The 57,671-nt window shown below is 65.5% G+C and carries 34 protein-coding genes (2 of these 34 cut by a window edge); 13 read left to right on the forward strand and 21 right to left on the reverse strand.

Going from position 1 to position 57,671, the window contains the following annotated elements; all coding sequences use genetic code 11:
* A protein-coding gene (locus ACOQFP_RS23740; protein WP_421585734.1) for a DUF6885 family protein crosses the window boundary here: on the forward strand, nt 1-313 show its end. It extends 386 nt beyond the left edge of the window; 313 of the gene's 699 nt are visible here — the last part of the coding sequence; its start codon lies beyond the left edge, outside the window; the stop codon is at nt 311-313.
* Between the two features lie 97 nt (nt 314-410).
* On the opposite strand, the gene ACOQFP_RS23745 is transcribed toward ACOQFP_RS23740, so the two are convergent.
* The 4 genes from ACOQFP_RS23745 to rplN are packed head-to-tail and all read right to left on the reverse strand — an operon-like array spanning nt 411 to nt 1,861.
* Complete coding sequence (locus ACOQFP_RS23745) at nt 411-596, reverse strand: type Z 30S ribosomal protein S14 (RefSeq protein ID WP_206491863.1); 186 nt, start codon at nt 594-596, stop codon at nt 411-413.
* 4 nt (nt 597-600) lie between these two features.
* Nucleotides 601-1,173, reverse strand: a complete 573-nt coding sequence (gene rplE, locus ACOQFP_RS23750) for a 50S ribosomal protein L5 (RefSeq protein ID WP_206491864.1) — start codon at nt 1,171-1,173, stop codon at nt 601-603.
* 1 nt (nt 1,174) lies between these two features.
* Nucleotides 1,175-1,492 carry a 50S ribosomal protein L24 gene (gene rplX, locus ACOQFP_RS23755; RefSeq protein ID WP_032397537.1) on the reverse strand — a complete coding sequence of 106 codons (318 nt, stop codon included), beginning with the start codon at nt 1,490-1,492 and terminating at the stop codon, nt 1,175-1,177.
* Nucleotides 1,493-1,861: a 50S ribosomal protein L14 gene (gene rplN, locus ACOQFP_RS23760; RefSeq protein WP_008718280.1), complete on the reverse strand. Its 369-nt coding sequence runs from the start codon at nt 1,859-1,861 to the stop codon at nt 1,493-1,495.
* A 206-nt stretch (nt 1,862-2,067) separates the two neighbouring features.
* Between rplN and ACOQFP_RS23765 the strand changes: the two genes are divergently transcribed.
* From ACOQFP_RS23765 to ACOQFP_RS23775, 3 genes are read left to right on the forward strand one after another with little or no spacing between them, the layout of a single operon-like run.
* Nucleotides 2,068-3,141, forward strand: coding sequence for an endonuclease domain-containing protein (locus ACOQFP_RS23765; protein WP_421585735.1), 1,074 nt, complete (start codon nt 2,068-2,070; stop codon nt 3,139-3,141).
* The gene (locus ACOQFP_RS23770) at nt 3,138-3,782 is read left to right on the forward strand and encodes a hypothetical protein (RefSeq protein WP_421585736.1); all 645 of its coding nucleotides are present in this window, start codon (nt 3,138-3,140) and stop codon (nt 3,780-3,782) included. Before ACOQFP_RS23765 ends, ACOQFP_RS23770 begins: the two co-directional genes overlap by 4 nt.
* Before the next feature lie 17 nt (nt 3,783-3,799).
* Nucleotides 3,800-6,922, forward strand: a complete 3,123-nt coding sequence (locus ACOQFP_RS23775) for an ATP-binding protein (RefSeq protein ID WP_421585737.1) — start codon at nt 3,800-3,802, stop codon at nt 6,920-6,922.
* A 60-nt stretch (nt 6,923-6,982) separates the two neighbouring features.
* On the opposite strand, the gene ACOQFP_RS23780 is transcribed toward ACOQFP_RS23775, so the two are convergent.
* Both ACOQFP_RS23780 and ACOQFP_RS23785 read right to left on the reverse strand, forming a co-directional pair.
* Nucleotides 6,983-7,426: a PRC-barrel domain-containing protein gene (locus ACOQFP_RS23780; RefSeq protein WP_421585738.1), complete on the reverse strand. Its 444-nt coding sequence runs from the start codon at nt 7,424-7,426 to the stop codon at nt 6,983-6,985.
* On the reverse strand, nt 7,426-8,040 hold the full coding sequence (locus ACOQFP_RS23785) for a PRC-barrel domain-containing protein (RefSeq protein ID WP_206491869.1): 615 nt from the start codon (nt 8,038-8,040) through the stop codon (nt 7,426-7,428). The genes ACOQFP_RS23780 and ACOQFP_RS23785 overlap by 1 nt, the downstream gene beginning before the upstream one ends.
* A 292-nt stretch (nt 8,041-8,332) precedes the next feature.
* On the opposite strand from ACOQFP_RS23785, the gene ACOQFP_RS23790 reads away from it, so the two are divergent.
* Nucleotides 8,333-9,646 carry an AIM24 family protein gene (locus ACOQFP_RS23790; protein WP_421585739.1) on the forward strand — a complete coding sequence of 438 codons (1,314 nt, stop codon included), beginning with the start codon at nt 8,333-8,335 and terminating at the stop codon, nt 9,644-9,646.
* A gap of 9 nt (nt 9,647-9,655) precedes the next feature.
* Here the strand turns inward: ACOQFP_RS23790 and ACOQFP_RS23795 are convergent, their stop codons facing one another.
* The 12 genes from ACOQFP_RS23795 to rpsJ all read right to left on the reverse strand — a co-directional run bounded on the left by ACOQFP_RS23795 (nt 9,656) and on the right by rpsJ (nt 15,943).
* Nucleotides 9,656-10,543, reverse strand: a complete 888-nt coding sequence (locus ACOQFP_RS23795; RefSeq protein ID WP_421585740.1) for a glycosyltransferase — start codon at nt 10,541-10,543, stop codon at nt 9,656-9,658.
* A 99-nt stretch (nt 10,544-10,642) separates the two neighbouring features.
* Nucleotides 10,643-10,921, reverse strand: coding sequence for a 30S ribosomal protein S17 (gene rpsQ / locus ACOQFP_RS23800; protein WP_068380845.1), 279 nt, complete (start codon nt 10,919-10,921; stop codon nt 10,643-10,645).
* Nucleotides 10,918-11,163, reverse strand: a complete 246-nt coding sequence (gene rpmC, locus ACOQFP_RS23805) for a 50S ribosomal protein L29 (protein WP_008718301.1) — start codon at nt 11,161-11,163, stop codon at nt 10,918-10,920. Before rpmC ends, rpsQ begins: the two co-directional genes overlap by 4 nt.
* Nucleotides 11,163-11,579 (reverse strand): 50S ribosomal protein L16, encoded by a 417-nt coding sequence (rplP, locus tag ACOQFP_RS23810; protein ID WP_206491872.1) that lies wholly within the window; start codon nt 11,577-11,579, stop codon nt 11,163-11,165. Before rplP ends, rpmC begins: the two co-directional genes overlap by 1 nt.
* A 3-nt stretch (nt 11,580-11,582) precedes the next feature.
* Nucleotides 11,583-12,392, reverse strand: a complete 810-nt coding sequence (gene rpsC, locus ACOQFP_RS23815; protein WP_206491873.1) for a 30S ribosomal protein S3 — start codon at nt 12,390-12,392, stop codon at nt 11,583-11,585.
* The gene (gene rplV / locus ACOQFP_RS23820; RefSeq protein WP_037188319.1) at nt 12,392-12,814 is read right to left on the reverse strand and encodes a 50S ribosomal protein L22; all 423 of its coding nucleotides are present in this window, start codon (nt 12,812-12,814) and stop codon (nt 12,392-12,394) included. Before rplV ends, rpsC begins: the two co-directional genes overlap by 1 nt.
* Nucleotides 12,811-13,092: a 30S ribosomal protein S19 gene (rpsS, locus tag ACOQFP_RS23825; protein ID WP_008718309.1), complete on the reverse strand. Its 282-nt coding sequence runs from the start codon at nt 13,090-13,092 to the stop codon at nt 12,811-12,813. Before rpsS ends, rplV begins: the two co-directional genes overlap by 4 nt.
* A gap of 13 nt (nt 13,093-13,105) precedes the next feature.
* Nucleotides 13,106-13,942: a 50S ribosomal protein L2 gene (rplB, locus tag ACOQFP_RS23830; protein WP_206491874.1), complete on the reverse strand. Its 837-nt coding sequence runs from the start codon at nt 13,940-13,942 to the stop codon at nt 13,106-13,108.
* A 39-nt stretch (nt 13,943-13,981) separates the two neighbouring features.
* On the reverse strand, nt 13,982-14,287 hold the full coding sequence (gene rplW / locus ACOQFP_RS23835) for a 50S ribosomal protein L23 (protein WP_421585741.1): 306 nt from the start codon (nt 14,285-14,287) through the stop codon (nt 13,982-13,984).
* A complete protein-coding gene (gene rplD, locus ACOQFP_RS23840; RefSeq protein WP_206491876.1) occupies nt 14,284-14,961 on the reverse strand; it encodes a 50S ribosomal protein L4 in 678 nt (225 codons plus the stop codon). Before rplD ends, rplW begins: the two co-directional genes overlap by 4 nt.
* Nucleotides 14,958-15,623, reverse strand: coding sequence for a 50S ribosomal protein L3 (gene rplC / locus ACOQFP_RS23845; protein ID WP_206491877.1), 666 nt, complete (start codon nt 15,621-15,623; stop codon nt 14,958-14,960). Before rplC ends, rplD begins: the two co-directional genes overlap by 4 nt.
* 14 nt (nt 15,624-15,637) lie before the next feature.
* The gene (rpsJ, locus tag ACOQFP_RS23850) at nt 15,638-15,943 is read right to left on the reverse strand and encodes a 30S ribosomal protein S10 (RefSeq protein WP_003938093.1); all 306 of its coding nucleotides are present in this window, start codon (nt 15,941-15,943) and stop codon (nt 15,638-15,640) included.
* 493 nt (nt 15,944-16,436) lie between these two features.
* Between rpsJ and ACOQFP_RS23855 the strand changes: the two genes are divergently transcribed.
* The 8 genes from ACOQFP_RS23855 to ACOQFP_RS23890 all read left to right on the forward strand — a co-directional run bounded on the left by ACOQFP_RS23855 (nt 16,437) and on the right by ACOQFP_RS23890 (nt 23,783).
* The gene (locus tag ACOQFP_RS23855; RefSeq protein WP_206491878.1) at nt 16,437-16,931 is read left to right on the forward strand and encodes a hotdog fold domain-containing protein; all 495 of its coding nucleotides are present in this window, start codon (nt 16,437-16,439) and stop codon (nt 16,929-16,931) included.
* A 12-nt stretch (nt 16,932-16,943) separates the two neighbouring features.
* The gene (locus tag ACOQFP_RS23860; protein WP_421585742.1) at nt 16,944-17,852 is read left to right on the forward strand and encodes a prephenate dehydrogenase dimerization domain-containing protein; all 909 of its coding nucleotides are present in this window, start codon (nt 16,944-16,946) and stop codon (nt 17,850-17,852) included.
* 128 nt (nt 17,853-17,980) lie between these two features.
* On the forward strand, nt 17,981-18,934 hold the full coding sequence (locus ACOQFP_RS23865) for an AurF N-oxygenase family protein (RefSeq protein ID WP_206491879.1): 954 nt from the start codon (nt 17,981-17,983) through the stop codon (nt 18,932-18,934).
* Between the two features lie 120 nt (nt 18,935-19,054).
* On the forward strand, nt 19,055-20,026 hold the full coding sequence (locus ACOQFP_RS23870; RefSeq protein ID WP_206491880.1) for an ATP-binding cassette domain-containing protein: 972 nt from the start codon (nt 19,055-19,057) through the stop codon (nt 20,024-20,026).
* Nucleotides 20,023-20,883, forward strand: coding sequence for an ABC transporter permease (locus tag ACOQFP_RS23875; RefSeq protein ID WP_206491881.1), 861 nt, complete (start codon nt 20,023-20,025; stop codon nt 20,881-20,883). The genes ACOQFP_RS23870 and ACOQFP_RS23875 overlap by 4 nt, the downstream gene beginning before the upstream one ends.
* 10 nt (nt 20,884-20,893) lie before the next feature.
* Nucleotides 20,894-21,748, forward strand: a complete 855-nt coding sequence (locus ACOQFP_RS23880; RefSeq protein ID WP_206491882.1) for an ABC transporter permease — start codon at nt 20,894-20,896, stop codon at nt 21,746-21,748.
* Nucleotides 21,749-21,790: 42 nt separating this feature from the next.
* On the forward strand, nt 21,791-22,699 hold the full coding sequence (locus tag ACOQFP_RS23885; protein WP_421585743.1) for a glycosyltransferase: 909 nt from the start codon (nt 21,791-21,793) through the stop codon (nt 22,697-22,699).
* 178 nt (nt 22,700-22,877) lie between these two features.
* Nucleotides 22,878-23,783: an esterase/lipase family protein gene (locus tag ACOQFP_RS23890; protein ID WP_241257313.1), complete on the forward strand. Its 906-nt coding sequence runs from the start codon at nt 22,878-22,880 to the stop codon at nt 23,781-23,783.
* A 70-nt stretch (nt 23,784-23,853) separates the two neighbouring features.
* Here the strand turns inward: ACOQFP_RS23890 and ACOQFP_RS23895 are convergent, their stop codons facing one another.
* From ACOQFP_RS23895 to ACOQFP_RS23905, 3 genes are all read right to left on the reverse strand, one after another.
* Entirely contained in the window at nt 23,854-29,712 is a 5,859-nt protein-coding gene (locus ACOQFP_RS23895; RefSeq protein WP_421585744.1) for an amino acid adenylation domain-containing protein, read from the reverse strand.
* Nucleotides 29,713-29,823: 111 nt separating this feature from the next.
* Nucleotides 29,824-51,597 carry a non-ribosomal peptide synthase/polyketide synthase gene (locus tag ACOQFP_RS23900; protein ID WP_421585745.1) on the reverse strand — a complete coding sequence of 7,258 codons (21,774 nt, stop codon included), beginning with the start codon at nt 51,595-51,597 and terminating at the stop codon, nt 29,824-29,826.
* A gap of 53 nt (nt 51,598-51,650) precedes the next feature.
* A protein-coding gene (locus ACOQFP_RS23905; protein ID WP_421585746.1) for a non-ribosomal peptide synthase/polyketide synthase crosses the window boundary here: on the reverse strand, nt 51,651-57,671 show its final stretch. 14,883 nt of this gene lie beyond the right edge of the window; only the last 6,021 of its 20,904 coding nucleotides appear in the window; the start codon falls outside the window, past its right edge; the stop codon is at nt 51,651-51,653.

Here is a 57,671-nt window from a genome sequence, read left to right on the forward strand (position 1 = left end):
CGACGCGCGGTTCCGCTTCGGTTTGCTGGCCAACGTTCACACCGGCGGACTGACCGAATTCGATTGGAACGTAGGTCATTTCGTGACCATATGGGGTTTCGACGCGGCCGAGGACACGGCCGCGATCGGCGATACCTATCGGGAACTGGGCAGCCCTACCATGCCGCCGGGCTGTCGAACCGTTCCCGTTGCCGCGCTTGCGGCGGCGATGTCCGAGCGGGGTCTGCTGCTGATGGTGAACAACGGCGATCAGCATGCGGCGGAGGGTCTGGTGTGCTCGCTGAATCTACGAAGCCGGTCGTGGTCCGTGTGAGACTCGCGAGCGAGACAACGACGAAAAATGGGCGTGGGCTCCTCGAAAGGAACCCACGCCCATTGTTCATGGTGTGGTGAAGCCCGCAGGCTTCAGATCACCAGGAGCTCTTGTGAACTCCGGGAAGCTCTCCGGCGTGTGCCATCTCGCGCACGCAGATACGGCAGAGGCCGAACTTGCGGAACACGGAATGGGGACGGCCGCAGCGGTTGCAGCGAGTGTATGCGCGCACCGCGAACTTCGGCTTCTTGTTGGCCTTGTTGACCAGTGCCTTCTTCGCCATGGACTCAGTTCTCCTTGAACGGGAAGCCGAGGTGCTTGAGCAGCGCGCGGCCTTCTTCGTTGTTGGTTGCGGTGGTTACTACGGTGATGTCCATGCCGCGCGGACGGTCGATCTTGTCCACATCGATCTCGTGGAACATCGACTGCTCGTTGAGGCCGAACGTGTAGTTTCCGTTGCCGTCGAACTGCGTGCCCGAGAGGCCGCGGAAGTCCCTGATTCGGGGAAGGGCAATGGAGACCAGACGGTCGAGGAACTCCCACATGCGGTCGCCACGGAGGGTGACGCGTGCGCCGATGGGCATTCCCTCGCGCAGCTTGAACTGCGCGATGGACTTACGGGCCTTGCGGATCTCCGGCTTCTGGCCGGTGATGGCAGCGAGGTCGGCAACTGCACCGTTGATCAGCTTGGCGTCACGGGCGGCGTCGCCGACACCCATGTTGACGACGACCTTGACGACACCGGGGATCTGCATGACGTTCTCGTATGCAAATTCGGTGTTCAGGGCGTCTTTGATCTCGGCGCGGTAGCGCGCCTTGAGGCGGGGCTGTGCGCCCGCGATGTTTTCGGTGGTAGTCATCTCAGATGTCCTTCCCGTTCTTCCGGGAAACACGAACGCGCTTGCCGGTTTCCTCGTCGGTCCGGTAGCCCACGCGAGTGGGGTTTCCGTCCGAGTCGACCACTGCGACGTTCGATACGTGGATCGGGGCTTCCTGGGTGACGATGCCGCCCGAGGATGCGCCGCGCTGGTTGGCGGAGACCGCGGTGTGCTTCTTGATGCGGTTCACACCCTCGACCAGAACCTTGGAGTCAGCGGGGTAGGCCTGAATGACCTTTCCCTTGGCACCCTTGTCCTTGCCTGCGATCACGAGAACGGTGTCGCCCTTGTGCACCTTCATTTACAGCACCTCCGGGGCGAGCGAGACGATCTTCATGAACTTCTTCTCACGCAGCTCACGGCCGACCGGGCCGAAGATGCGGGTTCCACGGGGATCGTTGTCCGGCTTGATCAGCACCGCAGCGTTCTCGTCGAAGCGGATGTACGAGCCATCCGGACGACGACGCTCCTTGACGGTGCGGACGATGACGGCCTTGACGACCTCACCCTTCTTGATGTTTCCACCGGGGATGGCGTCCTTCACCGTAGCTACGATGATGTCGCCGATTCCGGCGTAGCGACGTGACGAGCCACCGAGAACGCGGATGCAAAGGATTTCCTTCGCGCCCGTGTTATCAGCGACGCGTACTCGCGACTCCTGCTGAATCACTCACTTCTCCTTGACCTGGATGTACGTACGTGCCGGATTTCCGTCCCGACACGCGCGGTCGGCTGCCGGGCACGGGCGCACGAAGACACACCGCTGCCACAGGCAACCGGTCAAGTGTAGGGGAACGGGTCCTGCGGATCCAAATCGCGATCGGCCCGAGCTGCGCTGTTGCCGTCCATCCCCGAACTCTCGGTACGGTTTCAGGGATGGATCATCCTTCGGATCAGCAAGGCGTGCCGTCGACGTCGACGACGACCGATGTCGACCGATGGTGGTCCGGGCTGCCCCTGGATCGAGTCGCCCGAATACACGGGGCGTCCGCCCGCGAGCTCGCCGATTCCGTCGATCCCCTGCCTGCCGATGCTCCGGCGATCAACTTCTACACAGTCGATCCCGCATCCGCCACCCGGACCGTAGACCTCGTCGAGGCGATAGTCGCCGAACTCGAGAGTGCGGCAGTGGCCTCGGTTCCGCTCTGGCTCACCGAGTTCGATCATCACGGCGGCGCATCGACTCTGGACAGGCGCGCTGCGCGCGCGGCCGCGGTTCGGCTCGCCGCAGACACTGCCCACTTCGGCCCGTACGTCGGTTCTCTCGCCGAGTCGTGCATTGCGCAGCGTCCAATGCGCCGGGACGCATTCACCATGGAAACCCGGGCCGCCGGATCGGCGCGCGTACTGGCCGCGGCCTCGCAACGCACCACAACCGCGCTGGTGTTGGTGTTGCCCACAGACGTCGACGTCGCGGTAGCTGGGACTGCCGCCGAGTGGCTGTGCAGCCACGGCGAGATGGCGGTGTGGCCGACGGGAGCCGGGGCGTCGGGGATGGACAGATTCCCCTCGGTACGGGTGCGCGTACCCGCCGTTCCACAAGGTGTCGATACCGTTCTGGAACGCTTCCGGCCGCTGAGCTACCCGCCGATCGCGGGGCACCCACACCCGGCCAGCGATCCGGAGAAGCGGCTGTACCGAGCACTCGACGTGCACGAGTGGGCCGCCGGGCGAGAGCACAATCGATCGATCAGACTCGGCGAGCTCGGCCGGCCGTTCACGGTGGACGTACTGTGGCGCACCGAGAGAGTGATCGTGGAGATCGACGGCAACGAGCACCGTGCCGCCGAGCGTTTCGCCGAGGACCGCGTTCGCGACAACCGACTGCAGACCGAGGGGTACATGGTGTTGCGGTTCACCAACGCTCAGGTGATCGACGACCCGCACCGCGCGGTCGCTACCATCCGCGAGGCAGTATCGAGAAGACGATCGAAGGGGGATCCTCGATGACCACCGAAGACCTGAACGGAACCGAGGCAGCGGTATTGCTGGTTCTGATGGCCGAGGCGAGTCCGGTCAAGAATTCCGCACTCAAAACCCTCGGCCCCGAGCTGCCCAAGTCTTCTCGCGACAAGTTGACCAACGCTGGTCTGATCGAGGTGAATACCTCGGTGCGTCCGATGACCCTCGAACTGACCGACAAGGGCTGGCGGGTCTGCGGCGAACTCATCGGGGGTGAACCACCAGCTCGATCGACTGGTGCCGGGAAGGCCATGTTCACCGTGTTGGCCGGTGTGCGCCGGTGGTTCGATCGCACCGACACTCGTCCGGCCGATGTGTTCTCCCCCCGAGCGAACTCGGCTGCATCCACCGACGGTATCGACGCGACCGTCGACATCGAGGCAGCAATTCGCGCTGCCTACGCGCGGCTCGCTCGCGAACCCGGTTCCACGGTTCGGCTGTCCCGGCTACGAAGTCAGTTGCCGGAGATCCCCAGGACCGAACTCGACGACGCCCTCGCGCGACTGCGGCGCTGCGAGGACGTCTCGCTGATCCCGGAAGAAAACCAGAAAACGCTGACCGAAGAGGAACGCGCTGCGGCGGTCTTCGTCGGAAATCAGCACAACCACCTTCTCTCGATCGAATCATGATGGGCGTTGAGTCGACGATGACGGACAACGAGCAGATCCATGCTCTCGAATCGGTGCGGCTGAGCTGGGCACCGACCCCCGACGACGTATGGCGTTCCCAGTCGAACGTGCACGTGCCGGGGATGCACGAGCGGGTGTTCCACGAGGTCATGAATGCCTACGACGACGCCGATGCGTCCGACGACGCCAGCCCGCTCGGTGTGGTCGTGCGCGGGCCCGCCGGCTCGGGCAAGACACACCTGCTGGGCCAGGTGCGTGAGGAAGTACAGGGCAAGGGCGGGTACTTCTTCCTGATCCGGCTCCTCGACGCGGCCGGATTCTGGCGCTCGACACTGATGGGGATGCTCGACGACTTGATGCGCCCGTCCGGTCGAGGATCCGACAGTCAGCTCGGTCTGTTGCTCCGACGCCTGTGCGAGATCGGTCACGTGTCGGAGGAGCAGCGCGCGCGGATCATGGGCGAGGAGATGATCGACGCCGAGACACTCGACGCTTTCGTCACCGCGGTGTACAAGGTCCACCCGCGACACCGCCGGACCTCACAGCACACGCTGCGCGCCTTGGTACTGTCCATCGCCCCGGATGCGGTCGTGCAGGACCTGGGCGATGCGTATCTGCAATCGATCGACGACGTCGATCCCGAGGAGTTCTCGGCCTGGGGCATCCGCCGCGCCGAGCTCGGGCATCAAGGCATCGCCGAGAACATCTCTCGCCTGCTCGCGATCACCGGCCCGACGATTCTTGCGATAGACCAGATCGACACCCTGGTCGCTCAGTCGCGCACCGGATCCGATCAGGAGTTCGCCGACGCACAAGAGGACAAGGTCGTCGAGCAGCTCGCCCACGGTTTGATGTCGCTGCGCGAGACGCTCCCCCGCACCGCATCGGTGCTGTCGGCATTGTCGAGTGCGTGGGAGCTGATCGCGGCACGCGGCGTGGCTCCCATGCGGGACCGCTTCCGAGTCACGCAGACGCTCAAACCGATTCCGTCCTCGGACATCGGCCGCCTGCTGCTCGGACGCCGCCTGGCCGCGTGCTTCCTCGAAGCCGGGTTCACTCCGCCGCACCCGACGTGGCCGGTGGCACCCGAGGCGTTCGAGCAGGCCCCGGACTTCACTCCGCGTCAGCTTCTCATCGCCGTCGACCGCCACATCCGGCATTGCCTGGACACCGGGGTCGCGTCGGAGCTGGAAAGCTTCACGGACAAGTCCGGTCCGGCGGATACTCCCGAGCTTCCCACGGCCAGAGTCAGTGAGCTCGACGCGCTCGACGAGCGCTACAAGCAGCTGCGCGACCAGGTCGATGTGTCGGTTCCGCTGCGACCGGACAGCGAGGACTCGATCTTCCCCGCATTACTGTCCGCAGGTCTGACGGCGTGGATTCACGAGCATCAATCCTCCGATGACAGCCTCGCCCAGGACCCGCCGCCGAGCGGCAAGCCTGCGCTGCACGCGCGGCTGCGTCACACTGTCGATACCGATACCGACGACGAAGAGCACTGGTGCTTTCGTGCGGTGACCTCGGGTAATGCCCGAGCGGCCCTGGCGCGGGTCGAGCGTGCAGTGACCACGGCGGGCCTGCACATCGACATGCCTCGACGACGGCTGATCCTGATCAGAAACGATCCGTGGCCCAACGGCGCGAAGACCGAGCAGACCATCGCTGCGTTGCGGCGCGCCGGTGGCGTGGTGGTTCCCTTCTCCGACGAGGACCGCAGGGCGCTTGCGGCCCTGTCGATCCTGCTGACCGAGAACTCCCCAGCGCTCACGTCCTGGCTGCTGGCGCGCAAGCCCGCGCACGAGGTGACACTGTTCGGGAAAGTGCTGCCTGCCGTGAGTGTCGTCGACGATGACACTGCCCTGATCGAGCCCGAGACCACCAGCGCGGCCGCGTCGCAGATGCAGCCGCGCAGGCCCGCCATCGTGGTGGGCTCGGAGCTCAGTACCGGCGCGGACGTCGCAGTGCCGCTCGAGGCACTGCGTAAGCACACTGCCATCTTCGCAGGCTCCGGCTCGGGCAAGACGGTACTGATCCGCAGACTGGTGGAAGAATGTGCACTGCAAGGTGTTTCGGCGATCGTCCTCGACGTGAACAACGACCTCGCCCGGCTCGGCACAGCGTGGCCCGAGGACGAGCGGACCTGGCCACCGGGCGACGAAGCCAAGGCTGCCGCATACCTGCGCGATACCGACGTCGTGGTGTGGACGCCGCGTAAATCCTCCGGTCGCCCACTCAGCTTTCAGCCGCTTCCCGATTTCGTCAGCGTGCTCGGTGACGCCGACGAGTTCGAGGCCTCGGTCGAGTCCGCGCTGGCCTCACTCGAACCCGCAGCCGGCGTTCTCGGTACGTCGCAGAAGGCCAAACACGGCCGGGCAGTGTTGAAATCGGCACTCGACCTGTTCGGTCGACGGCCTCAGGGCGGCGATTTGGCCGACTTCGTCGATCTGCTCGAGGAGTTCCCCGACGATGCCAGTGAGATGCGCGATGCCGTCCGCATCGCCGCAGGTCTCGCCGAGAACCTCAAGGCTGCTGCCGCGAACGACCCGATGTTCGCCGGTGCGGGCACTCCGGTGGACCCGGCCGTCCTGCTGACCCCCGCCGACGGTAAGAAAGCCCGCGTTTCGGTGATCAACCTGGCGGGCCTGACCACAGACGAGCAGAAACAGAGCTTCGTCAATCAACTTCAGATGGGGTTGTTCGCCTGGATCAAGAAGAACCCCGCCGGCGATCGACCACTGGGTGGGCTGTTCGTCATGGACGAGGCGCAGAACTTCGCGCCCTCGGACCGGACGACCGCAGCGACGCACAGCACGCTGGCTCTGGCGTCGCAGGCACGAAAGTACGGTTTGGGCCTGGTGTTCGCCACCCAGGCCCCCAAGGGCCTGCACAACCGAATCGCAGGAAATGCCTCGACACAGTTCTACGGACTGCTCAACAGCCCGTCCCAGGTCGAGGCCGCGCAGGAGATGGCGCGAGTCAAGGGCGGTTCGGTTCCCGACGTCGGGCGCCTACCTGCCGGTCAGTTCTATGCAGCGGTCGAAGGTGCGGAGTTCCGCCGCACCGCCACTCCGCTGTGCCTGTCCTACCACCCGAAGAGTCCACCCACCGAGGAAGAGGTCATCACGCTGGCGCGTTCGTGACCGGATGCCCGGCGAGTTCATCGCCGGGCATCAACCGACCACGGGTGATGGGTGAGTAGGTCAGCGATCCCGATGATCGAGGACGACGGCGTACGACCCGACTCCGGTGAGGGTGTGTCCGTCGATGGATACGGTATCGACGATCACCGACGTGACCGCACCTGTCTCCGGGTCGAACTCCACGTCGTCCACTGTGCCGAGATCGACTCCGGCAGTACTGAGCACGCGTTTGCCGATCACGCGGTGAGCTTTACCGTGCAGTCCGGACAGTGAGTCCTCGGTGTCGATCTCGACGATGGTGTCCACCGACTCGACCGTCACTGCGTCGGATCCGAAGGAGGAGATACCGGACCATGTCAGCGCGTCACCGGTCTTGCACTTCTTGATCTGCACACCGGCGACGGTGCGACTTCGCGGATCGACGAGGAATTCCCCCACTGCACCGACAGTATCGGCGGTGGAGGTGCTCACTACCTTGCGACCGATGGATTCGGAGAACAACATCAGCGAGTTCCCTTCAGCTGCGCCCGGAAGGCATCGACGGCCGCGCCGAACCCTGCCAGGTCGTCACGCACGAAATCGGTGGCACTGGCCGGAACCATGAGATGTTCGCCCGAGGCCGCGAGGGTGTCCGGCAACGGGATGAGCACGGTTGCCCCCTTGTTCTTCATCGACTCGGAGGACTTGATTTCGTAGCCGACCACATCGCATTGTCCGCCGTTCCGCCCGCTCACCTCGATGATCACGTCGACGACAGTGCCCAGGTCCGTTCCCGTGTCCGTCAGAACCGTCGAACCCAGGATATCTCCGCGACGCTCCGGTGCGGGCTCGGCATCCTCGCCGTCCTGCTCGGTCGAGGTGAACATCTGATCGGGTGGGGTGAGGGCGTCCTCGCTGAGGATCATCACTGCATCCGATCCGAGCGCGGCCACCGACCGCCACGGCATGACCTCTTTCTTCGGCCCCGAGAACAGGCCACGGCCGGCAAGAGTGAACCCTGCTACGGCCCCGCCGTCCGGGGCGTACACGATGTCCTTGACCTGAGCGACGTCCTCGCCCGCGAAGGTGACCACGGGCAGCTTGGCGATCTCACTCGACCGCATCAGTTGTTCGCTCATGACTTCGTGTGTGGGTCCGGGTTGCTCCGACGAGTAGCGATGATCACGCCACCTGATCGACGCCGGGATTGAACCAGCAACACTGCTGCCACGATCGCAATTATCAACACGAGGGCCACAATGACCCAACCCCACCACTGCATAGTGAGCACCCTTTCTCGAGAAGGAGTGAATGAGCCCGAGGATCACCCGCTTGGGTTCCTGTACTACCCCTTGACGCACACCTTCAAACCCCACCTCTACGGCTCGGCAGATTCTCGTCGAGCAGGCACGCCTGGCACACTGGTGCTCTGTGAAGGCCCTCGCACGCGGGGAGAACTGCCCCGCACCCACCGGACCACTGACGGTCGCACTGACCAGTTCGACGCACGTCGATGTCTCGGCGCTGTTGCTGGCCTCGAACGGCCGCGTCCGATCCGACGCGGATATGGTCTTCTGGAATCAGCCCGAGGGTGCAGGCGTCGACTACCGGCCCGCGTCGTCCGGTCATCTCGTTCGCGTGGACCCGGCGGCCATTCCACCCGATATCGACACCGTCGTCATCGCTGCCTCCCTCGACGGCACCGGACCGACGACCTTCGCAGCTGCGGGACCGGTGTCGGTCACCGTCTCCGACGCGGCATCGCCTCAGGTCTCGTACTCGGCAGACGGCCTCGGCGACGAGTCGGCGCTCGTGTGCATCGAGGTCTACCGCCGCGGTGATCGATGGAAGATCCGCGCCGTCGGGCAGGGGTACGTGGGCGGATTGGCGGGGTTGGCCACCGCATTCGGAATCAGCATCGACGCGGACGAACCCGCTGCGCCCCCTACTCCGTCCTCGCACGTCACCGACTCGACCGTGAATTCACCTGCCCACCAAGGAGCTCTGGCCATGAGAAGCGAACTGTTCGCCCCCGCCCACGCCGAGGTGCCCGGCTCGGGGATTCAGAAGCAGGGCAGCAAGATGTGCCGAATCGGATTGAGCGGCGAGATCATGGCCCGTGCGGGTTCGATGGTCGCGTACCAGGGCGACCTTCAGTTCGCGGCCCAGGGCTCCGGTGGAATCGGCCGAGCGATCAAGCAGGCACTGTCCGGAGAGGGTGTGCCGCTGATGAAGGTGTCCGGCAGGGGTGACCTCTTCCTCGCCAATGCGGCGCAGGACGTCCACCTGATAGACCTGGACGGCACCGACGGATTGACGATCAACGGTGCCAACGTCCTGGCCTTCGAGTCCTCGCTGAGCTATGACGTCAAACGAGTACAGGGGGCTGCGGCGGGCGGTAACGCGGGCTTCTTCAACTGCGTGTTCTCCGGTAGCGGGCGGATTGCCATCACCACGGACGGAATCCCTGTCGTACTCGACGTCGATCAGCCGACGTTCGCAGACCCGCAGGCTGCGGTCGCCTGGTCGTCCTCGCTGCAGACACGGGTGAAGAAGAACGATTCCTTCGGTCTCGGCACCCTCATCGGTCGCACCACCGGTGAGCGCTTCACGCTCGAGTTCATCGGCCGAGGGTTTGTCGTCGTGCAGCCTTCGGAGCAACCGCCGGGCGGACTGGTCGGCGGAAGCGGCAGCGGCGAGCAGGCCGGAGTCGGTGGCGCACTGGGGGGCCTGCTGGGCAGGTGAACTCCCCCGTCAGAGGAACAACGTACGGTGCCGGAACGACCCCTGCAGATGGCCGGCCACCACGGCAACGGCTCCATACCATCGCTCGCGCGAGGTACGTGAGAGCTTCTGCGGCACAATAGGATTGGTTACCATCAGCCTCAGCACATGCGCGAGGAACGCACGGACCGAGGTCCGCCGGAAACCATACTCGCGGTAGCCGAGGTACAGCTGAACGTCGCCGACCGCGTATCGACGAACCTGAGACCAGTACTCGCGCACCGTCGGTCTGAGCCGGTAGTCGACGACGGCCGATTCGGCGTGAGCGAATCGAAATCCCGCCAACTGGACGCGCCAGGAAAAGTCCAGGTCCTCACCTGTTGCCATCAGGGTCTCGTCGAAACCGTGCACCGCGTGAAACACCGATGCCCACACCGCGAAGTTGCAGCCGGGAGCATACGGAAGAAAGTCGCTCTCGAGACTCTTCGACGACGGCTTCATCGGCCGTCGACGGTAGGCAGCGGCCGAGTTCACCAGCGATGTGTCCAACGAGCCACTGACGAGATCGCTGGTCGGAGCTGCTGCCACCAGCGCGCTCAACCACTGGGGACGGACGATGTCGTCCGCGTCGCAGAATGCCAAGAACTCGCCGTGCGCAGCAGCTGCGCCTACATTGCGTGCGTGAGATACGCCGGCGGAGTCGGACGCATCGACATATCGCACGCGGATGCCACCGGCGGCCGTCCGCGCACGCAGGAACTCCTGCAGTCGATCGGTTGATCCGCTGTCGCTGACGATCACCTCGAAGCCGGCCCCGCGGTCTTGGCCTTCGAGCGCGTCGAGTTGGGCTCCCAAGGTACGCACTGCATTCAGGACGGGGATGACGACGCTGACGCTTGCCGGTCGTCCCACGGACATCGACTGCACTCCCCTACGTAGAACCGGACACGACGAAAAACCGGGCACGACGAAAAACCCACCCCCGTTGCCGGAGGTGGGTTTTCGAACACAGAGTGCTTACTTGGCCTTTTCGAGGACCTCGACCAGACGCCAGTGCTTCGTGGCGGACAGCGGACGGGTCTCCATGAGCTGAACGCGATCGCCTACGCCGGCGTCGCCCTTCTCGTCATGTGCCTTGACCTTGGTGGTGCGACGAATGACCTTGCTGTAGAGGGGGTGCTTGACCCTGTCCTCCAGCTCGACCACGATCGTCTTCTCCATCTTGTCGGATACGACGTAGCCGATCCGAACCTTGCGGTTGTTGCGCTCTTCTGTCACAGTTTTTTCCTCGCTCATGCTGCGTCACCTGCTGTGTCCTCGGAGGGACCAGAGGCCAAGCCGAGCTCACGTTCACGGAGCACCGTGTACACACGCGCAATTTCGTGGCGCACAACGCGCAGTCGACGGTTGTTGTCCAACTGGCCGGTAGCCATCTGGAACCGAAGGTTGAACAGCTCTTCCTTCGACTCACGCAGCTTGGTGACCAGCTCTTCACCGGTGAGCTCGCGGAGCTCTGCGGCTGGGGTTCCGGTAGCCATCAGAACTGCTCCTCCCTGGTGATGATGCGTGCCTTGATGGGCAACTTGTGGATTGCGCGAGTGAGTGCCTCACGCGCGATGGTCTCGTCGGGGTACGACAGCTCGAAGAGCACGCGGCCCGGCTTGACGTTCGCGATCCACCACTCGGGCGAACCCTTACCGGAACCCATGCGGGTCTCGGCAGGCTTCTTGGTGAGCGGGCGGTCCGGGAAGATGTTGATCCAGACCTTGCCGCCACGCTTGATGTGGCGAGTGATCGCGATACGAGCGGACTCGATCTGACGGTTGGTGATGTAGGCAGGCTCGAGAGCCTGGATGCCGTAGTCACCGAAGGTCACCTGAGTTCCGCCCTTGGCGGTACCCGAACGCTTCGGGTGGTGCTGCTTGCGGTGCTTGACCCGGCGGGGGATCAACATGCGTCAGCCCTCCTGATTCGGCTCGGTCGAGGCAGGAGCCTCGGTTGCGGATGCCGCGCGACCTGCTTCGGTGCTGGTCGCGGTGGTGCCCGAAGCACCGGAACGACGCGGGCGCGTGGGACGCTCGCGACGCGGGCGATCGGCACCGGCAGCCGGAGCTGCAGCAGCGGCGAGTTCACGCCGTCCACCGACGATGTCGCCCTTGTAGATCCATACCTTCACGCCGATGCGGCCGAAGGTGGTCTTGGCCTCGTACAGCCCGTAGTCGATGTCGGCACGGAGCGTGTGCAGGGGAACGCGTCCCTCGCGGTAGAACTCCGAGCGAGACATCTCCGCGCCACCGAGACGGCCGGAGCACTGGACACGGATGCCCTTGACGTTCGGCTGACGCATGGCCGACTGGATGGCCTTACGCATCGCGCGACGGAATGCGACGCGGTTGCTGAGCTGCTCGGCAACACCCTGGGCGACGAGCTGAGCCTCGGACTCGGCGTTCTTGACCTCGAGGATGTTGAGCTGGACCTGCTTGCCGGTCAGCTTCTCGAGAGCGCCGCGAATGCGGTCGGCCTCGGCGCCACGACGACCGATGACGATGCCGGGACGTGCCGTGTGGATGTCCACGCGAACACGGTCACGGGTGCGCTCGATCTCGACCTTCGCGATGCCCGCGCGCTCCATGCCGGTGGCGAGGAGCTTGCGGATCGCGACGTCTTCCTTGACGTACTCCGAGTACTGCTTGTCTGCGTACCAACGCGACTTCCAGTCAGTGGTGATACCCAAGCGGAAGCCGTGCGGGTTGATTTTCTGACCCACTACTGAGCCCCTTCCTTGGACGCCTGGCCCTTACGGCGGTTACGAGACGTTCCGCCGGTCTTGGGCAGGCTTTCGACGATCACCGTGATGTGGCTGGTGCGCTTGCGGATCCGGAATGCCCGGCCCTGAGCACGCGGCTGGAATCGCTTGAGGGTTGCACCCTCGTCGACGAATGCCGTCGCGACGATCAGCGTGCTGGGATCGAGATCCAGGTTGTTCTCGGCGTTGGCCGCTGCGGAGGCGATCACCTTGGCGACCGGCTCGCTTGCTGCCTGCGGCGCGAACTTGAGGATGTTGAGCGCGTCCTCGACGGAGCGCCCGCGAACCAGATCCACGACTCGACGTGCCTTCATCGGCGTGACGCGAACGTGCTTCGCTACGGCCTTGGCAGTCGGATTGGCGGTGGGGGTGAAGTTGGTCATCGCCTCTTCGCCTTCCGGTCGTCCTTGATGTGACCCTTGAACGTGCGGGTCGGTGCGAACTCTCCGAGCTTGTGGCCGACCATCGAGTCGGACACGAACACCGGCACATGCTTGCGGCCGTCGTGGACGGCGAAAGTGTGACCGATGAAGTCGGGGAGGATTGTCGATCGACGGGACCAGGTCTTGATGACCTGCTTGGTTCCCTTGTCGTTCTGGACGTCAACCTTCGCGAGGAGGTGATCGTCTACGAACGGGCCTTTCTTCAGGCTGCGTGGCATTCTGAACTCCCTCCTAGCGCTTGTTCTTGCCGGTACGACGACGACGGACGATCAGCTTGTCGCTCGCCTTGTTCTTGCGGGTACGGCCTTCCGGCTGTCCCCAGGGGCTGACCGGGTGGCGTCCACCGGAGGTCTTGCCCTCGCCGCCACCGTGCGGGTGGTCGACCGGGTTCATCACGACACCACGCACGGTCGGGCGCTTGCCCTTCCAGCGCATGCGGCCGGCCTTGCCCCAGTTGATGTTCGACTGCTCGGCGTTGCCGACCTCGCCGACGGTTGCGCGGCAGCGCACGTCGACGCGACGGATTTCACCGGACGGCATACGCAACGTGGCGTAGGGGCCTTCCTTACCGAGCAGCTGAATGCTCGCTCCAGCGGAGCGGGCCATCTTTGCGCCACCGCCCGGGCGGAGTTCGACCGCGTGGATGGTCGTACCCGTCGGGATGTTGCGCAGGGGCAGGTTGTTGCCGGGCTTGATGTCGGCATTGGCACCCTGCTCGATCGGCGAACCCTGGGAGACGCCCTTGGGTGCGACGATGTAGCGCTTCTCGCCGTCTGCGAAGTGCAGCAGAGCGATGTTCGCGGTGCGGTTGGGGTCGTACTCGATGTGAGCGACCTTGGCCGGCACGCCGTCCTTGTCGTTGCGACGGAAATCGATGAGACGGTACGCACGCTTGTGACCGCCACCCTTGTGCCGGGTGGTGATACGACCGTGTGCGTTACGTCCACCGCGGCCGTGCAGCGGGCGGATCAGCGACTTCTCTGGGGTCGAACGCGTGATCTCAGCGAAATCGGACACGCTGGAGCCACGACGGCCTGGGGTTGTCGGCTTGTATTTACGGATTGCCATGAGTCTTCTCGTCCTCTATATCCGAAGAGTCCCAGCCGCTTACGCGACCGGACCTCCGAAGATCTCGATGGGCTTGCTGTCGGCGGAGAGCGTTACGAGTGCGCGCTTGGTGTCCTTGCGCTTGCCGTAACCGAACCGGGTCCGCTTACGCTTGCCCTGACGGTTCATCGTGTTGACGCTGGCCACGGTGACGCCGAAGATTTTCTCGACGGCAATCTTGATCTGCGTCTTGTTCGAGTCCGGGTGCACCAGGAACGTGTAGGTGCCGTCTTCGATCAGTCCGTAGGACTTCTCGGAGATGACCGGTGCCAGCAAGATGTCGCGGGGATCGGCGATCGTGGTCACTTGCTTGCCTCCTCGTTCTTTGCAGGCCCAGCGATAAAGGTGTTCAGCGCTTCCACGCTGAAGACGACATCATCGGCATTGAGCACGTCGTAGGTGTTGAGCTGGTCGGGTGCGATGGGGTGCACGCCGTCCAGGTTCTGCACGCTCTTCCAGGCTGCGATGTCCTCGCGGCCGACGACGAGCAGGACCTTCTTGCGGCCCGAGAGCTCGGCGAGGAATGTCTTCGCACCCTTGGTGGACGGAACCTGTCCCGCAACCAATTCGGTGATGACGTGCAAGCGCTCGCTGCGGGTCCGGTCGGAGAGGGCTCCGCGCAGTGCGGCGGCCTTCATCTTCTTGGGGGTCCGCTGGCTGTAGTCGCGCGGCTGCGGTCCGTGAACCGTGCCACCGCCGACGAACTGAGGAGCGCGGGTCGAGCCCTGACGGGCGCGGCCGGTGCCCTTCTGCCGGTACGGCTTCTTGCCGCCGCCGCGGACCTCGCCACGAGTCTTCGTGGCGTGGGTTCCCTGACGGGCAGCTGCCAGCTGTGCGATGACGACCTGGTGCAGCAGCGCGATGTTCGCCGGTGCGTCGAAGATCTCCGCGGGGAGATCGACGGTGCCGTTGGTCTTGCCGCCGGCTTCCTTGACATCGAGCGTCAGCTTGGTCTCGGTGTTCTTCTCGAGGCTGGTCATGCCCGTGCACCACCCTTCAATGCAGACTTGACGATCACGACGTTGCCGCGACGGCCCGGGATCGCTCCCTTGATCAGCAGCAGACCGTTCTCGCTGTCCACCTTGTGGACCGAGAGGTTCTGCGTCGTGATGCGGTCGCCACCCATACGTCCGGACATGCGCATTCCCTTGAACACGCGACCGGGGGTTGCGCAGCCACCGATGGATCCGGGACGACGGTGCACGGCCTGTGCACCGTGGCTCGCACCCTGACCCTTGAAGCCGTGACGCTTCATGGTTCCGGCGAAGCCCTTGCCCTTGCTGGTGCCGGTGACGTCGACGTATGCGCCGTCCTCGAACACTGCAGCGGTCAGCTCCTGGCCGACCTCGAACTGCGAGGCGTCGGCAACACGGATCTCCACGATGTGGCGACGCGGCGTGACACCTGCCTTCTCGAACTGGCCGGTGGTGGGCTTGTTCACCTTGCGCGGGTCGATCGCACCGAATGCGACCTGGACGGCGCTGTAGCCGTCACGTTCCTGGGTGCGGATCTGGGTGACCACGTTGGGGCCGGCCTTGATCACGGTCACGGGAACGACGCGGTTGTTCTCGTCGAAGACCTGGGTCATTCCGAGCTTGGTGCCCAGAATTCCTGTCGCAGGCCGATTCTTGTTATCAGTCATCGTTGTCTCCGCGCTCACTGGATGTTGACGTCGACACTGGCCGGGAGGTCGATGCGCATCAGCGCGTCCACCGTCTTCGGTGTCGGGTCGAGGATGTCAATGAGCCGCTTGTGAGTACGCATCTCGAAATGTTCGCGCGAGTCCTTGTACTTGTGCGGCGAACGGATGACGCAGTACACGTTCTTTTCTGTCGGCAACGGCACCGGTCCGACGACACGGGCACCCGTACGGGTGACCGTTTCGACGATCTTGCGCGCTGACGCGTCGATCGCCTCATGGTCGTAGGCCTTGAGCCTGATGCGGATCTTTTGTCCCGCCACGCTTAGTGTCCTTTTCTTGCCGCTTGGTCGTAGAACGGGCCGTTCGGCCTGCTCCACCTCGTCTGCACAGTCCCCGAGCCGTGAAAGTCCACCGACTCGAACTGTCTTCGTGCACACACGACAGTGAAAAACGTTGACGACCCAGGCGTGGCCTGCATCCGTTGCCGCTCTTCATCTGTCATGGTTCTCCGGTCCACGCGGTCGGGCGTGTCGTGATTCCGCTCATTCTTCTGCGTTGAAACTTTCGCTTCAACCACTTCCGAATGGATCGAAATCCGCACCGATCGAGCTGGTGTACCGGACGCGCTCACGTGGAACGCTGGTCTCATGTTCGTGCTCAGTCGGCCTGTCGACCGACTCACCTGTTTCAGGCCGCACGCAAGTGCGCCCTGTGTCCAGGCAACCCGACCAGTATGCCGCAGTCTGCCCGACAGATCAACTCGGGGTCCGACGATGTCCCTCGCATTATCTTACCGAGCAGTAAGGTAGCGCCATGACTGCTCTCGAGAACACCACCGGTGCCACCTATCGCGCCTGGTCGAAGCTACCGAACAACACAATAGGCTCCATCGTGTTCTCGGTCGGGATGTGCCTTCGAGTTCCCTACTTCTCTTCCGTGCTTCCGCGGGTGGTGGCGCTCGAACCTGGTCGCTGCGAAGTGACCGCCCCCAAATGGTTCGGAGTTCGGAACCACCTCGGCACGTTCCACGCCATCGCTGCCTGCAATCTGGCCGAAGTAGCAATGGGCATGCTCGCCGAGGCCACGGTACCGACGACGCACCGTTGGATTCCCAAGTCGATGAACGTCCGCTACCTGACCAAGGCCACCACGTCCCTGCGCGCGGTGGCCGAACTCGACGCGGTTCCCGTTTTCGAATCCGTCACCGAGGGGTTCGACATCGTCGTCCCGGTCTCGATCCGCGACACCGCCGGCGTCGAGGTGGTCCATGCGGACATCACGATCTGGGTCTCTGCTGCATCCCGTTGACATACTCGAACGATGAACGCGCAGATGCAATCGGATTCCGGTGACTCGGTAGTGGTGGTCGGCGGGACCGGAGCCGTGGGCCGCCTACTGGTCGACCTGGTGCGTGCGGACGGTGTCCCCGTGACGGTCGTCGACGTACACGACGGTTCGCCGGAAGGCACCTCCGCTGCGACCATCGGCGACATCACTGCACCGAACGAGCAGACGGAAGCGGTACTGCAGCGCGCCGCGACGGTGATTCTGGCAGTTCCCGAGTCCGTTGCGCTCGCTGCGGACCTGTCTGCGGTACGCGCCGACGCACTGCTGGTGGAGACCTTGTCGGTCAAGTCCGGTTTCGCGCGCCACCTGGGCGAGAGGAATCGGGACGGCAACGTAGTAGGTATCAATCCCATGTTCGCACCGTCGCTGGGGATGGCCGGCAGGCCGGTGGCCGCAGTCGTCCATCGCGACGGCCCATCGGTGCAGGACTTTCTCGACGGCATCGCGCGGTGGGGTGGCCGGGTGGTCCTGCTGGACGCAGAACGCCACGATCGTCTCGCGGCGGCGACGCAGGCGCTGACACATGCCAGTGTCCTCGCGTTCGGCCTCGCTCTGGCCGAACTCGATCTGCCGTTCGTGGACATCGATGCCGTCGCACCTCCCCCGCACACGACTCTCCTGGCGGTTCTCGCTCGAATCACGGGCGGCGAACCCGAGGTCTACTGGGATGTTCAGGCAGGCAATCCGTATGCCGGCGAGGCCAGAGCCGCTCTGGCCCGATCGGCACGCGCACTGACCGAGACCGTCGAATCCGGCTCCGAGGAGGAGTTCGCTCGTCTGGTGAGCGAGGCAGAGGTTGCTCTCGGCGGGAGCGGCGATCGGTATCGAGCCGTGTGCGCGGAGATGTTCGGTATCGTTCGAGGCAGCGGTGGTGTTCGATGACCAGGAATCACACGAACGCGAAGCAGATCAACGCTCGCAGGTGACCCCGCTCGTCCGAAACCCACTCGGTCGAGACACGCTCGGTCGACAAAGCACTCGGTCGACACAACACGGAGGCGAGGCACTCGATGTTGGAACAGCCGTCGTTGCCGGAGTTCGACTCCGACGATGTCGTGGAGAGCGCGGTCGTCGCACGATTGGCCAAGAATTGGGCGCAACGCGCAACGGTGAAGAAGCCCGAGCCCGAGCTGGACGATCTGTTCGATACCTCGAAACAGGATTTTCCCGATGCGTTGATTCCCTTCGGTGAGCACGACACCTTCACCGGTGCCAGCCCCGAGCAACAGGATCGCCTGCGCGCGTGGGGGTGGATCGCCTTCAACAAGAACGTGATGGACGTCGAGCAGCACGTCGTACATCCCGGCTTCGCACTTCTTGCGCAGGATGCCTTCGAGACCGGCATGGGCGATACCCTCGCCGTGGCGGTGACCCAGGCGATGGTCGACGAGCAGTACCACACTCTGATGCACCTCAACGCGAGCGCGGCTACCCGTCGTGGGCGCGGTTGGGCCCTGTCGGAGCGAGCACTGCCCTTCAGCTCCACTGTGCGTCGGCAACGCACGGCGCAGGCAACCAGCGAGGACCCCTGGTCGGCTGCGATCAGCTCGCTGGCGTTCATGACAGTGGCGGAGATCTCCATCACATCCTATTTGGACCTGATCGAGGACGACGACGTCATTCAGCCCATCAATCGCGCAACGGTGAAGTTGCACAACCGCGATGAGTACTGCCACGCCTCGATCGCCGACGACATGGCCGCGATCGTCTTCGAACGCCTCGGATCGAACGACCGACAGAAGTTTCTCGACGGACTCGTCGACGGCATGGATGCGTTCTCGAGCAGCGATTTCTCCACCTGGGGACGCATTCTCGAACTCGAGGGCGTGCGCGGAGCCGAACAGATGCTGGCCGATGTAGAGCAGGACAGCAGTCGCCGTGCTCTGGTGCAGGACTACAGCGGATTGCGCTCACTGTGCCGAAAGCTCGATGTCGAAGACAGTATCGATATCGACTGGGGGTGACTGCGGAGCTCACTCGGCCATGCCTCACAGGTAACATTTCCGCGGAATTGCGGTATCAAGTAGTGGCCATCGATCCTCGGGGTCCGGTCCCACCATTCGTCCCAACAGCTCGGAGATTCGATGTCGTCAGCTCAGCACGCAGCAGTACACGTGGAGGACGTACACAAGTCCTTCGGCGATGTGCATGCGCTGCGCGGCATCAGCTTCTCCGCCGAGCGGGGCACCGTTCTGGGCATCCTCGGCCCGAACGGCGCCGGTAAGACGACGACGGTGAAGGTCCTGTCCACTCTGATCGCACCCGACAGCGGCCGCGCCTTCGTCGCCGGCCACGATGTCGCCGCCGAGGCGGCGGCAGTACGCCGCTCGATCATGATGACCGGGCAGTACGCGGCGCTCGACGACACGCTCTCGGGCCGCGAGAACATCGAACTGTTCGGCCGCCTGATGGGTCTGGACAAGAAGGCCGCCAAGTCCCGCGCCAAGGCGCTGCTCGACGAGTTCGACCTGGCCGACACCGGCAAGCGTCCGGTGCGTGGCTACTCGGGCGGAATGCGTCGCCGCATCGACATCGCCTGCGGATTGGTCGTTCGGCCGGAGGTGGTGTTCTTGGACGAACCGACCACCGGCCTCGACCCTCGCAGCAGGCAAGGGGTGTGGTCGTTGGTCGAGGCACTGAAATCGCAGGGCATCACGGTGCTGTTGACGACGCAGTACCTCGAAGAAGCCGATGTTCTCAGCGACAACATCATCGTCATCGACAAGGGCACCGTCATCGCGGAGGGCACGTCGGATCAACTCAAGGCCATGACCGGCGGCAGCTACTGCGAGGTGGTACCGCTCGATCCCGGTCAGCTGCGCGCGGCCGCCGACGCGCTGGGCGAGATGGTTCCCGCGGCCGTCCACGCCGAGATCACCGCGTCGTCGGACCGACTGTCGGTTCCGGCTCCCGATGGTGCCGCTACCTTGTCCGAGATACTGCGCCGGGTCGACGCAGCCGGAATCGTACTGGCCGACATCGCACTGCGTCGGCCCTCGCTCGACGACGTGTTCCTAACCCTCACCGGGCATTCGCAGACGAGTTCGAGCTCATGACGGCCACGACGCGAGGGGTATCGAAGTCGCACGCCGTCACCGCACCGCGAGCCGCGACCGGGTCGACGACGCAGCAGCAGCCCAAGCGGCGCTCTCGAACACGGCCCTCCGGCTTCGTCCAGTGGCAGGCCCTCACCGGCCGTGCACTGTGGACGATGCTCACCAAGGGCGAGTTGCTGATCGCGGTCATCGCTCCGCTGATCTTCACCATCGGTTTCTACCTTCCTCTCAAGTTCGTGATGGGCCTGCAAGGCATCAATTACGCACAGTTCCTGATGCCGATCATCGTGTTGCAGGCGATGGCGTTCACCGCAATCTCCGCGGCGCAGCGAGCATCGACGGAGGCGATGAGCGGGCTGAATTCCCGTTTGAAGACGATGCCCGTCGTGCGCGGTGTCCCGTTGGTGGCGCGAATCTCGAGCGGTGTCGTCCGCTCACTGGTCTCGCTCGTATCGGCCCTCGGTTTCGGCTACGTCATCGGTTTCCGCTTCACCGCAGGATTCGGTCAGGCCGTGTTGTTCTGCACCCTCGCCATGCTGATCAGCACCACGTTGTCGATCGGTGCCGACGCGATCGGGACACTGTCGAAGAGTCCGGAGGCGACCAGCCAGGTGCTGACCCTCCCCCAGCTCATTCTCGGTATGGCCTCGTGCGGGTTCGTTCCGGAAAGCGGATTTCCAGAACTCATCCGACCGTTCGTTCGCAATCAACCGATCTCGCAGTTCTCCTTCGCGATGCGAGACATGGCCGAAGGCGGAGTCAGCTTCCAGGTGTTGTGGCCGTCCCTCGCCTGGGTGGCGGGCTTGATCCTGTTCTTCGTCCCGCTCGCCATCTGGGCGAGCTCGAGACCGGAATGACGAGCCCGAGATGACGATGGCAGAAGCGTCGGTGAACACGCCCCGCGTATCCAACTTGACCTTTCCCGAACCGAACATGGCTCTGCGCGAAGGCTCCATCCGTGCGCTCGGGCTTCACAGCATGATCCAGGCCAAGCGACTTCTGATGCGATGGATGCGCGATCCGTCGACGATGATTCAAGCGTTGCTGTACCCCGCGCTGATGCTGGTCATGTTCCGAGTCGTGCTCGGAAACTCGATTTCCGCAGCCACCGGATCCCCCGCGATCTACGGCCAGGTCCCGATGATCGCTCTGGTCGGGGCCATGTTCGGTTCCATCGTCAGTGCGGTCGGCCTCAAGGGGGAACGGAAATCGGGCTTGTTGTCCCGGTTCTGGACCACTCCCACGCACCGTGCCGCCGGTCTGCTGGGCAGAATGATCGCCGAAGCGGTTCGAGTGCTCGTCACCACCATCGTCATCACCTGTGCGGGTGTGGCGTTGGGATTCAGATTCACCCAGGGTATTTCGGCAGGCATCCTGTTGATCGTGATTCCGGTCGTTTTCGGCATCGGGTTCGCGGTGATGATCACGTTCCTGGCCACCGTCGCCGGGGACGCCCCCCTGGTCGAGGTCGTGTCGATCTTCGCCACGCTGCTCATGTTCTTCAACGCCGGTTTCGTACCCGTCCTCGCGTACCCCACGTGGCTCCAACCGGTCGTCGCTGCCCAGCCGATGTCGGTCGCGGTCAACGCGATGCGCAACCTGGCGATGGGCGGGCCGGTTCTGACGCCGGTGTTGCACACCCTTGCGTGGTCGCTCGGCATGGCAGTGGTATTTCTGATCCCCGCAATCCGTGGGTACAAGAAAGCTTCGTCGTCCGGCTGATCCCACGATGGTCGGTGGCCGTCTTCTGCATCGGAGGTTCTCGTGGTCGACCTGGCTCGGCCTGAGCATCCGTCGGTGTCGGTGGTGATTCCTGTCGGTGGCCTCGAACCGTACTTGCTCGAACCGTACTTGGACGCACAGTTGCAGGCTCTGGCCGATCAAGATACCGAGTGTCCGTTCGAAGTACTGCTGGCTGACAACACGGGAGCCGAACACCTCGGCTCGTACGTTCTCGACCACCCATTACGGCAACGGCTGCAGCTCAGATCGATCGATGCTTCGGGCGACGTCGGGGCCGGTCATGCACGCAACTGCGGAGCGCGCGAGGCGTCGGGCGATCTGTTGGCGTTCTGCGACGCCGACGACGTGGTGCACCCGAACTGGCTCAGGACACTCCTGGACATGGCCCCGTCCTTCGATGTCGTCGGTACCGCAGTGGAAACCGAGACGCTCAACAGTAGACAGACGCTGTCGTGGACACCGACGGTGCCGCCGGAGAAGCAGGGCCGCACCGATTTCCTGCCGTTCGCGATCGGCGCGAGCATGGCGTGCTGGGCATCGGTGTACCGCGATCTCGGCGGGATGGACAACCGCTTCAGGGCGAGCCAGGACGTGGAGTTCGGTTGGCGCGCGCAACTAGCGGGCTACAGCCTGGGATTCAGCGCCGAGGCGGTGGTGGCGTATCGGCTTCGAGCGGAGTTACGCCCACTACTGCGTCAGTCCTTTCGTCTCGGGTACGGCTTCGCCAAGCTTCGCGGCATCTATCGGCAGCGCGGGTGCCCTGCTCTCGGTATGCGACGGGTCGCCTCCTGGTGGATGGCATTGCTGCTGCGTAATCCCGCGCTGCCGACGTCTCTGACCGGGATGTCGCGGGGGCATTGGCTGCGTGCGGTCGCCATTCGCGCCGGCGAGCTCCGTGCAGGTATCAGGTATGGCGCATTCGGTTGGTGATGTCCGCCACACTTACCCGTCGACACCCTGCTCGACCGGCACTCGAGACCACCACGCCTGTTACGGCTGTGTATCCGACTGTTACGGTCGGAGTCGCACAGATGCAGGCGAGAGTGGCGTACCCGACGCCCCGGAAGAGAACGAGGCCATGCCGAAGAAGTTCACGAGAGTATTGCCCATGGCGGTTGTCGTCGCCGTGGCCGGTGCCCTGTCCTTCACCGGGGCGGGTACAGCGGTAGCTGCACCCTCGCCCACCGGCACCTCCATCTCCGATACGCCGGCGCTCGAGGGTGCCAACGATTTCGGTTGCGTACCCAGCGCCGCACACCCCCGCCCGGTCGTGCTCGTGCACGGAACCAAAATGGATGCGTCCGAGTGGAAGATTCTGGCACCGCAGCTGAAGAGCGAAGGGTACTGCGTCTTCGCGCCGAACTACGGCGGGGTCTCGCTTCTGCTCGATCCCGCCACGACGATCTGGGGTTCGGGCGATATCGCCGAATCGGGACGTCAGATCGGCCGCTTCGTCGACGAGGTCCTCGCGGCTACCGGAGCCACTCAGGTCGATCTCGTCGGTCATTCGCAGGGCGGTACGTCCTCGCGCCAGTACATGAAATTCGATGGCGGCACCGATCCGGAGGATCCCACTCGCAACAAGGTCCACACTCTGGTGACCCTCGGTGCCACCAACCACGGCACGACGTTCGGAGGATTGCAGCAGCTCTCCGAACTGCTCACCTCACTCGGCCTGCCCGGTGACGCGCTCACCCCACTGACCTACAACATGGCCGGTGCACAGCAGTTGGTCGGCTCCACCACGCTGGCGAGCCTCAACGACGGCGGAGATGTCCAACCAGGAGTGGAGTACACCGTCATCGCGACGCGGAACGACACTGTCTCCACTCCGCCCGGAAACACCTTCCTCCGGTCCGGTGACCCGTCGATGGTGCACAACGTGTGGGTTCAGGATGTGTGCCCGTCCGCCACGACATCGCATATCGGACTGGTCATGGACCCCGTGCCGCTGTACATGGTCAAGTCCGCGCTCGATCCCGATTACGCGGCGACAACACCGGCACCCTGCTGACAATGCGCTTTCGGTAGCCACCGGGGCCTGAGGACATCGCGTCCTCGGGCCCCGGTGGTCTTCGAAGGGGTCAGCGCTCCAACTCGGTCTGCAACACGGGCCCGATCTCGGCGAGGGCGGACTGCGAGGCCATCTGCCAGTGCGTCGAGTGCACTGGAACCACGGTGACGCCCCCGTCGACCGCGTCCTTCCACGATGACGCTGCAACGGCTCCCGTCGGATCGTCGACGACAGACGCGAAGAGAATCGACGGCCCGACGAACGGCTGGGGCACATACGAGTCGATCAGCTCGGCCGAGCGAGTGATCCCCTCGAGTATCCCGGCAACCCGTTCGCGAGATATCGCGTCGAACGGAGCCGGCATGGAGGCCAACAGTTCGGCCACGGAATCGACAGTGAGCTCTCCGATGGCGATATCGGAGTCTGCTCCGAGGCCCAGGCCGCCGAGCATCTCTCCGGCCGATACGGGACGGTCCACGCGGTGATCGGTGTTGCCCGCGACGAACGAATCCATCATGGCCAGTGTCGATACCGACTCACCGTCACGGTGCAGTTGCACGGCCATGGCGTGCGCGATCAGTCCGCCCATCGACCATCCGAGCAGATGGTAGGGGCCGGAGGGCTGCACGGTGCGAATCCTGTCCACGAACAGCGCAGCCCACTGCTCGATGGATTCCGGCAGGGGTTCGGCACCGGAGAGGGCGGGTGACTGCAGGCCGTAGATCGGACGATCCTCGCCGAGGTATGCCGACAGTCCGCCGAAGGCCCAGGACAGCCCCACGATGGGGTGGATGCAGAACAGCGGCGACGAGGAGCCACCGATCCGAAGAGGAATCAGCGTCTCCAGTCCGCTGGATTCGCCGCCCTCGACCGGAGACGTTGTCGCTGCCGCGATCCGCGCGGCGAGTGAGGCCACGGATGCGTCGGCGAACAACCAGTTCAGCGGAATCGCCCCACCACCGACTGCGGTCTCGAGTTCGGGAACCAACTTCACCGCCAGCAACGAGTTGCCGCCCAACGCGAAGAAGTCGTCGTCCAGCCCGACCCGGTCGACGCCCAACACGTCCGCGAACACCGCCGCGACCGATTCCTCTACCGGTGTCTGCGGAGCCCTGAACTCACGGGCCTGGAATTCCGGGGCCGGTAGCGCACGACGATCGAGCTTTCCCGCCGGATTGAGCGGTAGCGCATCGAGCACCACGAAGGCGGACGGCACCATGTACGACGGCAGCGCCGTCCCCAACTCCGCCCGCACCGTCTCGACATCGATATCGGCTCCGCCGGCTGGAACCAGGTACGCCGCCAACGACTCCCCCACCGACAGCGGCGCGACCACCACAACGGCCTGACTCACCGACGACAACGCCGTCAACGCCGTCTCGATCTCCCCCAACTCGATTCGCTGCCCGCGGAACTTCACCTGGAAGTCGGTGCGACCGATGTACTCGAGCCGCCCGAGATCCATCGACCACCGCACCAGATCGCCGGTCCGGTACATCCGGGAACCCTCGTCACCGAAGGGGTTCGCGAGGAAACGCTCGGACGACAGATCGGGCCGGGCGACGTATCCCCGCGCCAACTGAGCCCCGGCGAGGTAGAGCTCACCCGGGACGCCGGCAGGTACCGGATGCAATCGCGAGTCCAGAACGTAGACGGAGCTGTTCCACTCCGGCACACCGATGGACACCGAACCCTCGGCCGCGGCGTCCTCGGTGACATCGCGGTAGGTGATGCTCACTGCGGCCTCCGTGGGGCCGTACAGGTTGTGTATCCGCGCATCCGACACCGCCCGGCACAGCCCCACGGTCCGCGCAGGCAAGGCCTCTCCGATCACGAAGACATGCCGAAGCGTGGAAACGGACTGCGCGGCAACGGATTCGGCGAATACCGTCAACATCGACGGCACGAAATCCGTCACGGTCACACCATGACGGGCGATATCGGCCGCAACGGCCTCGACGTCTCGCTGCGCGCCCGGGGCCGCCACGATCAACCGACCGCCGGTGCGCAGCGGCAGGAAGAAGCCCCACAGCGAGACATCGAATGTCGTCGCCGTCTTCTGCAGATACACATCCGAGGCATCGAGACCGTATTCCTGCGCCATCCAGACCATCTGGTTGACGATCGCCCGATGTTCGATCGCCACACCCTTCGGCCGACCGGTCGAGCCGGAGGTGAACAACACGTACGCCAGGTCGTCCCCGGAGGCACGCGGAAACAGCACCGACCCCGACGGCTCCGGCGGGTCGGTGATGTCGACAACCGGAATCACTGTCTCCGTGACGAATTCATCACGCGCCGTCGACAGGACGACAACCGGCGACGCCGTGCCGAGAATGTAGTCGTTACGCTCGATCGGCTGATCCGGATCCACCGGGACGTACGCCGCACCGGCTCGCAGCACGGCATACATGCCGACCACCAACTCGACGGACCTCCGCATCGCGAGCCCCACCAGAACACCGGGCCCGGCACCGTGCTCCTGCAGCAACGACGCAGCCGCATCCACCCGGTCCGAGAACTCCCGATACGTCAACGATTGCTCGCCGAACACCAACGCCACAGCATCCGGTGTGGCGGCCACCGTGCGATCGAAACCGTCCAGCAACACCTCGTCCGCGGTGGCCGGAACACGAGTGTCGTCGACTACCGCCAGAATCCGATCACGCTCACTGGGCTCGAGCACATCGATGTCACCGACCGCGACCTCGGGTCGAGCGGTCACCGCCTCGAGCACGGTCACCAACCGTCGACCGAACGACGTCACCGTCGGTTCGTCGAAAAGGTCCGTCGCGTACATCAACTCGACGGCCAGACCCGCGCCGTCGCCTCGCTCGGTGAAGGTGACCTGCAGGTCGAATTTTGCCGATGCCACGCCGGAGCCGAACGCCTCGACCTCGAGATCGGGTAACTCGAACGAACCCTGTGAGAAGTTCTGGAAGAACAGGGCAACCTGCACCAGCGGGTGTCGTCCCTGCGAACGCACCGGGTCGAGTACCTCGACCAGACGCTCGAAGGGAACATCGATGTTGTCGAAGGCTTCGAGGTCGCCGGTGCGTACCGTGTCGAGAACCTCGGTGAACTCGGCGGCCGCGCTGATACGAGTTCGCAGTACCACCGTGTTGACGAACATCCCCACCAGATCGTCCAGGCGGGCGTCGCCGCGGCCACCGACCGGCGCTCCCACGGCGATATCGTCCGTACCGGACAGCGTCGCCAACAAGACGGCCAACGCGGCGTGCACCACCATGAACGGGGTCGCCTCGTTCGCCCGGGCACACTCGAGCACTCGGGCGTGCAGCTCGGGATCGATTTCGAACGACACCACCGCTCCTCGTCCCGACGCCACTCGTGGGCGCGGACGGTCCGAGGGCAGGTCCAACTGATCGGGCAGTCCGTCGAGTGCCTGCTGCCAGTATCGAATCTGCTTGCTGGCGAGAGATTTCGGGTCCGACTCGGAGCCGAGCGTGTCCAGTTGCCACAATGTGTAGTCGATGTACTGAACCGGAAGAGGTGCCCAGTGCGGGGCCGATCCGCTGCGCCGCGCGAGGTATGCCGTCATGACATCACGGGACAGGGGGGCCATCGACAGCCCGTCCGCCGAGATGTGGTGCGCCACGAATGCCAGCACGTACTCCGGTGCTGCGCCGGCCGGGTCCGTGATGTGGAACAGCCGAACCCGAAACGGGGTCTCGATCGTGACGTCGAATCCCCGGGTGAAGAACTCTGTGACCGCAGCGAGAGTGTCCTCGCGAGCGATGCGGACCACGTCCATCCCGGCGTGCGCCTCGGCCTCGTCTCGCACCTGTTGGTACCCGACACCGTCGATTTCGGGGTAGACGGTGCGCAAGGATTCGTGACGCCCGACCACGTCCCCCACGGCGGCCTGCAGCGCGTCCACATCGAGCGCTCCGCGGAGCAGCAGCGCGACCGGCACATTGTTGAGGGCCGACTCGGTGTCGAGTCGGTTGAGGAACCACATTCGTTGCTGCGCCGACGACAGCGGGATACGCGCGGGCCGCTCCCTCGACGTGTCGAGCGCGGCTCGAACCTGGCCGTCGGCCGAATCGGCGGCCTGCGCCAAGGCCTCGACCGTGGACGACTCGAACACCGAGCGCGCCGGAACATGTACGCCCAGAGCCGAACCCAACCGAGCTGCGAGCTGTGTGGCGATCAGGGAGTTACCCCCGAGGGCGAAGAAGTCGTCGCCGAGGCCGACTCGTTCGATTCCGAGCAGCTCGACGAAGATCTCGGCGACGACGCGTTCGGTGGGGGTCGACGGGGCCCTGAACTCCGCGGCCTCGAACACCGGTTCCGGCAAAGCATCTCGGTCGAGTTTGCCGGTGGGAGTCAGCGGAATCGACTCGATTGCTGTGATGACTGAGGGCACCATGTGCGCAGGCAAGCTGCGCCCGGTCGCGTCGAGCAGGCGGTCGAGGTCGAGTTCGGTGCCCGGCACCGGCAGTACGTAGGCCGCGAGAACGGTTGCGCCCGTCTGACTGCGGTACCCGAGGGTGACGGCGAAATCGACCCCGTCCTGCGCCGTCAGAACGGCGTCGATCTCACCGAGCTCGATTCTGAACCCGCGTATCTGGACCTGGAAGTCGTTGCGGCCCAGGTATTCGATGGCGCGTCCGGATGCCGTCTCTCGCCAACGCACCAGGTCGCCGGTCCGGTACAGCCGGCTCTGCGCGGAGTTCCCTTCGGGGGCATACGGATTGGCAACGAATCGCGCTGCGGTCAACGCGAATCGGCGATTGTATCCTCGGGCAAGACCGGCACCGGTCAGGTACAACTCGCCCGCAACTCCGGCGGGCACCTGACGCAGTCGGTCGTCGAGAACGTGGTATCCCATGTCCTGCGTCGACGGCCCGAGCAGTACAGCGTCGCCCGCGTTCAGCGGAGGGGAAATGTTGCACACCATCGAGGCTTCGGTGGGGCCGTAGACATTGTGGAAACGCCTGCCCGGCGCCCACTTCGACATCAGCTCCGAGGTGTATGCCTCGCCGCCGATCGCGAGCACGCGCATCTCCGGCACCTCCGCCGGATCGAGCGATGCCAGCGCGGCCGGGGTGATGAACGCATGGGTGACGCGGTGGCTGCGTAGCACCTCGGCCAGATCGGAGCCGCCGTAGATGCCGGGCGGGGCGATGACCATCGTCGAGCCCGCGCCCACGGCCATGAGTAGCTCGAGCACGGATGCGTCGAAGCTGGGTGAGGCGAAATGCAATGTGCGCGAATCGGAGTCCAAGCCGTAGATCTCGACCTGAGTGGAACTCAACGGGGCCAGTCCGGCGTGAGAGACGGCAACGCCTTTCGGCAGACCCGTCGAGCCGGAGGTGTAGATGACGTACGCGAGTGTGGACGGGCGAATCGGTGCCCTCCGGTCGTCGGCTACGACGGGATCGTCCGACAGCCCCCGAAGCGCATCCTCGGTATCGGGCGAGTCGAGAGAGATCCACGACACCGACGCCGGCATCGTCGCCTCGAACTGTGTTGCCGTGACACCCATCCGAACCCCGGAGTCGTCGACCATGTGCGTGATACGGGCGGCTGGGTAGTTGGGATCGATGGGCACGAATGCCGCACCGGTCTTCGCCACCGCCCACACCGCCATGACCGATTCGATCGAGCGGGTCAGCGCCAGAGCCACGAAATCCTCTGGGCCGATCCCGCGCTCGATGAGCAGGCGGGCGAGCCTGGACGACCGGGAGTCGATCTCCCGATAGGTGAGCGACCGGGTGCCGAACTCGACCGCTGTACCGTCCGGGTTCTTCTCCACCGCTGCGGCGAGCAGGGTGGGCAGCGCAACGGTACGAGCGGGTCGCTGCCGGGTGGGTCGTGCACGGGTGGGCCGGGGGCGGCTCGACCGTCCACCTGCTCGGCCACCCGACTCGGACGGTGTACCGGTCGATCCATCCGAACTCATCTGACTTATGACTCCTCACCAGTGTTGCTCCGCGCGTGGTCGTGGACGACGCCCGGACCGATCCGACCGTTCATCGTCCACGACGCGGCGAGCGTTGCAGTTCGCCTCACCCTATCGGTCGACGGTTCCCATCGGCTCGGGCAGACGATGCACCGGAATATCGCTCCGGCTCCGCTCGATGCCGCTCGCACCGTCGCCCTCGATCGACACGATCGCAACGAGGTCTTCTGTGTCCTCGGGCTGGAGTCGATCGACTGCGGCGATGTCTGCGTCGGTGAGGAAGGCATGGGTCACCCACTCTGCGGACACGAGATCGGCAGCGTCCTCGGCGGACGTCGCACGGTCGGTCACCAGAGCCGCACCTGCAAGGACGGCGACCACGCCTGCCAGAACGGATGCAGCGGACTCGACCCGAGTGGGGACGGCGAGCCGCGAATCGTATGCCACCGACCAGTCCGTCACCGCGCTGGTCGCCAGTGCAGCGAGCGTTCCATGGTCGATCATGCTGCTGCCATCGCCCACGATCAACGCCGGACTGTCCGGCCCGAGAACGGCCGTCCTGTCCGAATACGTCACCGGCCGAGCAGAACTCGCAGCGAGGGCATCGACCGTGTCCGGATCTCCGAGGCGAACCGTCGTCGCGGAGGCGGCCCAGCTCGGACCGTCGTCACCGTCCAGGACGAGAACGGACACCCCTGCCCGCTCCAGAACATCGGAGGAGCTCGACGGCGCTACCGGATCGATCGGAGCCACGGCTCCGCCTGCCTTGGCCACCGCCCACCGCGTCACGACAGACTGGACGGCGTCGTGGACAGCGACAGCGACGACGACTCCAGGCCGAACGCCGCGGTCGATCAGCAGCCGAGCCATCCGCGAGGACTGCTCATCGAGCTCTCGGTACGTGGTTTCGGCTCCGTCCGAGGACAACGCCGGGGCATCAGGATCTGCGTCCACCGTGGCGGTGAGCACCTGCGGCAGTGTCAGGTCCGACCGCACCGGTGCCGCAGCGGTGTCAGCGCTCTGCCCGGTGTCGGTCAACGCGGCCCGCTCGCCTGCGTCGAGCACGTCGATATCGCCGACGACGACCGACGGTGTTGCGGCCACCGCCCCGGCTATGCGTGCGAATCGTTGCGCCAGTGAGTCCACGGTGGACTCGTCGAACAGGTCGGCGGCGTACACCCATTCGACGTTCAGGGTTCCGGTTCCGCTGCCGGTGTCGGCATGCTGGGTCTCCACCGTCACCTGAAGGTCGAATTTGGCCGTCGGCTCGAAGCCGCTGACGGGTTCGACCACCAGGTTCGGCAACTCGAACCGCGCCTCGCCGTGCGGCTCCACCGACAGCACCGTCTGGAACAGCGGGGTGTACCCGGCGTTCCGGTCCGGTGCGATGGTGTCGACGACCCGCTCGAACGGCACGTCCGAGTGTGCGAAGGCCCGCAGATCGGTCTCGCGCAGTGCGGTCAGCAGCTCGGCGAACGTCGCATCGGGATCGACGTTCGTCCGCAGCGCCAGCGTGTTGACGAACATCCCGACCAGCCCGTCGAGCGCCTCGTGCCCGCGGCCGGCGATCGGCGTGCCGACCGCGAAACTGCGGGAGCCGCTCATCCGCGACAACAACACCCCGAGAACCGCGTGCAACACCATGAACAGGGTTGCGTTGTTCGCACGTGCGATCGCAGCGAGCCCGGTGTGTACCGACTCGTCCAACTCGACGCTCACACTGGCGCCGCGCAGGTTCGCGGTAGCCGTCCGCGGCCGGTCCCATGGCAACGACACGACCGGAGTGATCCCGCTGAGCTCGTCCGCCCAGAAGGCCAACTGCTCCGACAGAATCGACGTGGGATCGCTCTCCGACCCCAGCACCTGGCGCTGCCACACCGCGAAATCGGCGTACTGCACCGTCAGAGGTTCGGGCGTGTAATCGGTTCCCGACGCTGCAGCCAGGTATGCGGTCATGACGTCGCGGGCCAGCGGTGCCATCGATGCGCCGTCGCCGCTGATGTGGTGCATGACGATGACGAAGACGTACTCGTCCGGGCCGAAGCGGAACAATGCTCCCCGGATCGGCGGTGCGACGGTGACATCGAAGCCCTCGTAGACGAGTGCGCGAATCCGCTCGGCGGTGTCGGCATCGTTCGGTACGTCGATCGGAGTCAGATCGGGTACCACCGATTCGGCGTCGACGACATCCTGGTACGGCGATCCGTCCGCGTCCTCCGGGTAGCGCGTGCGCAGGGCCTCGTGCCGTTCCACGGTGCGGGTCACGGCGGTCTGCAATGCCGCGACGTCGAGCTCGCCGCGAAGCCGCAGCGCCATCGGCATGTTGTAGGCCCCGGACTCCGGTTCGAGTCGATTGAGCACCCACATGCGCTGTTGCGCGAGCGACAACGGAGCCCTCTCGCCTGCCGGTCGTCGACGCAGCGGCACATCGTGTGCGTCGTCGATGCGTGATTCGGCACGAGCGGCGAGATCGGCCACGGTGGAGGCCTCGAACAGGTCTCGGACCCCGACCTTCTTTCCGAGCGCAGCCGACACCCGTGCAGCGACTCGCGTCGCGATCAGCGAGTTGCCGCCGAGATCGAAGAAGTCGTCGTCCGATCCGACGCGCTGGACGCCGAGCAACTCGGCGTAGATCGATGCCACGATCTCCTCGACCGGCGTCGCCGGCGACCGGAACGCTCGAACCTCGAAGACCGGTTGCGGCAGCGCTTTTCGATCCAGCTTTCCGCTCGTGTTCAACGGGAACTCGGCGAGCACCATCACCGTCGCAGGCACCATGTACGTCGGCAGGGTGCCACCGACGAAGCTACGTACCTCCGCCGGGTCCAGCGTCCTACTCGGTGCAGGCACGACGTAGCCGACGAGTTGATCACCGGCACCGGTAGTGGCCACCACCGCCGTGGCCTGGTTGACGTCGGGGTGCGACAACAGTGCGGTCTCGATTTCACCGAGCTCTATCCGCTGGCCGCGGAACTTGACCTGGAAGTCCGTGCGCCCGATGTACTCGAGCACCCCCTGGTCCGCTCGGCCCGATCTCCATCGGACGAGGTCGCCGGTGCGGTACATGCGCTCGCCCGCGGCCGAGAACGGGTTCGCGACGAATCGGTCCATCGTCAGGTCGACGCGGCCGAGATAGCCGTCGGCGAGCTGCGTGCCCGCCAGGTACAGCTCGCCCGCGGTGCCCGCGGCCACCGGGTGCAGCCTGTTGTCGAGGACGTAGGCCTGGGTGTTCCATTCCGGAGCACCGATCGGGACGGTCGCGCCGTTGTCGGCAATGGTCTCCCAATACGTCACCGACACAGCGGCTTCGGTGGGGCCGTACAGGTTGTGGATCGCGGCAGAGGTGATCGCCCGGAAGTCCTTCACCGTCTCCGGGGGCAGAGCTTCGCCCACCACGTAGACGTGTCGGAGGGAACGACACTGCTCCGCGGTGGCGTACGCGGCGAACACGGTCAGCATCGACGGCACGAAGTCCGTGACGGTGACGCCGTGCCTGGCGATCCGGTCCGCGACGTACGCCGGGTCGCGGTGGCCGTCGGGGGTTGCGAGAACGACACTCGCACCGACCTGGAGTGGGAGGAAGAACCCCCACAGTGACACATCGAACGTCGTCGCCGTCTTCTGCAGGTAGATGTCGTTCTCGTCGAGGGAGTACTGATCGACCATCCAGGCCATCTCGTTGACGATCGCGCGGTGCGATACCGCGACGCCCTTCGGTCTGCCGGTCGAGCCCGACGTGAAGATGACGTAGGCGGTGTTCCCCGGGCGAACCGGTGCCAGGCGGTCGGAGTCGACAACGGGATCGGCCGGGTAGGACGCCAGATCGACTGTGTCCAGTTCGATGATCGGGAACTGTTGCGGCAGCCCCGTCCGATCCTGGCTCGTCGACAGGACGGCGACGGGCACGGCGGTATCGAGGATGTACTCGATCCGTTCGGCCGGGTGATCGGGATCGATGGGAACGTACGCACCGCCTGCTTCGAGGACGGCGTACATGCCGACCATCAGATCGATGCCTCGCCTCATACCGAGTGCGACGAGGGCCTGCGGGCCGACGCCGAGCGAAATCAGGTGTCGAGCAAGACTGTTGACTCGCTCCGAGAACTCCGCATAGGTCACGGCGGTGTCCTCGTAGACGATGGCCGTAGCATCCGGGTTCGCTGCAACCCGCGCCGCGAACGGGGCCGTCAACCGGTCACCTGCGTCGATCCGGCGCGCGGTGTCGTTCCAGGTTTCGACTACTCGAGCTCGTTCTTCCGAGCCGAGCAGATCGATATCGCCGACCGCCGCAGCGGTGTCCGATACGAAGGCCTCGAGCACACCGACGAGCCGGGACAGGATCGAGTCGACGTACGCGGCATCGAACAGATCACTGATGTATTTGAGTGTGAAGGAGATTCGATCCTCCGCCACCACGAGCAACGTCAAGGGGTAGTGCGTGTTGTCGTTGGAGCTCACTGCCTCGACGGTCATGCCGTCGATGGCCGCAGCCTGTTGCGTCAGTTGAGCTTCGTCCACCGGGTACGACTCGAAGATGGTGAGGGTGTCGAACAGATTCCCCATTCCGATCGCTCGCTGGATGTCGACGAGCCCCATGTGGTGGTGGTCGAGCAGGTCTGCCTGTTCACCCTGAATCCGTACCAGGTAGCTCTCCACCGTGTCGGCGGGATCGAATCGAACCCGCACCGGGATGGTGTTGATGAACAACCCGATCATCGACTCCACGCCAGCAAGAGCAGCGGGACGACCGGAGACCGTGGCACCGAACACGACATCGGTGCGACCGGTGATGTGTGCGATCAGCAGCCCGTATGCCGCCTGCACCAGCGTGTTCACGGTGACCCCGAGTCGTCCGCCGAGCGCCGTGAGCGACGCGGTGGTCTCGGCATCGACGAATCGCTCGGTCTCGGCCGAGCGCGCAGAGATCTCGCGCCCGACACTCGGCGGTGCGACGAACGTCGGCTCCTCGACACCGGCAAGCGCCGCAGTCCACGCACCGAGGGACACGGTCGGGTCTTGCTGGTCGAGCCATGCCAGGTACGAGCGGTACGAGCGCACCCTCGGCATCGACACCGTCGAACCCCGAGCGGCGTACAGATACAGCAGTTCCTTCATCACCAGCGGTAGCGACCAGCCGTCGAGCAACACGTGATGGTTGGTCATCGCAAGCTTGTACGTGGTCGGTGTGATCCTGACGAGCAGGAATCGCAGCAGCGGTGCGGTGGACACATCGAAGTGGCGTCGCTGATCCGCGGCCAGTGCCTCGGCGACGGCAGCGTCGCGCTCGATCCCGTCGAGATGAGACAGATCGATCGTGTTCCACGGCAGACGAACGTTCTGCTGGACGATCTGCACCGTCTCACCGTCAGCGGTCGCGGTGAACGAGGTACGCAGATTGTCGTACCGATTCAGCAGTGTCTGCGCCGCGTGGTGCAACCGTTCGGCGTCCACCTCGCCGGCCAGATCGAGTACGACCTGCATGGTGTAGACGTCGATCGACGCGTCGGCGAACAGTGCGTGGAACAGCAGCCCTTGCTGCAGCGGCGACAGCGACCAGATGTCGGTCAGCTCCGGGTAGCGAGCCTCGAACGATGCGATCTCGGGCTGCGAGAGCGCAACCAGCGGCACATCCGATGGGGTCAGGCCACCGGAGCCGGGTGCCTCGGCGTACGTGGCCAGCGCCGACAACGCCTCGGACCACAGCCCGGCGAGACGCTCGACCGTGTCGGCGGACACGGCTCCGGTCGGGAATGCGAAGCTCGCGCTCAGGACTCCACCCTGGTCGGTGTCGAGCACGATCGCGTTGATGTCGATCGTCTTGTTCGCGGCCATGTCGGCGTCACCGGGCGCGGTGAGCTCACCGTCGGCGGCCGGCAACCAGCCGAGGGACTTCATCTCGTCCGGGACCTCGCCTGCGTCGACCCGACCCAGGTAGTTGAAGCTGATCTGTCCGGTTCCGAGTTCGGCCAGTTCCGCAGCTGTCTCGGAGCACAGGTACCGGAGCAGCCCCCAGCCCATGCCTCGATCGGGCAGCGCGAGCATCTGTTCCTTGACTGCCTTGACGGCGTCGCCGAGCTGCGATCCTCCTGCGAACGCGGCGTCGACATCGATTCCGGTCAGGTCGAGACGGACCGGGAACAGGCTCGTCAGCCAGCCGACGGTGCGTCCCAGATCAGCTCCGGGAACCACCGATTCCTCGCGGCCGTGGCCTTCGAGCTGCACCAGAGTTGCCGGTGCGGTGATCCCGCGCTCGGACCGCAGTCTCGTGACGGCCACAGCGAGCCCGGCCAGCAACCCGTCGCCCACACCACCGCGGAAGATCTCCGGAACGGTGGTCAGCAAGGTGCGCGTGACGTCGGCCGTCAGTTCGACATTCACCCGTTCGACAGTGGCCACGACGTCGATCGCGGGATCGAACGGGCGATCACCAAGTACGGGATCCTCGGTGTCGGCGATCGAGCGCCACAGCGGCAACTCGGCCAGTCGCGCCTCGCTCGCCGCCGCGTCCACCAGTGCGTGCGTCCAACGCCGCATCGAGGTTCCGACCTCGGGAAGGACCGGGACGACTCCCCCGGACACCTGTGCCCAGGCGGAGACGAGATCGGGAACGAGAATGCGCCACGACACACCGTCGATCACGAGGTGGTGAGCCGCGATGGTCAGTGTTCCGGCTTGCTCGGGTCCGCGATCGACCCAGACGAGGGCGAGCATGCGTCCGGACGTGGGGTCGAGCGTTCCGACTGCATCGTCGAATACCGTTGCAGCCGAATCGCTGTCGGTCCGAGTCAGGATGGAATCCACATCGAGGAGACCGATGTCCGCGACGTCGAGACCCCAGCCCCGGTCGTCGTGTACCAGCGTCGATCGCAGCACGTCGTGACGATCGACCACAGCGGTCACCGTGGCGAGGATTCCGGCCCGATCGATACCGACCGGCAGTTCGAGGGTGACGGCCTGATGGAAACGTGACCACCCGCCGCCACGCTCGATCATCGCCACACCGAACGGCGGTAGCGGCATCCAACCCACGCCACCGCCGTCGAGTTCCTCGAGTACGACCGCGTCGTTGCCCTCGCCGACGGTTACGGCGATCTCTGCGAGACCGGCAACAGTCTTGCGCTCGAACACATCTCGCGGACCGAACTGAATTCCCCTGGCCTTGGCGCGGGAAACGAGCTGAATCGAGACGATACTGTCGCCGCCGAGCGCGAAGAACGAGTCGTCCACCCCGACGGTATCGAGGCCGAGCACATCCGCGAATACCTCGGCAATGATGCGTTCGGTATCGGTTGTCGCCGTGCGGAATTCGGCGTCGCTACCGAATTCCGGTTCGGGTAGTGCTCTGCGGTCCAGTTTGCCGTTCGGCCCGAGCGGGAGGGCATCGATCACCATGAGCCCGGCCGGAACCATGTACTCCGGAACCAGGGTGGCGACCGATGCTGTGACCGCTGCGGTGTCGATCGTCTCGCCGACGGCGGGAACGACGTACCCGACCAGTAGCTCACCCGCCGACGGCGTCCGCCGCACGAGCACCACGGCCTGGTCGACCGACGGGTCCGCGGTCAGGGCAGCCTCGATTTCTCCCAGTTCGATGCGCAGTCCGCGCAGTTTGACCTGGAAGTCGGTGCGGCCGAGGTAGTCCAGCTCGCCGTCCGCGTTCCAACGGACGAGGTCTCCGGTGCGATACATCCGCGATCCTGCTGCGCCGTGCGGATCGGCGACGAACCGGTCCGCGGTCAGATCCGGGCGGCCGAGGTATCCGCGGGCGAGTTGGTGCCCGGCGAGATACAGCTCACCGGGCACCCCGACGGGAACAGGGTGCAGTCGCGCGTCGAGCACGGTCACCCTCGTGTTCCACACCGGTGCACCGATGGGAACCGAGACGGTGTCCGACGGCAGGACGCGGTGATAGGTGACGTCGACGGCAGCCTCTGTCGGGCCGTACAGGTTGTGCAGTTCGGTGGCGGGCAGCGCCGAGCGGAGCGCGGCCGCAACCGATGCCGGCAGTGCCTCACCGGAGGCGAACACCATGCGCAGTCCGGTGCAGTTCGAGACACCGTCCGCGGCGGCGAACACGGCCAACAACGACGGGACGAAGTGCGCGACGGTGACGCCGCGTTCGGCGACGGTGCGCACCAGGTATGCCGGATCGCGGTGGCCGTCGGGAACCGCGATGACCAGTTCGGCGCCGATCTGCAACGGCCAGAACAGCTCCCACACCGATACGTCGAACGTGACCGGTGTCTTCTGCAGCACCTTGTCGTGTTCGGTGAGACGGTACTCGTCCTGCATCCACAACAGTCGGTTGACGATGGCGGCGTGGCTGACCGCAACGCCCTTCGGGCGACCGGTGGAGCCGGAGGTGAAGATGACGTACGCGGTGTCCGCCGGTCGTAGCGGTGCGGTTCTGTCCGCATCGGTCACCGGTGCCGTGGACAGACCTGTGGTGTCGACGGTGTCGACCAGGATTCTGACGGCGTCGGTCACGAGAGCTGTGCCGTCGCGCTCGGTCGTGAGCAGCACCACCGGTGCAGCCGTGTCCAGGATGTAGCCGATTCGTTCGGCCGGAAGATCCGGGTCGACCGGGACGTAGGCACCACCGGCAGCGAGCACGGCGTAGATACCCGTCAGCATGTCGATCGAGCGGCGCATGGCGGTGGCCACCACGGTTTCCGGCCCGACTCCCTCGGCGATGAGCAGCCGCGCGAGCGAGTTGACCCGCTCGGAGAATTCGCGGTAGGTCACTCGATCGTCGGCGAAGCTCGTGGCGATGCCGTCCGGGGACGCTGCAACACGGGCCTCGAACAGCGAGACCAGGGTTGCGCCGGGATCCACCTCGTGCGCAGTGGCGTTCCATTCCTCGAGGACGCGGGTGCGTTCGCCCTCCTCGAGAATGTCGATGTCGCCGACGGCTCGATCAGGAGCGTCGGTGAGTGCGTGCAGCACCCGAACCAGCCGTCGCCCGAGAGAGGCCATGCTGGACTCGTCGAAAAGATCGGTCGCATAGTCGAATTGCACGTCGATGCCGGCCGGAGCGCCGTGTTCGTCGGTGTTCTCCCACAGTGTCACCTGCAGGTCGAACTTCGCGAAAGCGCTGCCGAGATCGATTCCCTCGACGCTCAGACCTGGCAGGGCCAACGTCTGACGGTTCAGGTTCTGGAACGTCAGCATGACCTGGAAGATCGGGTGACGAGCCTGCGAGCGGTCCGGGGCCAGCTCGTCGACGAGCCGCTCGAACGGCACGTCGGCATGCCCGAAGGCGCTCAGGTCGGCCTCACGGACTGCAGCGAGTTGCTCCCGCAACGATGCAGCGGGGCTCACCGCGGTGCGGAGCGCGAGCGTGTTGACGAACATGCCGACCAGCTCGTCCAGATCCGCGTCACCGCGGCCGGCGACCGGGGTACCGATCGCCACGTCATCGGTGCCCGCCAGTGCGCCGAGCAGTACTGCGAGCGCGGTGTGCACCACCATGAAGTTCGTGGCGTTACCGGCTCGGGCGGCGCGGGCGATGCCGGACTGCAGTGACGCGTCGATCGAGAAGTTGTATGCCGCACCGCGATACGACGCCACCGCCGGTCGTGGCCGATCCGTCGCCAGATCGAGCTGCGCCGGGGCACCGGCCAGGGCCGAAGTCCAGTAGGCGAGCTGCTCGGCCAACAGCGAATCCGGGTCGTCCTCGGCGCCGAGTACCTCGCGTTGCCACAATGCGTAATCCGCGTACTGCACCGGAAGTGGTGCCCACTGTGGGCTCTCCCCGGCTGCACGGGCGGTGTAGGCCGCCATGATGTCGCGCGTGAGGGGTCCCATCGAGAACCCGTCCGCGGCGATGTGATGGGCGACGAACGCCAGTACGTGCTCGGACTCGCTCACCCGCAGGATCCGAATTCGGACCGGAACGGCTCGGGTCACATCGAATCCGGCGGACACGAAGTCCCGCAGTGCCTGCTCGATCGCGCTCTCGTCGACGTCCTCGACGGCGACGGTCACGCCGGCCTCCGCGGTACCGAGCACCACCTGGTGGCCTCGTCCGTCGACCTCCGGGTACACGGTGCGCAGAATCTCGTGCCGCGCCAACACGTCGTGCACGGCGCTGACGAGTGCATCGACATCGACGTTTCCGGACAACCGAATCGCCACCGGGATGTTGTTCACGGCGGACGTCGGATCGAATTGGCTCAGGAACCACATGCGCTGCTGCGCCATCGACAGCGGCACCGAGTCCGGTCGCTTTCGAGCCGTCAGTGCCCGGCGCGCACCGGTGCCCACCTGGGACTCGATCGCACGTGCGAGCGACTGCACCGTCGGAGACTCGAAGATCGAGCGGACCGGCACCTGGGTGTCGAGCGCCGCCCCCAGCCGGGAGACCACCTGGGTAGCGATCAACGAGTTGCCGCCGAGTGCGAAGAAGTCGTCGTCCAGGCCGACGCGCTCCACCGCGAGCACCTCGGCGAAGACTGCCGCAACGGCCTCTTCCACCGGGTTGGTCGGGGCGCGGAACTCGGCTGTCTCGAACTCCGGTTCGGGGAGCGCCTGTCGATCCAGCTTGCCGTTGACGCCTCGAGGAAGAGCCTCCAGCACGACGAAGGCCGATGGGATCATGTACGACGGCAGACGCTCGGCGAGTGCTCGGCGGATGCCGTCCTGATCGAGCGAAACGCCGACGGCCGGTACGAGGTAGGCCACCAGTCTAGCCCCGGATCCCGTGTCCGCGAGCGCTACGACGGCGACGTCTCGGATCTCGTCGAGCGATCCGAGAGCGGCGTCGATATCGCCGAGTTCGATACGGAAACCGCGAATCTTCACCTGGAAGTCGGTACGCCCGACGTACTCCAGTTCACCGTCGGCCCGCCAGGACACGAGATCGCCGGTGCGGTACAGGCGGCCGCCGGGGGTGAACGGGTCGGCAACGAAACGCTCCGCGCTCAGATCGGGCCGAGCGAAGTACCCGTCGGCGAGCTGAGCACCCGCGAGATAGAGCTCACCTGCGACGCCGACCGGCACCGGAGCCAGACGCGAGTCCAGCACGTAGACACGGGTGTTCCATTCGGGCCCGCCGATGGGAACCGCGGTGCCGTCGACGCTCGTCACCCGATGCGCGGTCACCGAGACCGCTGCCTCGGTCGGTCCGTACAGATTGTCCAGTCGCGCAGCGGAACTGCGTAGTGCCCGCTCCGCCGTGGCGACCGGCAGTGCTTCGCCGATCGCCAGGATTCGCGTCAGATGTTCGGGCAGTGCGCCTGCCGATGCCGTGACCAACGCGTCGAGCACGGACGGCACGGTGTGCAGTGTCGTCACCGATTCCCGGCTCATCAGATCGACGAGGTAGGCGGGATCGCGGTGCCCCTCGGCGTCGGCGACGACGATCGCACCACCGGAGATGGTGGCGACCCAGAACTCCCACACGGACAGGTCGAAGGTGGCGGCAGTCTTGAGCAGAACCCGGTCCGTGCTGTTCAGACCGTAGTGGGCGCTCTGCCAGAGCAGTTGGTTGACGATGGCGGCATGGCTGACCGCGACGCCCTTGGGGCGGCCGGTGGATCCGGAGGTGAAGATAACGTACGCGGTGTTCGCGGGCCGCAGCGGCGAATGTCGATCGCGGTCGGTGACGGGCGCGTCCGAGACCTTCTCGTCGAGCAGTCGCTGATCGGTGTCGACGAGTAGAACCGGAAGCGAGTCGAGCTCGAATTCGTCACGCGCAGTGCTCAATACCAGAGCGGGAGCGGCTACCTCGAGAATGTAGGCGTTGCGGTCTGCCGGCTGGTCCGGGTCGATGGGGACATACGCCCCGCCTGCCTTGGCGACGGCGTACATCGCGACGAGCAGATCCACCGAGCGCCTGATCGCCAGGGCAACCGTCACCTGCGGTCCGACGCCGGCACCGATCAGGACGCGGGCCAGCCGGTTGATTCGGCGATCGAACTCGGCGTACGACAGCGATCCTTCAGCGTGGACCAGCGCGATCGCCTCGGGCTGATCCTGCACCTGTCGATCGAACAGCGACACCAGGGTCTGCGAGGCATCCACCTCGTGAGCGGTGTCGTTCCACGTGCGCACGATCCGGATGTGTTCCTCGGACGAGAGCAGATCGAGATCGCCGATGACGGCGGCCGGGTCCTCGGCGACCGCTGCGAGCAGCCGCCCGAACCTGTCGGCGAACGCCTCGACCGTGGCGCGATCGAAAAGATCTGTGGCATAGCTGAACTCGGCCGACAGTTCGGCAGGCGAACCGTCAGGAGCATAGCGATCCGAGATAGACAGTTGCAGATCGGTCTTCGCGGTCACGGCATCTGCCTCGACGGCGCTGACCGTCAGTCCGGGCAGCTCGAACGTCGACTCGGCGAGGTTCTGGAAGGACAGCCCCACCTGGAACAGCGGGTTGCGCGCTGTCGAGCGCACCGGGTTGAGCACCTCCACCAGACGCTCGAACGGAACATCGGAATGTGCGAGGGCGGCCAGGTCACGTTCGCGAGCCTGGCCGAGCAACTGCCGGAAGGTCATCGACGATTCGACGGTCGACCGGAAGACGAGAGTGTTGACGAACATTCCGATCATCGGATCGAGGGCTCGCTCGCCGCGGCCCGCGATGGGTGTTCCGACGGCGATGTCCTCGGAACCGGACAGGCGCGCGAGCAACACCGCGAATGCCGAATGCACCACCATGAACAACGTTGCCTGCTCGCTACGTCCGAGCTCGGCGAGAGCGGCGTGCACATCGGCACCCACGGTGAACCGCACGGCGTCGCCACGAAAACTCTGCGCCGGTGGCCGTGGGCGATCGGTGGGAAGTACCAGTTGATCCGGCAGCTCGGCGAGCGCATCCTTCCAGAAGGATACCTGCTGCGCTGCAAGCGAATTCGGATCCGATTCGGTGCCGAGCACGGTTCGCTGCCACAGTGCGAAGTCGATGTACTGCACCGCGAGCGGTTCCCAGTCCGGTGCCGAGCCTGTCGATCTCGCGGTGTATGCGGTCATGACGTCGACGCCCAGCGGGCCCATCGATGCGCCGTCGGCCGACACATGATGCACGACGAAGGCCAGAACGTGTTCGCCCTCACCGACCCGGAACACCCGCGCATCGACCGGTACCTCGACAGTGACATCGAAGCCCCGCCTGAAGAAGTCCGTAACGGCCGCAACGACATTCGCACCCGCCACCTCGCGGACGGCGAGGTCCAGCGGTACCTCCGACGCCGGGAGCACCTGCTGGAACGGGCCGTCCGGCGAGTCCGGGTATCGGGTACGCAGAGATTCGTGGCGTTCGACGACGTCGAGCACCGCCGCCCGGAGCGCGGCGAGATCGAGATCGCCGGACAGCCGCACGGCGAACGGAATGTTGTCCACCGACGAGGACGTGTCGAACTGGTTGAGGAACCAGTACCGCTGCTGCGCCGGCGAGAGCGGCGGCCGCTCCGGACGAGTGCCCGCCACCAATGCAGCCCGGCTGCCCGAACCGACAGCGCTCTCCACGTGCGCGACCAGCGCGGCGACGGTTGAGCTCTCGAACAGCGCCCGCACCGGCACGACGGTGTCCAGTGCCGCGCCGAGTCGCGAGACCACCTGTGTGGCGATCAGCGAGTTGCCGCCCAGGGCGAAGAAGTCGTCGTCGAGTCCGACTCGGTCGATGTGCAGGACGTCGGCGAACACTCCGGCGACGATCTCCTCGACCGCCGTGGTCGGTGCGCGGAACTCACGCGCCTCGAACACCGGTGCGGGTAGTGCGGCTCGATCCAACTTGCCGACCGGGGTGAGCGGAACAGCGTCGAGCACGATGATCGAGGACGGAATCATGTACGCGGGCAGCGATTTTCCGACAAAGGCGGTCAGCTCGTCGACGTCGACGACAGATCCACGGGAGGGCAGAACGTACGACACGAGGGTGGTGACGCCCGAGGGCAGTTCGTGACCGAGCGTGACGGCGAAGTCCACCTCGGGAACAGCGGTGAGCGCGGAATCGATCTCACCGAGCTCGATCCGGAAGCCGCGCACCTTGACCTGGAAGTCGGTACGGCCGACGAACTGCAACTGCAGATCGTCGGTCCATCGCACCACGTCGCCGGTGCGATACATCCGTGCACCCTCGACGCCGTAAGGATTGGCCACGAAGCGCTCGGAGGACAGCCCTGGCCTACCGAGATAACCGCGGGCAAGCGCACCGCCCGACAGATACAGGTCACCCGCGACACCGGTCGGAACCGGCTCGAGTCGGGAGTCGAGAATGAGCACGGACATGCCGTGAATCGGTCGACCGATGGTGATCGGCGCACCGGGCGTCAGCTCGGCGAAGCTGGAGATGATCGTGGTCTCGGTCGGCCCGTACCCGTTGAAGTACTTTCGGCCCCCTGCCCACCGGGCGAGCAGTTCGGGAGTGGTCACGTCTCCGCCCACCGAGAGCACCTCGAGCGAATCGATCCCGTGGGGATCCATCGTGCCGAGCACCGCGGGCGTGATGATCGTGTGAGTGACCCGCTCCGCCTTCAACAATTCGGCCAGTTCGGTGCCGCCGAGAATCGATGCCGGTACGACGACCAACGTCGCCCCGACCGAGAACGCCGCCATCCATTCCAGGACCGACGGATCGAAGTTGGGCGAGCAGATGTGCAGGAACCTCGAGGCCGGTTTCAGGTGATAGAGATCGGTTGCTGCGTCGAGGACGCCGCCGAGCCCGGCGTGCGTGACGACGACACCCTTCGGCTTGCCGGTCGAACCCGAGGTGTAGATGACGTAGGCCGGGTTCTGGAACGTGACCGGTCGCAGGCGATCGGCGTCGGTGATCGGTTCGGTGGAGTGGGTGCGGACCTCTGCGACGAACTCGTCCTCGTCGACGCTCAGCCAGAGCAGATCCTCGCCCGAGGCGGAGAGCTGCGCCGAGTGCGCACGGGTGGTCAGGCCGAGCAGTGCCTCGGAGTCCGAGACCATGTGGGCGATGCGATCCTGCGGATACGTCGGGTCGACGGGTAGGTGCGCGGCCCCCGATTTCGCCACGGCCCAGACCGCGAGCACCATGAAGTAGGAGCGCTGGAATCCTAGAGCCACAACGGATTCGGGGCCGGCCCCGCGCTCGATGAGCACGCGCGCGAGCTGCGAGGACGTCGCATCGAGTTCGGCGTACGAGATCGAGCGCCCCTCGTAGCGGATCGCAGTCGCAGCCGGGTCGAGGGCGGCTCCGGCAGTGAAGATCTCGGCCAGAGTACCGCCGGCCAACACGTCGTCACCGTGTACGTGCGTGAGCCGGTCGTACTCGTCGTCGTAGAGGATGGACAGATCGCCCACCGGGGTGTCCGGTGCCGCCACGATCGCGTCGAGCAGCCAACGGAAACGCCGCGAGAACACCTCGATCGTCTTCTCGTCGAACAGGTCTCGCGCATAGAGGAATCCGGCGGCGAGACCGGCACCATCGGCCTTCTCGTGCAGTGTCAACGACAGATCGAACTTGGCGGTGTCGACCTCCACGTCCACGGCCGAGACCGTCAGACCGGGCAGGTGAAACTCGTTCGGCGGGAGGTTCTCGAACGCGATCGCCACCTGGAACAGTGGGTGCCTGGCCGTGGTCCGCTCTGGCTCGAGCAGATCCACCAGACGCTCGAAGGGGATGTCCGCGTGTGCGAAAGCCTCGAGATCGACGTCTCGGACGTGTCCGAGCAGGTCGGTGAAGCCGGTGCTCCGATCGACCGAAGTGCGCAGCACCAGGGTGTTGACGAACATGCCGATCACGTCGTCCAGGACAGCTTCGCCGCGGCCCGCGACGGCCGTGCCCACCGCAATGTCGTCGGAGTTCGACATGCGTGCCAGGAACAGAGCCAGCGCACCGTGCAGCACCATGAACAGCGTGGTTCCGGTCGACCGGGCCAGATCGTCGAGCGAGGCGCGCAGTTCGGCATCGATGTCGAACTGGAATCGCCCGCCGGAGTACGACTGGACGGCCGGACGTGGCCGGTCGTACGGCAAGGTCAGCTCACTGGGCAGGTCAGCCAGAGCGGTACGCCAGTAGTTCGCCTGCGATGCCATCAGGCTGGTCGGATCCTCGTCGTCGCCGAGCACCGCACGCTGCCACAGCGCGAAATCGGCGTACTGAACCGGCAGCGGCGTCCACCGAGGAGCCTCTCCTGCGACTCGAGCGAGATATGCAGTCATGACGTCACGGGTCAGTGGCCCCATGGACCACCCGTCGGCGCTGATGTGGTGAACCACGAACACCAGTACGTACTCGTCGTCGGCGACCCGGAACAGTTTGGCGCGCAAGGGAGTCGACTGGGTGACATCGAATCCTTCGGAGGCGAAGGCAATCAGGTCGGACACCGCACCGTCGGCGGACGGGGTGGCGGGCGTCAGATCCGGCGTGGCGTCCTCGGCAGGCAGAATCACCTGGTGTCCCGCACCGTCCGCACTCGGGTAGACGGTACGAAGCGCTTCGTGCCGATCGAGTACGTCGGTGACGGCCGCCTGCAGGGCCGCGGCGTCGAGTGCCCCACTGAGCCGGATCGCCACCGGGATGTTGTTGACGGCCGATTCGGGCTCGAATCGGTTGAGGAACCACATTCGCTGCTGGGCGAGGGACAGTGGGATCTGTTCCGGACGGTCCTGTGGCACCAGCGGAGCCGTGGTTCCGCGGCCGACATGGCTCTCCAACGCGGCCGCCAGGGATGCGACGGTGCCTGCCTCGAACATCGTTCGGACGGGCACGGTGGTGCCCAGTTCGGCACCGAGTCGTGCGGCGACCTGAGTTGCGACGAGCGAGTTGCCGCCGAGGGCGAAGAAGTCGTCGTCCGCGCCGACTCGGTCGAGTCCGAGCACCGCGCCGAAGACGTTCGCGACGATCTCTTCGATCGGATCGCTCGGTGCTCGGTACGGTGTTGCCTCGAACTCCGGATCGGGTAGTGCTTGCCGATTCAGCTTGCCACTCGCGCCGAGCGGGAACTCCTCGAGTTCCACGACGGTGGCAGGCACCATGTACTCGGCCAGCCGTCCACGTAGGGCCGTGCGTACCCGATCCACATCGACCGAGCCTTCGGTGGGGACGACGTAGGCGACCAGCTGTTCTCGTCGTACCAGCACGACGGCCTGTGCGATCTCGGGCAGATCCAGTAGCGCCGATTCGATTTCGCCGAGTTCGATCCGCAGGCCGCGCAACTTCACCTGGAAGTCGGAGCGGCCCATGTATTCGAGTTCGCCGGCGGGTAGCCATCGCACCACATCGCCGGTCCGGTACATCCGCTCGCCGTCGACTGCGAACGGATCGGCAACGAAGCGATCCGCAGTCAGATCGGGTCGGCTCACGTATCCCCTGGCGAGTTGGACACCCGCGAGGTAGAGCTCTCCCGATACCCCGACCGGAACCGGCCGCAACGACGAATCGAGAACGTGCACATCGGTGTTCCACACCGGCGAGCCGATCGGCACCACCGCGGTGTCCGCGTCGGAGACCGGGTGATACGTCACATCGACGGCAGCTTCGGTGGGGCCGTACAGGTTGTGCACCGACACCTGCGGGAGTGCGTTGCGCAGCGCATGTGCGGTGGCAGGCGCGAGTGCCTCCCCCGAGGCGAACACCGTCCGTAGCGACGCTCCCGCGTCGGGCCTGCGCAGTGCCTCCGGGGTGAACACCGACATCATCGACGGCACGAAGTGCACCACCGAAACCTGTTCGCGAGCAATGACATCGAGCAGATACGACGGATCACGGTGCCCCTCGGGAACCGCGACGACCACCGACGCGCCGACCTGGAAAGCCCAGAAGAACTCCCACACCGACACGTCGAATGTCGCAGGAGTCTTCTGCAACACCACGTCCTGTGGGCCGAGGGGGTACTCGTGCTGCATCCACGACAACCGGTTCACGATCGCCGAGTGCGACACCCCGACGCCCTTCGGGCGACCCGTCGACCCCGAGGTGAAGATGACGTACGCGAGATTGTCCGCCCGCAGCGGAGCCGTCCGCTCCGCATCGGTCACCGTCGCCGTCGAGTGGTGCGACACGTCCAGCGTGTCGATGTCCACCGTCTCCACACTCGGGAACTCGACGTGGTCTCGGGTGCTCGAGAGCACGCGTACCGGCGAGGCCGTGCCGACGATGTACTCGTTGCGCTCCGGCGGCTGAGTCGGGTCGATGGGTACGTACGCAGCACCGGCCTTGACGATCGCGTACATACCGACGAGCAACTCGATGCTGCGGCCGACCGCGAGGCCGACGGTGGTGTCGGTACCGACACCAACGGACATCAGGTAGCGCGCCAGTCGATTGGCGCGCGCGTCGAGCTCGGCGTAGGTCAGGCGAACGTCCTCGAACACCAGTGCCTGAGCGTCGGGGGTCTGCGCGACGCGCGCATCGAACTGATCCACCAGAGTCGTCCTGCCGGGGATCTCGTGCACCGGTCCGGAACCGAACGCCAGCACGGACTTCCGCTCGACCGGGTCGAGCAGGTCGATCTCACCGACGGCCTCGGCGGGCGCTGCGGTGACCGCACGAAGAACACGGACGAACCGCTCCCCGAACCGCACCATCGTCGATGTGTCGAACAGGTCCGCGGCGTAGGTCAGGGCGACCGTCAGTCCCGTGGGCCCGGAGTCGGACGGCGCGGAATCCCACAGGGTCACCTGCAGATCGAACTTCGCCAGATCTGCCTCGTAGTCGACCGCCGCAATGTTCAGCCCGGGAAGTTCGACCGAGGTTCGATCCAGATTCTGGAACGTGAGCATCACCTGGAACAGCGGGTGTCGAGCCTGCGAGCGCACCGGCGACAACACGTCCACCAGCCGCTCGAACGGCACCTCGGCGTGCGAGAACGCGGCGAGGTCCACCTCACGGACCTCGCGCAGGATGTCGTCGAACGACGTTCGTGGATCAACGCCGGTGCGCAGCACCAGTGTGTTGACGAACATTCCGATCACATCGTCGAGGGCCTCGTCACCACGGCCTGCGACCGGCGTACCGATACTGATGTCCTCGGCGGACGCGAGCTTGGCCAGGAGCACCGCCAGTGCGGCGTGCACGACCATGAACCTCGTCGCGTTGTGATCTCTGGCGAGCTTGTCGAGACCGCGAACCATGTCGGCGTCGATCTCGAACGTGTGCGTGCCGCCGTTGGTGGTGGCGACAGCAGGGCGGGGTCGATCGGTGGGTAGCTCGAGCTGCTCCGGGGCTCCACCGAGCTGGCGTCGCCAGTAGTTCTCCTGTGCCGAGATCAGCGACTCCGGGTCGCCCTCGCTCCCGAGGACGGCCCGCTGCCACAGCGTGAAGTCAGCGTACTGCACCTCGAGCGGAGTCCATTGCGGCGCTTGCCCGTTGGTGCGAGCCACGTACGCAGTCACGACGTCTCGGGTCAGCGGTCCCATCGAGAATCCGTCGGCCGCGATGTGATGCACCACGAACGCGAGGACGTGCTCGGTCTCGGAGGTCTCGACGAGCACCGCACGGAAGGGCAGCTGTACCGCCAGATCGAAGGGCCGGAGCGCGAACTCGAGCAGTACGGCGGGGACATCGACCTCGGCTGCCGAGGTTCGCTCCAATTCCACTGCCGATGAATCGGTGTCGAGCACTCGCTGATAGCCGATGCCGTCGTGGTCGGGGTACACCGTCCGTAGCGACTCGTGCCGGCCCAGCACGTCCACCAAGGCCGTCTGCAGTGCCGTGAAGTCCAGTTCCCCGCTCAGCGCGATGGCGACCGGGATGTTGTTCACAGCCGAGTCCGGTTCGAATCGGTTGAGGAACCACATCCGCTGCTGGGCCAACGACAGCGGCACCCGTTCTGGCCGCTGCTGCGCGACCAGCGGCGGACGCGCGTCCCCGGATCCTGCGGCGTCGACTGCCGCGGCGAGTTCGGCGACGGTCGGTGCGTCGAAGAACGACCGCACATCCACCGCAGTGCCCAGTTCGGCGTTGACTCGCGCGATCACGCGGGTGGCATTGAGGGAGTTTCCGCCGAGGACGAAGAAGTCGTCGTCCACGCCGATTCGTTCGATCCCGAGAACCGCCTCGAAAATTGCCACCAGTGCCGTTTCGGTATCGGTGCTCGGGGCGCGGTACTCGCGTACGAGGGAGGCGAAATCGGGCGCGGGCAGGGCTTTTCGGTCCAGCTTGCCGCTGGCACCGAGCGGGAATTCGTCCAGCACCACGAACATCGACGGCACCATGTACTCGGGCATGCGGCGACGCACCGCCTCCGCGAGGCCGTCGTGATCGAGATCGGGTTCGGTGCTCACGACGTAGCCGACGAGCTGCTCGCCCAACTGGGCCTGCGAGTGGTCGGTATGAACGAGTACCGCGGCCTGGGTCACCTGCGGCTCGGCGAGCAGCGCCTGCTCGATCTCGCCGAGTTCGATGCGGAGGCCGCGCAGTTTCACCTGAAAGTCGGTGCGCCCGATATATTCGATCAGGCCGTCGGCCCGCCGGCGCACCAGGTCGCCGGTGCGATACATCCGGTCCCCCGGCTCACCGAACGGGTCGGCGACGAACCGATCGGCCGTCAGATCCGTGCGGCCGAGATATCCGCGAGCGAGCTGTATGCCGGCAAGATAGAGCTCGCCCTCGATTCCTCGGGGTGAGCGCCGCAGTCCTTCGTCGAGCACGTACAGATCGGTGTCGTCGACGGCGGCGCCGATCGGCACCGAGCCGTCCTCCACCTGCTCGGTCCGGTAGTACGTGACGTCGACGGCGGCCTCGGTAGGTCCGTAGAGGTTGTGCAGTTCCGCGTTCGAGATCGCGTGGAACGCGTTGACGGTCCGCGCCGGCAGCGCCTCACCGGAGGCGAACACCATTCGGAGCGAATCCTCCTGCGCGGCGCTGGGTTCGGCAACGTAGACCGAGAGCATGGACGGGACGAAATGGGTCACCGTCACGCCGAGGTCAGCGATGACGCGGGCGAGGTAGGCGGGATCGCGGTGCCCGTCGGGCTCGGCTATCACCAGCGTCGCACCGATCTGCAACGGCCAGAAGAACTCCCAGACCGACACGTCGAACGTGAATGGGGTCTTCTGCAACACGACGTCGGCTGCCGTCATCGCGTACTCGCGCTGACGCCAGGAAATATTGGCGATGATGGCGCGGTGGCTCACCGCCACGCCCTTCGGACGTCCCGTGGAACCGGAGGTGAAGATGACGTACGCGAGATCGTCCTCGGCAAGGGTGCCGAACCGGTCCGCACCGGTGATGCGCCCTGCAGTCACGCCAGTGACGTCGACGGCATCGACGAGCAGAGTCTGCGTGCCGTCCGGCAACTGCGGTCGGTCCTCGGACGTCGTCAGCACCAGAACCGGTCGCGCGGTATCGAGGACGTACCCGAGCCGATCCACCGGATGATCCGGGTCCAACGGAACGTACGCGCCTCCGGCCGCCGAGATGGCGTACATGCCCACCAACAGATCGAACGAACGGCGGATCGACAACCCCACCGTCGTATCGAGACCGACGCCCCGCCCGATCAACACTCGCGCGAGGCGATCGACGGAGGCGGCGAATTCTGCATAGGTTCGCCGCTCGTCTCCGAACACGAGGGCAGTGGCGTCCGGTGTCCGCTCGGCTTGATCGGCGAACAGCGTGTACAGCGTGGCAGCTTCGGGATCGGCCGAGCTCGACGCCGCCGCGTCGTCACCGAGAACCGACACGGCGTCGGAGACGACCGAGGAGACCACGGCATCGAGACCACCGTCGGTGTCCTCGATGACTCCGGGAACGGTGTTGGACAGTACGACGGGAACCAATGCGTCCGGGCCGAGGGCACCACCCATGGCCGTGTCGAGGGTGGTGATCTCCTCGTCCAATCGGGCATAGCTCAGCTCCGTACCGCGGTGCGCGAGCGCCACGCGGTCCGGTTCGACCGCAGCGACGCTCCGAACCAAGCGCGGAAGGTCCTCGACCGTCAATGCTGCCTCGCGTCGACGTCCAACCGCCATCTAACTCTTCCTCCTGATCGATCCACGTGCACAACCGGCGAGCTCGGCTTTCGTCACGACGACGCGATCACCGACTCCGCCCGTTCGATCAACGATGCCAGAGCGGTCGACAGCCCCTCTGCACCGAGGGCGGGCAAGATGCCCGGAATCAGTGCCGACAAGGTCACCGTCACCAGAGCCTGCGGCTTCATCGACGAGCCCATCGTTGCCGACATCTGCGACAGCTTGTCCTCGAACACCGAGAACGTCAGCTGCGTCGTTCCGTGTTCGAGAGCGACCGCATCGGGTGCGACGGCCGCTGCCCCGGCCACGAGTTCGGGCAGATCGTCCACAGTCTTGGGCTTGGTGCGCGGCGCGAACTCCGCCTTCTCCTCCTCGGACAGGATGTCGATGGACCGCAGCACCACATCGGGATCCGAGACCACGGTGTGCAGGATCCGCAGCAGGCGCTCTGCGAACGTCGCCACCGACGATTCGTCGAGAATCGACGTCGCGTAGGTGAAGGTCGCCTCGATGTCCTGCAGTGCACCGGTGTCGTCGAATGTCTCGACGGCGGTCAGCTGAAGATCGAATTTGGCCTGGTCATCGCCCGCAGGCAGCGCGTTCACCTGCAGACCCGGCAACTCGAACGTTCCGGTCACATGGTTCTGGAACGTCAACATCGCCTGGAACAACGGCGTGTACGCGCTCGACCGCGCCCGGCCCAGTGCGTCGACGAGCCGCTCGAAGGGGACGTCAGCATGCCCGAATGCCGCGAGGTCCTTGTCCTTTGCCTGCTGCAGCAGCTCGACGAAGGTCTCGTTCGGGTCGATCCGGGTCCGCAGTACCAACGTGTTGACGAACATGCCGACCAGGTCGTCCAACTGCTGCTCACCGCGACCGGCGGTAGGCGTGCCGATCGTGATGTCGGACGAGTTGCTCAATCTGCCGAGCAGTACGGCGAATGCACTGTGCACCACCATGAACGTCGTCGCCGCGTGTTCACGGGCGATCTTCTCGATCGCCGATGCGATCTCGGTGCCGAACGAGAACTCGTACGAGGCACCCTGCATCGTTGGGCGCGGCGGGCGCGGCCGATCCAGCGGAAGTGTCAACTGTTCCGGCGCTCCGGCCAACTCCTCCGTCCAGTACGCCAGTTGCTTCGAGAGCGGACTGTCGGGATCGCTCTCACTGCCGAGCACCTCTCGCTGCCACAGCGCGAAGTCGGCGTACTGCACCTCGAGCGGAGTCCATCCGGGCATCTCCCCCGCGACCCGTGCGGTGTAGGCCACCATGACATCGCGGATCAGCGGGCCCATCGAGAAACCGTCGGCCGCGATGTGATGTGCCACGACGGCGAGGACGTACTCGTCATCGCCTGCCTGCAGCAGTGCCGCTCGAATCGGCACGGCCTTCGTGACGTCGAATCCGGTGCCCAGAATCTCGGTCAGTCGAGACACGACGGCATCCGGTGCCACCGGCTCGGGTGTCAGGTCGACCCCGACCTCGGCCACGGCCCCGATCTCCTGCACGGGCCCGTCCACCGAATCCGGGTAGGCCGTGCGCAGGATCTCGTGGCGGGCGAGTACGTCCTCGAATGCCCGACGCAGGGAGTCGATATCGAGTGCGCCGGTCAGCCGAACCGCCACGGGAATGTTGTACGCCGACGAGCCGGGATCGATTCGGTTGATCGTCCACATTCTTTCCTGGGCAATCGAGAGCGGCAGCATGTCCGGCCGCTCACGGACGGTCAGTTCTCGGCGCGCACCGCCGCCGACCAATGGGGCGATGTGCGCGGCCAAACCGGCGACGGAGGACGCCGCGAACACCGCACGAACGGGAATCTGCGCATCGAGCGACTGGCCCAACCTCGAGACCAACTGCGTTGCGATCAGGGAGTTTCCACCGAGAGCGAAGAAGTCGTCGTCGAGACCGACGCGGTCGAGACCGAGCAGTTCCGCCACGGTCGCAGCGACGATCTCCTCGATCGGGTTGACCGGGGCGCGGAACTCGGCGGCCTCGAACTGTGGTGCAGGCAACGCTTTTCGATCCAGCTTGCCGTTGGCGTTGAGCGGAAGCGCCTCCAGGACGACGAACGCATCCGGAACCATGTACGACGGCACCGCGCGAGCGAGTTCCGTCTCGACGACTCCCACCTCTACTACGGCTCCGGCCCGTCCGACGACGTAGGCGACCAACTGGTCCCCCATCGATTCGCCCGAGTACACGAGCACTGCAGCCTCCGCCACCGTGGCCTGAGCCCGCAGAGCGGACTCGATTTCGCCGAGTTCGATGCGGAACCCGCGAATCTTGACCTGGAAGTCGGCGCGCTCGATGTACTCGAGGCGAGCTGCTGCCGGTACACCGTCGACCAGCGGCACTCGCCAACGCACGAGGTCGCCGGTGCGATACATCCGAGAACCGTTCGCGTCGAACGGATTCGCCACGAATCGCTCCGCACTCAGGTCCGGCCGTCCGAAGTATCCGCGCGCGAGCTGCGCTCCCGCGAGGTAGAGCTCTCCACTGACCCCGGCAGGCACCGGATGCAGGCGGGAGTCGAGAACGAACACCGTGGTGTTGGCCTCGGGCACACCGATCGGCACGGTCACCGTGTCGTCGTCGGTGACCGGATGCGAGGTCACCGACACCGCGGCCTCGGTCGGGCCGTAGAGGTTGTGCAGCTCGGCGGAACCGTTGTGCCGCCGGAAGTCCTGCGCCACCGCTGCGGGTAGTGCTTCACCGATGGCCAGGACCCGTCGCAGCTCCGGTGACAGCTCACCCGCGGCGACGGTGCCGAGCATCGACAACATCGACGGCACCAGATGCAGCGTCGTCACCGCGTGCCGACGGACCAGCGCGAGCAGGTAGTCGGGATCGCGATGTCCGTCTGCGTTCGCAACGACGAGCCGTCCACCCGAGGTCAGCTGTGACCAGAACTCCCACACCGACAGGTCGAATGTCGCCGCGGTCTTGAGCAGCGACGCATCGGTCTCGTCGAGGCCGTACTCCTCGCGCATCCAGTTCAACTGGTTGACGACGGCACCGTGCGAGACGGCTACGCCCTTGGGCCGACCGGTCGAACCGGAGGTGAAGATCACGTAGGCCGTGCTGTCAGCGCAGAGCACTCCGCCCCGCTCGGAGGACTGCACCGGCGCAGCGGAGTAGCTCGCGAGATCGAGCTGCGTCAGATCGACGACCGTTGCCGCAGCGGAGATCTCCGGCCCGACGGCACCGGAGGTCAGTACGCACAGCGGAGCTGCAGTCTCCAACACGAGCGCGTTGCGTTCGGCCGGCTGGTCCGGATCGATCGGGACGTAGGCTCCACCGGCCATCGAGATGGCGTACATGCCGACGAGCAGATCCACCGATCGCCGAATGGCAAGCCCCACCGGCACTTCGGGTCCCACACCCAGGCCGATCAGGTGGCGGGCCAGGCGCGACACCCGTTCGGAGAATTCGCCGTACGTCAGCGTGCCCTCGTCGTGCACGAGAGCGGTGGCGTCGCCGTGGCGCGCTGCCGAGTCCACGAACAGATCGACGAGCGTGCCGCTACCCGCGGAATCGAAGTCACGGTCGGTGTCGTTCCACTCGTCGACGATCGCGGGCAGCTCACCGTCGAGGAACAGGTCCAGGTCGCCGACCGGGGTCGACGGCGAGGCCACGACGGCGTCGAGAACCGCCTCGAAGCGTGCGACGACCGAGCGTGCGGTGCCCTCGTCGAACAGATCGGTCGCGTAGGTCAACAACGCATCGAAGCCGCCCGGTGCCTGGTCGTGGCGCTGGGCCTCCTCGTCGCTCGGGGCGTCGGAGACGATCAGGTGCAGGTCGAACTGCGAGGTTCCGGTCTCGGTATCGAGTGCCGAGATGTCCAGTCCGTCCAGCTCGAATTCTCGCCGCGCGAAGTTCTGGAACGAGAAGCCGACCTGGAACAGCGGGTGGCGCGCCGTCGACCGGGTGGGGTTGACGACCTCGACGAGCCGCTCGAACGGTATGTCGGAGTTCGCGAAGGCCTGCAGATCGGTTTCTCGAGCTGCGTCGAGGAGGTCCTCGAAACTCGCGTCGGCCGCTACGTCGAGCCGCAGCACCAACGTGTTCACGAACATGCCGACGAGGTTTTCGATGTTCGCTTCACCGCGACCCGCGATGGGGGTTCCGACGACGATGTCCGGCGATCCCGACAGGCGCGAGAGCAGCACGGCGAACGCCGCGTGCACCGCCATGAACACCGTTGCGTTGTGTGTGCGCGCCAACTCGGTCAACCGAGCGTGCGCAGCCGCGTCGATCCGGAATTCGACGCGACCGCCCCGGAAGGTCTGCTCGGCGGGACGCGGCCGATCGAGCGGTAGTTCGATCTGCTCGGGCAGCTCCGCCAGAGCAGCTTCCCAGTACCGAATCTGTTGCGCAGCAATCGATTCGGAGTCTTCCTCGGAACCGAGAACCTCGCGTTGCCACAGTGCGTAATCGGCGTACTGCACCGGCAGCGGCGCCCACGCCGGATCCGAACCGCGGGTCCGCGCCGCGTAGGCGGTCATGACATCGGTGGACAGCGGCATCACCGACAGACCATCGGCACTGATGTGGTGAATGACCATGCCGAGTACGAATTCGGTGTCCGAGACTCGGAAGAGCGCGGTCTTCAGCGGAACCTGGGTCGTGACGTCGAACGTCGAGGCCAGCAGCTCCAGAACTCGCGCGGTCACCGACTCCGCATCGGTCTCGATCACCTCGAGCGTGGTGGGCACCTCCGACATGGGCACGATCACCTGATGCGGGCCCTCGGGTGAGTCCGGGTACACCGATCGCAGAGTTTCGTGACGCTCGATGACATCGGAGACGGCGCGCTGCAACGCGTCGACGTCCAGGCGTCCGCTGAGTCGAAGCGCGAACGGGATGTTGTACGCCGTGGACTCGGAATCGAAGCGGTTGAGGAACCACATCCGCTGCTGCGCGAGCGAGAGCGGAACTCGACTCGGGCGGGTCGAGGCCACCAGCGCCGGCCGCGCAGCCGCGCCCGAACCCTGCTCGACCCGGGCTGCGAGAGCCGCGACCGTCGGGGCCTCGAACAGTGCACGGACGGGAACGGTCGTGTCCGCTGCAACACCCAGCCTGGACACCACCTGAGTTGCCACCAGCGAGTTGCCGCCGAGCTCGAAGAAGTCGTCGTCGAGACCGACGCGTTCGACGCCGAGAACGTCGGCGAACACCTCGGCGACCATCTCCTCCACCGGAGTGACCGGAGACCGGAACCGACGAGTGCGCGCGGCGGGCTCGGGCAGGGCCCGGCGGTCCAGCTTTCCGTTGCCGGTCAACGGAATTGCGTCGAGAACCACGAAAGCCGAGGGCACCATGTACTCGGGAAGGTTCTGCCCGACCGCCGCTCTGACGACGTCGACGTCGATGGTCGACTCGGCTGCGGGAACCACGTAGGCCACCAAGCGGGTGGCACCTGGAGTGTCCTCACGCACGATCACCGCGGTCTGCCCGACGGCAGGAGCGGACGCGACGGCGGATTCGACCTCGCCCAGCTCGATGCGGAAGCCGCGGATCTTGACCTGGTCGTCGGCGCGGCCGACGAACTCGAGCTCGCCGTCGGTCGACCACCGTGCGACGTCACCGGTGCGGTACAGCACGGATCCGTCGGCTGCGAAGGGATCGGCCACGAATCTCGTCGCGCTCAATCCTGCTCGCCCGAGATACCCGCGCGCGACCTGACCACCGGAGACGTACATCTCCCCTGGAACGCCCGCGGGTACCAGCGACAGACGCGAATCCAGTACGTATACCGACAGCCCGGAGATGGCGCGACCCACCAGCGATCCCGATGCCTGCGCCGCGGACTGCGCGTCCACGACGCGGTGCGAGACGTGGACCGTGGTTTCGGTGATGCCGTACATGTTGACCAGTTGCGGGGACTCGTCTCCGTGCCGCTCGAACCAACCGGCCAGTCGCCGCAGCTCGAGCGCCTCGCCACCGAACACGATGTACCGCAACGAATAGTCGGCGGCCGAGCCTGCGGTGCGATCGACCTGATCGAGCTGATAGAACGCGGACGGAGTCTGGTTGAGCACGGTGACACGCTCACGAACGAGCAGCTC

Origin of the sequence: Rhodococcus sp. MALMAid1271, assembly GCF_049195265.1 — a bacterium.
GTDB lineage: Bacteria > Actinomycetota > Actinomycetes > Mycobacteriales > Mycobacteriaceae > Rhodococcoides.

Excerpts from the sequence above, each read along its gene's own strand:
- ACOQFP_RS23745 (WP_206491863.1), bottom strand. The coding sequence starts at position 596 with ATGGCGAAGAAGGCACTGGTCAACAAGGCCAACAAGAAGCCGAAGTTC.
- rplE (WP_206491864.1), bottom strand. The coding sequence starts at position 1,173 with ATGACTACCACCGAAAACATCGCGGGCGCACAGCCCCGCCTCAAGGCG.
- rplX (WP_032397537.1), bottom strand. The coding sequence starts at position 1,492 with ATGAAGGTGCACAAGGGCGACACCGTTCTCGTGATCGCAGGCAAGGAC.
- ACOQFP_RS23765 (WP_421585735.1), top strand. The coding sequence starts at position 2,068 with ATGGATCATCCTTCGGATCAGCAAGGCGTGCCGTCGACGTCGACGACG.
- ACOQFP_RS23770 (WP_421585736.1), top strand. The coding sequence starts at position 3,138 with ATGACCACCGAAGACCTGAACGGAACCGAGGCAGCGGTATTGCTGGTT.
- ACOQFP_RS23775 (WP_421585737.1), top strand. The coding sequence starts at position 3,800 with ATGACGGACAACGAGCAGATCCATGCTCTCGAATCGGTGCGGCTGAGC.
- ACOQFP_RS23780 (WP_421585738.1), bottom strand. The coding sequence starts at position 7,426 with ATGTTGTTCTCCGAATCCATCGGTCGCAAGGTAGTGAGCACCTCCACC.
- ACOQFP_RS23785 (WP_206491869.1), bottom strand. The coding sequence starts at position 8,040 with ATGAGCGAACAACTGATGCGGTCGAGTGAGATCGCCAAGCTGCCCGTG.
- ACOQFP_RS23795 (WP_421585740.1), bottom strand. The coding sequence starts at position 10,543 with ATGTCCGTGGGACGACCGGCAAGCGTCAGCGTCGTCATCCCCGTCCTG.
- rpsQ (WP_068380845.1), bottom strand. The coding sequence starts at position 10,921 with ATGAGCGAGGAAAAAACTGTGACAGAAGAGCGCAACAACCGCAAGGTT.
- rpmC (WP_008718301.1), bottom strand. The coding sequence starts at position 11,163 with ATGGCTACCGGAACCCCAGCCGCAGAGCTCCGCGAGCTCACCGGTGAA.
- rplP (WP_206491872.1), bottom strand. The coding sequence starts at position 11,579 with ATGTTGATCCCCCGCCGGGTCAAGCACCGCAAGCAGCACCACCCGAAG.
- rplV (WP_037188319.1), bottom strand. The coding sequence starts at position 12,814 with ATGACCAACTTCACCCCCACCGCCAATCCGACTGCCAAGGCCGTAGCG.
- rpsS (WP_008718309.1), bottom strand. The coding sequence starts at position 13,092 with ATGCCACGCAGCCTGAAGAAAGGCCCGTTCGTAGACGATCACCTCCTC.
- rplB (WP_206491874.1), bottom strand. The coding sequence starts at position 13,942 with ATGGCAATCCGTAAATACAAGCCGACAACCCCAGGCCGTCGTGGCTCC.
- rplD (WP_206491876.1), bottom strand. The coding sequence starts at position 14,961 with ATGACCAGCCTCGAGAAGAACACCGAGACCAAGCTGACGCTCGATGTC.
- rplC (WP_206491877.1), bottom strand. The coding sequence starts at position 15,623 with ATGACTGATAACAAGAATCGGCCTGCGACAGGAATTCTGGGCACCAAG.
- ACOQFP_RS23855 (WP_206491878.1), top strand. The coding sequence starts at position 16,437 with ATGACTGCTCTCGAGAACACCACCGGTGCCACCTATCGCGCCTGGTCG.
- ACOQFP_RS23860 (WP_421585742.1), top strand. The coding sequence starts at position 16,944 with ATGAACGCGCAGATGCAATCGGATTCCGGTGACTCGGTAGTGGTGGTC.
- ACOQFP_RS23865 (WP_206491879.1), top strand. The coding sequence starts at position 17,981 with ATGTTGGAACAGCCGTCGTTGCCGGAGTTCGACTCCGACGATGTCGTG.
- ACOQFP_RS23870 (WP_206491880.1), top strand. The coding sequence starts at position 19,055 with ATGTCGTCAGCTCAGCACGCAGCAGTACACGTGGAGGACGTACACAAG.
- ACOQFP_RS23875 (WP_206491881.1), top strand. The coding sequence starts at position 20,023 with ATGACGGCCACGACGCGAGGGGTATCGAAGTCGCACGCCGTCACCGCA.
- ACOQFP_RS23880 (WP_206491882.1), top strand. The coding sequence starts at position 20,894 with ATGACGATGGCAGAAGCGTCGGTGAACACGCCCCGCGTATCCAACTTG.
- ACOQFP_RS23890 (WP_241257313.1), top strand. The coding sequence starts at position 22,878 with ATGGCGGTTGTCGTCGCCGTGGCCGGTGCCCTGTCCTTCACCGGGGCG.
- ACOQFP_RS23895 (WP_421585744.1), bottom strand. The coding sequence starts at position 29,712 with ATGAGTTCGGATGGATCGACCGGTACACCGTCCGAGTCGGGTGGCCGA.
- ACOQFP_RS23900 (WP_421585745.1), bottom strand. The coding sequence starts at position 51,597 with ATGGCGGTTGGACGTCGACGCGAGGCAGCATTGACGGTCGAGGACCTT.